The organism is Pseudomonas sp. B22129, assembly GCF_044218875.1.
Taxonomy (GTDB): Bacteria; Pseudomonadota; Gammaproteobacteria; order Pseudomonadales; family Pseudomonadaceae; genus Aquipseudomonas.
In genome coordinates, this window is the sequence record NZ_CP162592.1 from 2,315,112 (window position 1) to 2,372,782 (window position 57,671).

Annotated in this window: 46 protein-coding genes and 1 other RNA gene (2 of these 47 cut by a window edge); 29 read left to right on the plus strand and 18 right to left on the minus strand. The window is 59.5% G+C overall.

Annotation, left to right across the window (positions count from 1 at the left end):
• The 3 genes in view from katB to radA are tightly spaced (at most 56 nt apart) and all read left to right on the plus strand, a layout consistent with a single transcriptional unit that may run on beyond the window.
• Positions 1-748, plus strand: partial view of a catalase KatB gene (gene katB, locus AB4P94_RS10565; protein ID WP_395610475.1) — the final stretch only. The gene continues 794 nt to the left of window position 1, outside the view; the window shows 748 of its 1,542 coding nt (coding positions 795-1,542); its start codon lies off the left edge, out of view; it ends in the stop codon at positions 746-748.
• A 56-nt stretch (positions 749-804) separates the two neighbouring features.
• On the plus strand, positions 805-1,344 hold the full coding sequence (locus AB4P94_RS10570) for an ankyrin repeat domain-containing protein (RefSeq protein WP_395610476.1): 540 nt from the start codon (positions 805-807) through the stop codon (positions 1,342-1,344).
• 35 nt (positions 1,345-1,379) lie between these two features.
• A complete protein-coding gene (gene radA, locus AB4P94_RS10575; protein WP_058427705.1) occupies positions 1,380-2,747 on the plus strand; it encodes a DNA repair protein RadA in 1,368 nt (455 codons plus the stop codon).
• Between the two features lie 46 nt (positions 2,748-2,793).
• Here radA and AB4P94_RS10580 read toward each other — a convergent pair whose 3' ends face one another.
• Positions 2,794-3,162, minus strand: a complete 369-nt coding sequence (locus AB4P94_RS10580; protein ID WP_395610477.1) for a PilZ domain-containing protein — start codon at positions 3,160-3,162, stop codon at positions 2,794-2,796.
• 174 nt (positions 3,163-3,336) lie between these two features.
• On the opposite strand from AB4P94_RS10580, the gene AB4P94_RS10585 reads away from it, so the two are divergent.
• From AB4P94_RS10585 to yjiA, 3 genes are all read left to right on the plus strand, one after another.
• Entirely contained in the window at positions 3,337-5,403 is a 2,067-nt protein-coding gene (locus AB4P94_RS10585) for a carbon starvation CstA family protein (RefSeq protein ID WP_395610478.1), read from the plus strand.
• A gap of 15 nt (positions 5,404-5,418) precedes the next feature.
• Positions 5,419-5,616 (plus strand): YbdD/YjiX family protein, encoded by a 198-nt coding sequence (locus AB4P94_RS10590; protein ID WP_003176208.1) that lies wholly within the window; start codon positions 5,419-5,421, stop codon positions 5,614-5,616.
• A gap of 155 nt (positions 5,617-5,771) precedes the next feature.
• Positions 5,772-6,731, plus strand: coding sequence for a GTPase (yjiA, locus tag AB4P94_RS10595; protein WP_395610479.1), 960 nt, complete (start codon positions 5,772-5,774; stop codon positions 6,729-6,731).
• A 195-nt stretch (positions 6,732-6,926) separates the two neighbouring features.
• On the opposite strand, the gene glyA is transcribed toward yjiA, so the two are convergent.
• Positions 6,927-8,180 carry a serine hydroxymethyltransferase gene (gene glyA / locus AB4P94_RS10600; RefSeq protein ID WP_395610480.1) on the minus strand — a complete coding sequence of 418 codons (1,254 nt, stop codon included), beginning with the start codon at positions 8,178-8,180 and terminating at the stop codon, positions 6,927-6,929.
• A gap of 239 nt (positions 8,181-8,419) precedes the next feature.
• On the minus strand, positions 8,420-12,271 hold the full coding sequence (locus AB4P94_RS10605; RefSeq protein WP_395610481.1) for an EAL domain-containing protein: 3,852 nt from the start codon (positions 12,269-12,271) through the stop codon (positions 8,420-8,422).
• Between the two features lie 285 nt (positions 12,272-12,556).
• On the opposite strand from AB4P94_RS10605, the gene ettA reads away from it, so the two are divergent.
• On the plus strand, positions 12,557-14,221 hold the full coding sequence (ettA, locus tag AB4P94_RS10610) for an energy-dependent translational throttle protein EttA (protein ID WP_395610482.1): 1,665 nt from the start codon (positions 12,557-12,559) through the stop codon (positions 14,219-14,221).
• Positions 14,222-14,569: 348 nt separating this feature from the next.
• Positions 14,570-15,907, plus strand: a complete 1,338-nt coding sequence (gdhA, locus tag AB4P94_RS10615; protein WP_395610483.1) for an NADP-specific glutamate dehydrogenase — start codon at positions 14,570-14,572, stop codon at positions 15,905-15,907.
• Here gdhA and AB4P94_RS10620 read toward each other — a convergent pair.
• The 4 genes from AB4P94_RS10620 to AB4P94_RS10635 form a co-directional block, all read right to left on the minus strand.
• Positions 15,904-16,392, minus strand: a complete 489-nt coding sequence (locus tag AB4P94_RS10620; RefSeq protein ID WP_395610484.1) for a GreA/GreB family elongation factor — start codon at positions 16,390-16,392, stop codon at positions 15,904-15,906. The genes gdhA and AB4P94_RS10620 overlap by 4 nt on opposite strands.
• Before the next feature lie 70 nt (positions 16,393-16,462).
• Positions 16,463-16,819 carry a hypothetical protein gene (locus AB4P94_RS10625; protein ID WP_395610485.1) on the minus strand — a complete coding sequence of 119 codons (357 nt, stop codon included), beginning with the start codon at positions 16,817-16,819 and terminating at the stop codon, positions 16,463-16,465.
• A 249-nt stretch (positions 16,820-17,068) separates the two neighbouring features.
• Positions 17,069-18,922: a DUF4105 domain-containing protein gene (locus AB4P94_RS10630; RefSeq protein WP_395610486.1), complete on the minus strand. Its 1,854-nt coding sequence runs from the start codon at positions 18,920-18,922 to the stop codon at positions 17,069-17,071.
• A 91-nt stretch (positions 18,923-19,013) separates the two neighbouring features.
• Complete coding sequence (locus tag AB4P94_RS10635) at positions 19,014-19,502, minus strand: DUF3015 domain-containing protein (RefSeq protein ID WP_017253712.1); 489 nt, start codon at positions 19,500-19,502, stop codon at positions 19,014-19,016.
• Positions 19,503-19,770: 268 nt separating this feature from the next.
• On the opposite strand from AB4P94_RS10635, the gene AB4P94_RS10640 reads away from it, so the two are divergent.
• Both AB4P94_RS10640 and AB4P94_RS10645 read left to right on the plus strand, forming a co-directional pair.
• On the plus strand, positions 19,771-22,209 hold the full coding sequence (locus AB4P94_RS10640) for a Lon protease family protein (RefSeq protein ID WP_395610487.1): 2,439 nt from the start codon (positions 19,771-19,773) through the stop codon (positions 22,207-22,209).
• Between the two features lie 319 nt (positions 22,210-22,528).
• On the plus strand, positions 22,529-22,858 hold the full coding sequence (locus tag AB4P94_RS10645) for a hypothetical protein (protein WP_395610488.1): 330 nt from the start codon (positions 22,529-22,531) through the stop codon (positions 22,856-22,858).
• A 3-nt stretch (positions 22,859-22,861) separates the two neighbouring features.
• Here AB4P94_RS10645 and AB4P94_RS10650 read toward each other — a convergent pair whose 3' ends face one another.
• The gene (locus AB4P94_RS10650; RefSeq protein ID WP_395610489.1) at positions 22,862-24,685 is read right to left on the minus strand and encodes a hypothetical protein; all 1,824 of its coding nucleotides are present in this window, start codon (positions 24,683-24,685) and stop codon (positions 22,862-22,864) included.
• A 163-nt stretch (positions 24,686-24,848) separates the two neighbouring features.
• On the opposite strand from AB4P94_RS10650, the gene AB4P94_RS10655 reads away from it, so the two are divergent.
• Positions 24,849-25,337, plus strand: coding sequence for a TIGR00645 family protein (locus AB4P94_RS10655; protein ID WP_016976786.1), 489 nt, complete (start codon positions 24,849-24,851; stop codon positions 25,335-25,337).
• 15 nt (positions 25,338-25,352) lie between these two features.
• On the opposite strand, the gene AB4P94_RS10660 is transcribed toward AB4P94_RS10655, so the two are convergent.
• Entirely contained in the window at positions 25,353-26,786 is a 1,434-nt protein-coding gene (locus AB4P94_RS10660; RefSeq protein ID WP_395610490.1) for an ArnT family glycosyltransferase, read from the minus strand.
• Positions 26,787-26,981: 195 nt separating this feature from the next.
• Between AB4P94_RS10660 and AB4P94_RS10665 the strand changes: the two genes are divergently transcribed.
• The 4 genes from AB4P94_RS10665 (at position 26,982) to AB4P94_RS10680 (ending at position 31,956) form a co-directional block, all read left to right on the plus strand.
• Positions 26,982-27,539 carry a TetR/AcrR family transcriptional regulator gene (locus tag AB4P94_RS10665; protein ID WP_395610491.1) on the plus strand — a complete coding sequence of 186 codons (558 nt, stop codon included), beginning with the start codon at positions 26,982-26,984 and terminating at the stop codon, positions 27,537-27,539.
• Positions 27,540-27,973: 434 nt separating this feature from the next.
• Positions 27,974-28,483 carry a sigma-70 family RNA polymerase sigma factor gene (locus AB4P94_RS10670; protein ID WP_395610492.1) on the plus strand — a complete coding sequence of 170 codons (510 nt, stop codon included), beginning with the start codon at positions 27,974-27,976 and terminating at the stop codon, positions 28,481-28,483.
• Positions 28,480-29,427, plus strand: coding sequence for a DUF4880 domain-containing protein (locus AB4P94_RS10675; protein WP_395610493.1), 948 nt, complete (start codon positions 28,480-28,482; stop codon positions 29,425-29,427). The genes AB4P94_RS10670 and AB4P94_RS10675 overlap by 4 nt, the downstream gene beginning before the upstream one ends.
• A 108-nt stretch (positions 29,428-29,535) precedes the next feature.
• The gene (locus tag AB4P94_RS10680) at positions 29,536-31,956 is read left to right on the plus strand and encodes a TonB-dependent siderophore receptor (RefSeq protein ID WP_395610494.1); all 2,421 of its coding nucleotides are present in this window, start codon (positions 29,536-29,538) and stop codon (positions 31,954-31,956) included.
• Positions 31,957-31,999: 43 nt separating this feature from the next.
• Here the strand turns inward: AB4P94_RS10680 and AB4P94_RS10685 are convergent, their stop codons facing one another.
• The 5 genes from AB4P94_RS10685 to AB4P94_RS10705 all read right to left on the minus strand — a co-directional run bounded on the left by AB4P94_RS10685 (position 32,000) and on the right by AB4P94_RS10705 (position 38,814).
• Positions 32,000-33,148 carry a DUF6124 family protein gene (locus tag AB4P94_RS10685; RefSeq protein WP_395610495.1) on the minus strand — a complete coding sequence of 383 codons (1,149 nt, stop codon included), beginning with the start codon at positions 33,146-33,148 and terminating at the stop codon, positions 32,000-32,002.
• A gap of 173 nt (positions 33,149-33,321) precedes the next feature.
• Positions 33,322-33,718, minus strand: a transfer-messenger RNA (tmRNA) gene (gene ssrA / locus AB4P94_RS10690).
• Between the two features lie 104 nt (positions 33,719-33,822).
• Entirely contained in the window at positions 33,823-34,101 is a 279-nt protein-coding gene (locus tag AB4P94_RS10695) for a hypothetical protein (protein WP_395610496.1), read from the minus strand.
• Between the two features lie 136 nt (positions 34,102-34,237).
• A complete protein-coding gene (locus AB4P94_RS10700; RefSeq protein WP_395610497.1) occupies positions 34,238-37,048 on the minus strand; it encodes an FAD-binding and (Fe-S)-binding domain-containing protein in 2,811 nt (936 codons plus the stop codon).
• 71 nt (positions 37,049-37,119) lie between these two features.
• Entirely contained in the window at positions 37,120-38,814 is a 1,695-nt protein-coding gene (locus AB4P94_RS10705) for a lactate permease LctP family transporter (RefSeq protein ID WP_395610498.1), read from the minus strand.
• A 241-nt stretch (positions 38,815-39,055) separates the two neighbouring features.
• Here AB4P94_RS10705 and AB4P94_RS10710 point away from each other — a divergent pair, with 241 nt between their 5' ends.
• Entirely contained in the window at positions 39,056-39,823 is a 768-nt protein-coding gene (locus AB4P94_RS10710; RefSeq protein WP_395610499.1) for a GntR family transcriptional regulator, read from the plus strand.
• Between the two features lie 28 nt (positions 39,824-39,851).
• Here the strand turns inward: AB4P94_RS10710 and smpB are convergent, their stop codons facing one another.
• Entirely contained in the window at positions 39,852-40,334 is a 483-nt protein-coding gene (smpB, locus tag AB4P94_RS10715; protein WP_005791513.1) for an SsrA-binding protein SmpB, read from the minus strand.
• 169 nt (positions 40,335-40,503) lie between these two features.
• Between smpB and AB4P94_RS10720 the strand changes: the two genes are divergently transcribed.
• Positions 40,504-40,938, plus strand: a complete 435-nt coding sequence (locus AB4P94_RS10720; protein WP_395610500.1) for a type II toxin-antitoxin system RatA family toxin — start codon at positions 40,504-40,506, stop codon at positions 40,936-40,938.
• Positions 40,931-41,233, plus strand: a complete 303-nt coding sequence (locus AB4P94_RS10725) for an RnfH family protein (RefSeq protein ID WP_395610501.1) — start codon at positions 40,931-40,933, stop codon at positions 41,231-41,233. Before AB4P94_RS10720 ends, AB4P94_RS10725 begins: the two co-directional genes overlap by 8 nt.
• Before the next feature lie 63 nt (positions 41,234-41,296).
• On the opposite strand, the gene AB4P94_RS10730 is transcribed toward AB4P94_RS10725, so the two are convergent.
• Entirely contained in the window at positions 41,297-41,824 is a 528-nt protein-coding gene (locus tag AB4P94_RS10730) for an outer membrane protein assembly factor BamE (protein ID WP_395610502.1), read from the minus strand.
• A 98-nt stretch (positions 41,825-41,922) separates the two neighbouring features.
• Here AB4P94_RS10730 and fur point away from each other — a divergent pair, with 98 nt between their 5' ends.
• Entirely contained in the window at positions 41,923-42,327 is a 405-nt protein-coding gene (gene fur, locus AB4P94_RS10735) for a ferric iron uptake transcriptional regulator (RefSeq protein WP_017139266.1), read from the plus strand.
• 85 nt (positions 42,328-42,412) lie between these two features.
• Here fur and recN read toward each other — a convergent pair whose 3' ends face one another.
• The gene (gene recN / locus AB4P94_RS10740) at positions 42,413-44,086 is read right to left on the minus strand and encodes a DNA repair protein RecN (protein ID WP_395610503.1); all 1,674 of its coding nucleotides are present in this window, start codon (positions 44,084-44,086) and stop codon (positions 42,413-42,415) included.
• 254 nt (positions 44,087-44,340) lie between these two features.
• Between recN and grpE the strand changes: the two genes are divergently transcribed.
• From grpE to AB4P94_RS10780, 8 genes are all read left to right on the plus strand, one after another.
• Positions 44,341-44,901: a nucleotide exchange factor GrpE gene (grpE, locus tag AB4P94_RS10745; protein ID WP_017139264.1), complete on the plus strand. Its 561-nt coding sequence runs from the start codon at positions 44,341-44,343 to the stop codon at positions 44,899-44,901.
• Positions 44,902-45,003: 102 nt separating this feature from the next.
• The gene (dnaK, locus tag AB4P94_RS10750; RefSeq protein WP_395610504.1) at positions 45,004-46,920 is read left to right on the plus strand and encodes a molecular chaperone DnaK; all 1,917 of its coding nucleotides are present in this window, start codon (positions 45,004-45,006) and stop codon (positions 46,918-46,920) included.
• 318 nt (positions 46,921-47,238) lie between these two features.
• The gene (gene dnaJ, locus AB4P94_RS10755) at positions 47,239-48,363 is read left to right on the plus strand and encodes a molecular chaperone DnaJ (protein WP_395610505.1); all 1,125 of its coding nucleotides are present in this window, start codon (positions 47,239-47,241) and stop codon (positions 48,361-48,363) included.
• A gap of 9 nt (positions 48,364-48,372) precedes the next feature.
• Positions 48,373-49,179 carry a 4-hydroxy-tetrahydrodipicolinate reductase gene (gene dapB / locus AB4P94_RS10760; RefSeq protein ID WP_395610506.1) on the plus strand — a complete coding sequence of 269 codons (807 nt, stop codon included), beginning with the start codon at positions 48,373-48,375 and terminating at the stop codon, positions 49,177-49,179.
• A 258-nt stretch (positions 49,180-49,437) separates the two neighbouring features.
• The gene (gene carA / locus AB4P94_RS10765) at positions 49,438-50,574 is read left to right on the plus strand and encodes a glutamine-hydrolyzing carbamoyl-phosphate synthase small subunit (RefSeq protein WP_395610507.1); all 1,137 of its coding nucleotides are present in this window, start codon (positions 49,438-49,440) and stop codon (positions 50,572-50,574) included.
• A 105-nt stretch (positions 50,575-50,679) separates the two neighbouring features.
• On the plus strand, positions 50,680-53,901 hold the full coding sequence (carB, locus tag AB4P94_RS10770; protein ID WP_395610508.1) for a carbamoyl-phosphate synthase large subunit: 3,222 nt from the start codon (positions 50,680-50,682) through the stop codon (positions 53,899-53,901).
• A complete protein-coding gene (gene greA, locus AB4P94_RS10775; RefSeq protein WP_395610509.1) occupies positions 53,898-54,374 on the plus strand; it encodes a transcription elongation factor GreA in 477 nt (158 codons plus the stop codon). Before carB ends, greA begins: the two co-directional genes overlap by 4 nt.
• A gap of 28 nt (positions 54,375-54,402) precedes the next feature.
• Positions 54,403-54,807: an MFS transporter gene (locus AB4P94_RS10780; RefSeq protein WP_395610510.1), complete on the plus strand. Its 405-nt coding sequence runs from the start codon at positions 54,403-54,405 to the stop codon at positions 54,805-54,807.
• A 23-nt stretch (positions 54,808-54,830) separates the two neighbouring features.
• Here the strand turns inward: AB4P94_RS10780 and AB4P94_RS10785 are convergent, their stop codons facing one another.
• Entirely contained in the window at positions 54,831-55,139 is a 309-nt protein-coding gene (locus AB4P94_RS10785) for a YhbY family RNA-binding protein (protein ID WP_010206607.1), read from the minus strand.
• 106 nt (positions 55,140-55,245) lie between these two features.
• Here AB4P94_RS10785 and rlmE point away from each other — a divergent pair, with 106 nt between their 5' ends.
• Together rlmE and ftsH are read left to right on the plus strand one after the other, a co-directional pair.
• Positions 55,246-55,896 (plus strand): 23S rRNA (uridine(2552)-2'-O)-methyltransferase RlmE, encoded by a 651-nt coding sequence (rlmE, locus tag AB4P94_RS10790; RefSeq protein ID WP_003235041.1) that lies wholly within the window; start codon positions 55,246-55,248, stop codon positions 55,894-55,896.
• A gap of 200 nt (positions 55,897-56,096) precedes the next feature.
• A protein-coding gene (gene ftsH / locus AB4P94_RS10795) for an ATP-dependent zinc metalloprotease FtsH (RefSeq protein ID WP_395610511.1) crosses the window boundary here: on the plus strand, positions 56,097-57,671 show its 5' portion. The gene runs 336 nt beyond the window's last position; the window shows 1,575 of its 1,911 coding nt (coding positions 1-1,575); its start codon is at positions 56,097-56,099; the stop codon falls past the right edge of the window.

The following is a 57,671-nucleotide window of genomic DNA, read 5'->3' on the forward strand; positions in this document are numbered from 1 at the left end:
TATGACCAATGACTTGGTGACCCATATCAACAAGGGCGACTTCCCCAAGTGGGACCTCTATGTACAAGTGCTTAAACCTGAGGACTTGGTCAAGTTTGATTTCGACCCGCTGGATGCCACCAAGATCTGGCCAAATGTGCCGGAGCGCAAAGTCGGGCAGATGGTGTTGAACCGCAACCCGGCCAATGTGTTCCAGGAAACCGAGCAAGTTGCCATGGCCCCGGCCAACCTCGTGCCGGGCATCGAGCCTTCGGAAGACCGTCTGCTGCAAGGCCGGGTGTTTTCCTACGCTGACACGCAAATGTACCGCCTCGGGCCGAACGCCCTGCAACTGCCGATCAACGCCCCTCGGGTGACCGTCAACAACGGTAACCAGGACGGCGCCATGAATTTCGGCAAAACCAGCACCGGCGTGAACTATCAGCCAAGCCGCCTGTTGCCACGGGAAGAGCCGCAAACCGCGCGCTACAGCCAGTCGGCACTGTCGGGGAGCACCCAGCAAGCGAAGATCCAGCGCGAGCAGAACTTCAAGCAGGCCGGTGATCTGTACCGCTCATTCAACAAGAAGGAGCGTCAGGACCTGATCGACAACTTCGGAGGCTCGCTGGCGAGCACTGACGACGAGAGCAAGCACATCATCCTGTCGTTCCTCTACAAGGCAGACCCGGAGTACGGCACCGGCGTGACCAAAGTGGCCAAAGGTGACTTGGCACGGGTCAAGGCGCTGGCAGAAAAACTGACTGATTAACTGTTGGTTACGATCGGTGCCCGAAATAGGGCACCGATCCCGTTCAGGAGAAAACCATGCGAATTTCTATCGGTTTACTGATGGCCATGCTGGCCTTTGTCGCCCATGCCGAGCCACCTGACCCGACCGCCCTCAAGGCACAACTGCAGGATTACTACTTCGATGCTGCCCGCCGTGGCGATATCGACATGCTCAACACTTTCATCGAGTCCGGCTACAGCCTTGATACCCGCGACGACAAGGGTTACACCGCGCTGATCCTCGCTGCCTATCACGGCCAGGGCCCGTTTGTGGAACGCTTGCTCAACGCCGGCGCCGACGCCTGTGTGCAAGACAACCGCGGTAATACGGCGTTGATGGGCGCGATCTTCAAAGGCGAGCTGAAAATCGCCCAGCGTCTGCTCGCAACCCGCTGCAACCCCGACCAGCGCAACGGCGCCGGGCAAACCGCGGCGATGTACGCGGGGCTGTTCAAGCGTGTCGAGCTACTTGATGAACTGAAAGCCAAAGGCGCCGACCTCAACGCCGAAGACCCGAACGGCAACAGCGCTTCACGATTGGCCAACGGTGAAATACGGACCCCAACGCCGCGCTGAGCTATCATCGCGGTTTTTCGGTTGGAGGTTCTCAAATGGCAAAGGCCAAGCGCATGTACGGCTGCACGGAGTGCGGCGCGACCTTTCCCAAGTGGGCCGGCCAGTGCACCGAGTGCGGTGCGTGGAACACTCTGACTGAAACCATGATCGAAAGCGGCGGCGCGGCAGCCCCCACGGGGCGTGCCGGCTGGACGGGGCAACAGGCGCAGATCAAGACGCTGGCCGAGGTCAGCGTCGAAGAAATCCCGCGTTTCTCCACCGCCTCCGGCGAGCTGGACCGGGTACTTGGTGGCGGCCTGGTCGACGGCTCGGTGGTGCTGATCGGCGGCGACCCCGGCATCGGCAAATCCACGATCCTGCTGCAAACCTTGTGCAGCATCGCCAGCCGCATGCCGGCGCTGTATGTCACGGGCGAAGAGTCCCAGCAACAAGTGGCCATGCGCGCGCGTCGCCTGGGCTTGCCCCAGGACCAATTGCGGGTGATGACCGAAACCTGCATCGAAAGCATCATCGCCACGGCGCGCATCGAAAAGCCCAAGGTGATGGTGATCGACTCCATCCAGACGATTTTCACCGAACAACTGCAATCGGCACCGGGTGGCGTGTCCCAGGTGCGCGAAAGTGCGGCATTGCTGGTGCGGTACGCCAAGCAGAGCGGCACGGCGATCTTCCTCGTCGGCCATGTGACCAAAGAAGGCGCGTTGGCGGGGCCGCGCGTGCTTGAGCACATGGTCGACACCGTGCTGTATTTCGAAGGCGAGTCCGATGGGCGTCTGCGCTTGCTGCGGGCGGTGAAGAACCGCTTCGGCGCCGTGAACGAACTGGGTGTGTTTGCCATGACTGACCGGGGTTTGAAAGAAGTCTCCAACCCGTCGGCGATTTTTCTCACGCGCGCCCAGGAAGAAGTCCCGGGCAGCGTGGTGATGGCGACGTGGGAAGGCACCCGGCCGATGCTGGTGGAAGTTCAGGCGTTGGTGGATGACAGCCATTTGGCCAACCCGCGCCGTGTGACCCTTGGCCTGGACCAGAATCGTTTGGCGATGCTGCTGGCGGTGCTGCACCGTCACGGCGGCATTCCCACGCATGACCAGGACGTGTTTCTCAACGTGGTGGGTGGGGTCAAGGTACTGGAAACCGCGTCCGACCTGGCGTTGATGGCAGCGGTGATGTCCAGCCTGCGCAATAAACCGCTGCCCCATGACTTGCTGGTGTTTGGCGAAGTCGGCCTGTCGGGCGAGGTGCGCCCGGTGCCGAGCGGCCAGGAACGCCTGAAAGAAGCCGCCAAGCACGGCTTCAAGCGCGCGATCGTACCCAAGGGCAACGCCCCGAAGGAATCGCCGCCGGGGATAAAAATTATCGGGGTCACGCGCCTGGAGCAGGCGCTGGATGCGTTGTTCGAGTAATCAGCAACACTGCAAGCCCGCTCCCACATTCGGTCTGTATTAACTGCTAGAGCTCCAGCAACGCACCGAGCTCGCGGTGCAGTTCATCTTCGTCACCCAGGTTCAGTTCAATCAGCCGCCGTAAATGGCTGATCGAATCCAGGTCGATGTGGTCGCACACAAACCCCAGTTGCCCATGATCGTCATGGGCCAGCTTCACCTGCATCTTAATATGCGCCTGTGGGTCCAGCCGGATATCCACGGTAAATAGCCGCTTGCCATTACCTCGCCAGTCGTCAGGGCGTTCCACCAGCAGGCCCTTGAGCGATACATCCACCAGTTGCACCGGCCAATTCCAGGTGTCCTGGGCAATGGTCGTCCTGGCATCGAAGGCGATTCGCCGAAAACGGCGGCGATCAGACGGTTGCTCGGTCATGGTGAAACCCTCTGTGAATAGAAGGATTGTAGCCTTGCGCCATTACCCGGCTTTTATTTCTGATTTTTTTACAGTTGCGAGGCTCTAGACCAACGTAGGGGGGTGGCCTTTAAGGCCAACAGCGCTAAACTCGGGCTGGCTGTCCTTTCTGTCCACCCTGGCTGGAATATAAAAATGAAAAATAATAATAGCCTGCTACGCCACCTACCCTGGCTGGTGCTGGCAATCGTAGGAGCGTGCGCCCTTGGCGTAGTGGCCTTGCGCCGCGGCGAGGCGATCAACGCCTTGTGGATTGTGGTCGCTGCTGTGGCCATCTACCTGGTTGCGTACCGTTACTACAGTCTGTTCATCGCTAATCATGTGATGCAGCTCGATCCACGGCGGGCCACCCCCGCAGTGCTCAACAATGACGGTCTGGACTATGTGCCGACCAACAAACACATCCTTTTCGGTCACCACTTTGCGGCGATTGCCGGTGCAGGCCCCCTGGTCGGCCCGGTACTGGCGGCGCAAATGGGTTACCTGCCCGGCACCTTGTGGCTGATTGCCGGGGTGGTGCTGGCCGGTGCGGTGCAGGACTTCATGGTCCTGTTCCTGTCCACCCGTCGCAACGGCCGTTCCCTGGGGGACATGGTTCGCGAAGAGATGGGCCGTATCCCGGGGACCATCGCGCTGTTCGGCTGCTTCCTGATCATGATCATCATCCTCGCGGTGCTGGCGCTGATCGTGGTCAAGGCCCTGGCCGAGAGCCCGTGGGGCATCTTCACGGTAATGGCGACCATCCCGATTGCGATGTTCATGGGCGTGTACATGCGCTACATCCGCCCGGGCCGCATCGGTGAAATCTCGATCATCGGCGTGCTGTTGCTGCTGGGTTCAATCTGGCTGGGCGGGCAGATTGCCGCTGACCCGGTGTGGGCCAAGGCGTTCTCCTTCACCGGCGTCCAGATTACCTGGATGCTGGTGGGCTATGGTTTCGTCGCTGCGGTACTGCCGGTGTGGCTGATCCTGGCACCGCGCGACTACCTCTCTACGTTCCTGAAAATCGGCACCATCATTGCCCTGGCGATCGGCATCCTGGTCACCATGCCAGAGCTGAAAATGCCGGCCCTGACCCAGTTCATCGACGGCACCGGCCCGGTGTGGAAGGGCGGTCTGTTCCCGTTCCTGTTTATCACCATTGCCTGTGGCGCGGTCTCGGGTTTCCACGCGCTGATCTCTTCGGGCACCACGCCCAAGCTGCTGGATAACGAAGTCAACTCGCGCTACATCGGTTACGGCGCGATGCTGATGGAATCCTTCGTGGCGATCATGGCGATGGTTGCCGCTTCGGTGATCGAGCCAGGTGTGTACTTCGCCATGAACAGCCCGGCTGCGGTGGTCGGCGCCGACGTGGTAACGGTTGCGCAAACCGTCAGCAGCTGGGGCTTTGCCATTACCCCGGAAGCGCTGACCGCAGTCGCCCATGACATCGGTGAAACCACCATCCTGGCCCGTGCCGGTGGTGCTCCGACGTTGGCGGTGGGGATCGCGCAGATCCTGCACAGTGTGCTGCCGGGTGAAAACACCATGGCGTTCTGGTACCACTTTGCAATCCTGTTCGAAGCGCTGTTCATCCTGACGGCGGTTGACGCCGGTACCCGTGCCGGTCGCTTCATGCTCCAGGATTTGCTCGGCTCCTTTGTGCCATCGCTCAAGCGTACCGAGTCCTGGACCGCCAACCTGATTGCAACCGCAGGGTGTGTGGCGATGTGGGGTTACTTGCTGTACCAGGGCGTGATCGACCCACTGGGCGGCATCAACACCTTGTGGCCGCTGTTCGGCATCTCCAACCAGATGCTGGCCGGTATCGCGCTGATGCTCGCCACGGTGGTACTGATCAAAATGAAACGCCAGCGCTATATCTGGGTGACCATGCTGCCGGCTGTCTGGCTGCTGATCTGCACCGTGACCGCAGGCTTCATCAAGCTGTTCGACGCCAACCCTGCGATCGGCTTCCTGTCGCTGGCCAAGAAGTACAGCGATGCCCTGGCCAACGGCCAGATTCTCGCGCCGGCCAAGAGTATCGACCAGATGCAACACGTGATCTGGAACGCCTACACCAACGCAACGCTGACCGCGCTGTTCCTGTTCGTGGTGTTCAGCATCCTGTTCTATGCGCTCAAGGTCGGCGTCGCCGCCTGGGGCAACAAAGAGCGTACGGATAAGGAAGCCCCGTTCCAGGCCGTGCCGGACGCGTAATAGAGGGTTGCAACCATGTTCAATGACATCAGTCGCCTCGGTAAATACCTCGGTCAGGCCGCGCGCCTGATGGTCGGCATGCCCGACTACGATACCTACGTCGAGCATATGCAAACCAAACACCCGGACAAGCCGATGATGGACTACAAGGCGTTCTTCCGGGAACGCCAGGAGGCCCGTTACGGCGGCAAGGGTGGGCCTAAATGCTGCTGACCCGGTAGCTCGGGCCAGCGGTGATCCCATGTGGGAGCGGGCTTGCTCGCGAAAGCGGTCTGTCAGTTGATGTATGTGCTGACTGACACACTGCTTTCGCGAGCAAGCCCGCTCCCACATTTGTTTGTGTTCCTTCAGTTATCAGGAGATCAGTTTTGTCCTCTCCCATCCCCGTCACCATCCTCAGCGGCTTCCTCGGCGCCGGCAAAACCACCTTGCTGCGCCACCTGCTCAAAGCCGAGCACGGCCTGAAAATCGCCGTGATCGAAAACGAATTCAGTGACGCCGGTATCGACACCCAGCTGTTGGGCGTCGAGCCGGTGCAGGTCATGACCCTGTCCAACGGCTGCGTGTGCTGCACCATCCACACCGACCTGACCAAAGCCCTGTACCTGCTGCTCGAACGCCTGGACAGCGGCGAGATTGCCTTTGACCGCCTGGTGATCGAGTGCACCGGCCTGGCCGACCCGGCGCCGGTGGCCCAGACTTTTTTCATCGACGAAGAACTGCGCGAGCGCTACCTCCTCGACGGCATCATCACGCTGGTGGACGCCGCCCACGCCGAGCATCATCTGACCCAAACCATCGCCCAGGCCCAGATCGGTTTCGCCGACCGCCTGCTGGTGAGCAAGCGTGACCTGGTGGACCAAGCCACTTTCGACGCCCTCAGCCAACGCCTGACGCGGATCAACCGCCGCGCGCCCATTCGAGTGGTGGACCACGGCAACATCGACCTGGGCGAACTGCTCGACGTGCGCGGTTTCAACCTCAACGCCGGAATGAGCCTGCGCCCGGTGAATGCTGCACCGTCCATTGACCGCATCTCCAGCCTGGTGCTGCGCACTGACCAGCCGCTGGATATTGACCGTCTCAGCGAGTTCATGAACGAGTTGCTGGAAGATCACGGCAAACAACTGCTGCGCTACAAGGGCGTGCTCAACGTTGCCGGTGAAGATCGGCGCATGGTGTTCCAGGGCGTGCTCAAACTCTACGGGTTCGATTGGGACACTGAGTGGGGAGAGGGTGAGGCGCGGGAGAGTGTGATTGTGTTTATTGCCGATGAGCTACCGGAGCAGAAAATTCGCAACGGTTTTGCCAAGGTTTACCAATCCTGAATTGAAATACGGTCCACTGTGGGAGCTGGCTTGCCTGCGATGGCGGTGGATCAGCTAATGATGTGCCAGCTGTCAGATCGCTTTCGCAGGCAAGCCAGCTCCCACATTTGATTGCATTTCAGTTTGAGAAAGCAGTGTTTTCAGGCACAAAAAAGCCCGGCTCTTCAGCCGGGCTTTTTATTCAAGCAACTGCAATCAAGCGCCGTATACCGGCAGCTTTTTGCAGATGGCCTTGACCTTCTCACGGACCGCGTCGATCACGGCTTCGTTGTTCAGGTCGGCCAGGATGTCGCAGATCCAGCCAGCCAGTTCCTTGCACTCTGCTTCTTTGAAGCCGCGAGTGGTCACAGCCGGGGTGCCGAAGCGCAGGCCGGAGGTGACGAACGGGGAGCGTGGGTCGTTCGGCACGGAGTTCTTGTTCACGGTGATGAAGGCTTTGCCCAGGGCAGCGTCAGCATCTTTACCGGAAATGTCCTGCTTGATCAGCGACAGCAGGAACAGGTGGTTTTCAGTACCGCCGGACACCACGTCAAAACCGCGCTCGATGAACACGCTCGCCATGGTCTGGGCGTTTTTTACCACTTGTTGCTGGTAAGCCTTGAACTCAGGCTGCAGCGCTTCCTTGAAGCAGATCGCTTTGGCGGCGATCACGTGCTCCAGCGGGCCGCCCTGGGCGCCCGGGAATACGGCGGAGTTCAGCTTCTTCTCGATATCGGCGTTGGCGCGCGCCAGGATCAGGCCGCCACGTGGACCGCGCAGGGTCTTGTGGGTGGTGGTGGTCACCACGTCAGCGAAAGGCACCGGGTTCGGGTAGACGCCAGCGGCGACCAGACCGGCTACGTGAGCCATGTCGACGAACAGGTAGGCACCGACTTTGTCAGCGATTTCGCGAAAGCGCGGGAAGTCCAGGATCTGCGAGTAGGCAGAGAAACCGGCCACGATCATTTTTGGCTTGTGCTCAACCGCCAGACGCTCGACTTCGTCGTAGTCGATCAGGCCGTTGGCATCGATGCCGTATTGAACGGCGTTGTACAGCTTGCCGGAGGACGAAACGCTGGCGCCGTGGGTCAGGTGACCGCCGTGGGCCAGGCTCATGCCCAGGATGGTGTCGCCGCCTTGCAGCAGGGCCAGGTACACGGCGCTGTTGGCTTGGGAGCCGGCGTGCGGCTGGACGTTGGCGTAATCGGCGCCGAACAGTTCTTTTGCACGGTCGATGGCCAACTGCTCAACCACGTCGACGTACTCGCAACCACCGTAGTAGCGCTTGCCTGGGTAGCCTTCGGCGTACTTGTTGGTCAGAACCGAACCTTGAGCCTCCATGACGGCGGGGCTGGTGTAGTTTTCCGAAGCGATCAGTTCAATGTGCTCTTCCTGGCGCACGGCTTCTTGCTGCATGGCAGCGAAGAGATCGGCGTCGTACTTGGCAATAGTCAAATCACGGCTGAACATGGCGGTCCTCAAGGATCGGGGGCAGAAAAGGAGGGCATTCTAACCCAATGGGTTTTAGATGGCATATGAAAGGACATCATGTCGCGGACAAGCGGGATTCACTTAGGGATGAGCGGTGGCTGTTGTGGCGAGGGAGCTTGCTCCCGCTGGACTGCGCAGCAGTCCCAAAAAAAGCGGGGCCGCTTCGCGCCCCAGCGGGAGCAAGCTCCCTCGCCACAGGGAAGTCAGCCCACAAAACTTCAGTCGAACATGAACAGCGCATCATTGCTGAACTGCGCTTCAAACCGGTTCGCCGGCATTGGCCTGCCGAACAGATAGCCTTGAACCTCATCACAGCCATGCTCCCTGAGGAAATCCAGCTGCTCATGGGTTTCCACACCTTCGGCGATCACCGCCAGGTTCAGGCTGTGGGCCATGGCGATAATCGCGCGGGCGATCTGTGCATCTTGCTCGCCGGACGGCAGGCCGTCGACGAAGGTGCGGTCGATTTTCAGCACGTCGATGGGGAACTGCTTGAGGTAGTTCAGCGACGAATACCCCGTGCCGAAGTCATCCACCGCAATGCTCAGCCCGAGGTTTTTCAGGCTGGCGAGGATCTGCATGGCCTCGTTGACTTCGCGCATCAGGATACTTTCGGTCAGCTCCAACTCCAGGCATGCCGGCGGCAGGCCGGTGTCCTTGAGGATGGTGGCGATGCGCTCGCCCAATTGGCCGTCCGAGAACTGCCGCGCCGAGATGTTCACCGAGACTTTCGGCACGCGCACTTTGTTCTGGTGCCAGGTCTTGAGCTGGCGGCAGGCTTCGGCCAGCACCCAGTCGCCCACGTCCACCACCAGGCCCAGTTCTTCGAGCACTGGAATGAAATCCCCCGGCGGCACCAGCCCACGGCGCGGGTGGCGCCAGCGCAGCAGGGCTTCGGCACCGGTCAGGCGCTTGCCGTCGCCGCTGAACTGCGGCTGGTAATACAACACGAATTCGTTCTGGTCGAGGGCGTGGCGCAGGTCGCTTTCCAGTTCCAGGCGCTCCAGGGCACTGGCGTTCATGTCGGCCTGGTAGAACTGGAAGTTGTTCTTGCCGCGCTCCTTGGCGTGATACATCGCGGTGTCGGCGTTTTTCATCAGCTGGCTCAGCTCATTGCCGTCTTGCGGGCTCAAGGCGATGCCGATACTGGCGGTCACAAAGAACTCGCGGCCTTCCAGCACGAACGGTTTGACCAGGCTGGCCAGAATCTGCTCGGCCACGTGAATTGCGCGGTTCAGCGCCATGTCACGGTTGACCCGCGGTTGCAGCAGCAAGGTGAATTCGTCGCCGCCCATGCGTGCCACGGTGTCGTCTTCGGCCACGCAACCGAGCAGGCGCGTGGCCATTTCCTTGAGCATGCGGTCGCCGGCGGCGTGGCCGAGGGAGTCGTTGATCGGCTTGAAGCGGTCGAGGTCGAGGAACATCAGCACCACCCACGACTTTTGCCGCTCGGCCGACTGCAGCGCGGTGTGCAGGCGGTCCTGGAACAGCGTGCGGTTAGGCAGGTGGGTCAGGGCGTCGTAATAGGCCAGGCGGTGGATGCGCTGCTCGCTGGCCTTGCGCTCGCTGATATCACTGAAGAAACACACGTAGCTGGCCAAGTCGCCTTCATCGTCGAACACGGCGGTAATGCCGACCCAGGCCGGGTAATGCTCGCCATTACGGCGTTTGAGCCACACTTCGCCTTCCCAGGTGCTGTGCTGGTGCAGTTGCTTGAGCACGTAACGCAGGTGGGCTTCCTGTTGCTCGTCCACGGTGAGCATGTTCGGCAACTGGTCGAGCACGTCGCTGACGGCGTAGCCGCTGACCCGGCTGAAGGCCTCGTTGGCCTGCACGATGTAGCCGGCCGGGTCCGTGATCAGGATCGCCGAGGTCGAGTGTTCGAACACCGTGGCCGCCATGCGCAGGTCTTTCTCGGCACGGCGCTGCTGGCTGATATCGCGGCCGACCCCCAGGATGCCTTCGAACGCGCCGTGCTCATCCCACACCAGCACCACACGCAGTTCGATCGGTACTTTGCGGCCATCGGCGCGCAGGCAGTCGAACAGGAACAGTTGGGTCTGCACCTCATCGCGCAGCCGGTTGAGCGCGACGGGGTCACCCAGGGCACGGCTGACGTGTTCCGCGAGGCTGTAGATGCCCGTCAGTTGCTGCGGGTTGGCAATGATCGACTGCCAGCCGTTTTTGAACACCCAGTCCACGTCATAGCCCAGCACGGTATTGACGGAGGGGCTGACGTAGTTGAGCGCCAGTTGGCTGTCGGTCGAGCAGATCACGTCGCTGATGCTTTCGGCCAGCATGCGGTAACGCTGCTCGCTGTCGCGCAGTGATTCGCTGGCTTCGATCTGGTCGGTTACGTCCTTGGCCACGCCGATGATCCGCGTGACCACGGCCGTTTTGTCCCGGGCCAGGGCCTGCTCGCGGATGTCGAAGCGGCGCCACTGGTTATTGCGATGGCGAAAGCGCAGTTGGCATTGCAGCTGGGTCGCATAGCCGGCCTGGCGCTGCTGTTGGCGCAGGTCGTGGTAAAACTCGGCGTCCTCGGGGTGCAGCAGGATCTCCCAGAAGTACTCGCCCATTTGCTGCAGTTCGGCCTTGTTGTAGCCCAGGGTATGGCCCAAATGGTGGTTGCTGAAAATCATGCGCTGGCTGATCACGTCCTGCACATACAGGTGATCGGGCACGGTGCGCACCACGTCCGACCAGAAACTCTCACGCTCCACCAGCGACAATTCGATCAGCTTGCGGCTGGTGATATCGCTGATGCTGAGGATCACCGCCTTGAAGTCGTCCTGCTGCTCCGGCAGGCGCATGACCAGCCACAGGTATTGCTCATTGCCGCTGACATCATTGAGCTGGATCTCCAGCTCCAACTGTTTCTGCTGGGTCAGCACAGCTTCCAGTACTTGATAGCCGATGGCCGTGGCGTTGCTCGGGCTATCATCGATCAGGCGCTCCCAGGCCTCGTCACACGAGCTCACATTCAGCAGGCGCACGGCCACCTGGTTGACCTCGGTGACGCGCAACTCCTTGAGCAATTGTTGGCGTTCTGCGGTGTTGTTGTGCAACCACGCTTGCAGTTGCTCGCGGGTTTGCATCTTGGCTTTGGCGAAGAAGGTCCTCAGCCCCGACAGATCAAGCACGCACAGGGCCACGCCGGTGCCTTCGAAAATATCCTGATAGCGCCGCCGGCCTTCATGCACCTGGCGTTGGCGCCGACGCATGTTCAGCAGCACGATCACCGGGATCAGCGAAAAGGCCAGGCCCAGCAGGCATTTGCCGATAAATGCCGGCAGCAGCTGTTCCAGCACCGCGCTGCGGTCGAACAGGCCGCGCAATTGCCAATCGCTTTTGCTCAGGGGCGTGACCAGCACGCTTTTGTTCAATTCATCGGGGGTCAATGCCGATGCCCATTGCGCCGGCATCCCGTTGTCACGGCTGACCACACGGTGGTTCAGGCGGTTTTCGATGGCCCACATCGGGCGGCTGCCCTGGCCGTCCTGGCGCGTAAGGTTGGCCAGGTAGTTGGGCGCAAGGCGCAACGCCCAGTACATTTTCGAGCCGCCGCTGGATTGTTGCAGCAACAAGTAGATGAGCGTGCCGTCGGGGTTGTTGCTCAGGTAATACGGCTGGGAGCGGCTGCGTTGCACCAGCTCTTCAAGCCAGACGCGGTCCTGGCTGTCTTTGGCGCTGTCACTGATCATCGCGCCGCTGGGGGCGAGCAGGGCGACGCTGCGCAGTTCCGGCAGCGAGCGCTGCAAGGTGCGCATCAGGGCCTGTTGCTGTTCGTCGTCTCGCGGCGGCTCGACCATCGGCAGCAGGTTAAGCGCGATTTTCGCGCTCAGGGCCATGTTCAGGCTGATCTGTTCAGCCAGGTCGGCGCTGTAGTTGATGGTGTATTGCTGTTGGTTCTTCTGGTTTTGCTGCAACTGGTCCAGCAGTTGCCAGAACAACAAGGCGAGCAGCATCAGGACAAGCGTCGCCAATGCGCCTTTGAGGGTGCCGTGCAGGGGCGCTCCCGGCGCAATATGAGCGGCGCGCAGGGGAGTGGGCGGCGTGACTTTGGACAAGCTGTGATCCTGCGGTTTGGCTGGACTGGCGCGCGACGTGCACTATAAGCCGGACGCCCGGAGGGCGGCTAGCATGCCTTGAGTTGTGGCAAAGTGCCAGCCCCGCCTGGCTGGACTGACCAGGCGCATTCAGGTAGCTTTGCCGGTTACGCGAGGGCGTTCCAGCCCCAGACATTCAGGCTTTTTCCGCACGCAGGCATTGATGATAGTCAAAGGCCCGCGCCGCGCATGGCCTGGCACGGGCTTCGCCCGCTTAATTCATCAGTCACTGACGCTAGGTTCACCATGGCTCAATACGTCTTCACCATGCATCGGCTGGGAAAAGTTGTTCCGCCGAAGCGGGAAATCCTGAAAAACATTTCGCTGTCCTTCTTCCCCGGCGCCAAGATCGGCGTGCTCGGCCTCAACGGTTCGGGTAAGTCCACGCTGCTGAAAATCATGGCCGGCGTCGACACCGAATTCGAAGGCGAAGCCCGCCCGATGCCGGAACTGAACATCGGTTACCTGCCCCAAGAGCCGATCCTGGACCCGACCAAGACCGTGCGCGAAGTGGTTGAAGAAGCCGTCGCCGTGATCAAGAACGCCCAGGCCCGCCTGGACGAGGTCTACGCCGCTTACGCTGAAGAAGATGCTGACTTCGACAAACTGGCCGCTGAACAGGCCAAGCTCGAAGCCATCCTGCAAGCGGGCGACGGTCACAACCTGGAGCGCCAGCTGGAAGTCGCCGCCGACGCGCTGCGCCTGCCGGCGTGGGACGCCAAGGTCGAATTCCTGTCTGGTGGTGAAAAACGCCGCGTGGCCCTGTGCCGCCTGCTGCTGTCGGCCCCCGACATGCTGCTGCTCGACGAACCCACCAACCACCTGGACGCCGACTCCGTGGCTTGGCTGGAACACTTCCTTCACGATTTCCCGGGCACCGTGGTAGCGATCACGCACGACCGGTACTTCCTGGACAACGTGGCCGGCTGGATCCTCGAGCTCGACCGTGGCGCCGGTATCCCTTACGAGGGCAACTACTCCGGTTGGCTGGAAGCCAAGTCCGACCGTCTGGCCGCCGAATCCAAGCAGCAATCGGCCCACGAAAAAGCCATGAAGGAAGAACTGGAGTGGGTGCGCAAAGGCGCCAAGGCCCGCCAGTCCAAATCCAAGGCCCGTCTGCAACGTTTTGAAGAAATGCAGTCGCAGGAATTCCAGAAGCGTTCGGAAACCAACGAGATCTACATCCCGGCCGGCCCGCGCCTGGGTGACAAGGTCATCGAATTCAAGAACGTTTCCAAAGGCTACGGCGACCGTGTGTTGATCGACAACCTGTCGTTCTCCATGCCAAAAGGCGCAATCGTCGGCGTTATCGGTGGTAACGGTGCGGGTAAATCCACGCTGTTCCGCATGCTGATGGGCAAGGAAACCCCGGATTCGGGCAGCATTGAAGTCGGTGAAACCGTACAGCTTGCCTGCGTTGACCAGAGCCGTGACGACCTCGACGGCAGCAAGACGGTGTTCCAGCAGATTTCGGATGGCTCCGACCAGATCCGCATCGGCAACTATGAAATCCCGTCGCGCACCTACGTCGGCCGTTTCAACTTCAAGGGTGGCGACCAACAGAAGTTCGTCAAGGACCTGTCCGGTGGTGAGCGCGGTCGCTTGCACCTGGCCCTGACCCTGAAAGAGGGCGGCAACGTATTGCTGCTCGACGAACCGTCCAACGACCTCGACGTTGAAACCCTGCGTTCCCTGGAAGAAGCCCTGCTGGACTTCCCGGGCGCCGCCATTGTGATCTCTCACGACCGGTGGTTCCTTGACCGCGTCGCGACCCACATCCTGGCGTACGAAGATGACTCGCAAGCGGTGTTCTTCGAAGGCAACTACACCGAGTACGAAGCGGACCGTAAAAAGCGTTTGGGCGATGCGGCTGCCCAGCCGCACCGCGTGCGACACAAAAAACTGGCCTGATTCGGGTTGGTGGTTTGAAAAAGCGGAGCCTTCGGGCTCCGTTTTTTTTGCGCGTTTTCAGGAAAACCGAAGCGTCTGCATCGCAGGCAAGCCAGCTCCCACATTCGACCGCATTCCAACATTATAAATCGATCAAATGTGGGAGCTGGCTTGCCTGCGATGGCTGTTTAACTGTTGGTGCATTCTTAAAGTTGAAATCCCGTTTCTGGTGCAAAAAATGGGATTTATTTATATCTATTGCACCATTTAAATTCACAAAGGCGACATTTTGCGCTTTTCAGGTGCGACATGAATTGCTAAGGTCCGGCTCAATCTCCCTTAAAAACAATCAAATTGCCGGGACTTTCCATGATCGAATCTGTCGAATCTTTCCTTTCTCGCCTCAAGAAACGCGACCCCGACCAGCCGGAATTCCATCAGGCCGTAGAAGAAGTCCTGCGCAGCCTGTGGCCCTTTCTTGAAGCCAACCCTCACTACCTGGCATCGGGCATTCTGGAGCGCATCTGCGAACCGGAGCGCGCCATTACCTTCCGGGTGTCGTGGGTGGATGATCACGGCAAGGTGCAGGTCAATCGCGGGTTCCGTATCCAGATGAACAGCGCCATCGGCCCCTACAAGGGCGGCCTGCGCTTCCACCCCTCGGTGAACCTGGGTGTGCTGAAATTCCTCGCCTTCGAGCAGACCTTCAAGAACTCCCTGACCTCGTTGCCCATGGGCGGAGGCAAAGGCGGCTCGGACTTCGACCCCAAGGGCAAGAGCGACGCCGAAGTGATGCGCTTTTGCCAGGCCTTCATGAGTGAGCTATACCGGCATATCGGTGCTGACGTGGACGTGCCGGCAGGCGATATCGGCGTGGGCGCCCGCGAAATCGGCTTTCTGTTTGGCCAGTACAAGCGCCTGAGCAACCAATTCACCTCGGTGCTGACCGGCAAGGGCATGACCTACGGCGGTAGCCTGATCCGCCCTGAGGCTACCGGCTTCGGCTGTGTGTACTTCGCCGAAGAAATGCTCAAGCGCAATGGCCAACGGGTCGAAGGCAAGTGCGTGGCCATTTCCGGTTCCGGCAACGTCGCACAATACGCGGCGCGCAAGGTCATGGATTTGGGTGGCAAGGTGATTTCCCTGTCCGACTCCGAAGGTACCTTGTACGCCGAAAGTGGTTTGACCGAAGAACAATGGTCGGCGCTGCTGGAGCTGAAAAACGTGCAACGCGGGCGTATCAGTGAATTGGCCGAGCGTTTTGGCCTGGAGTTCCGTAAAGGCCAAACCCCTTGGACGTTGGCCTGCGATATCGCGCTGCCCTGCGCCACCCAGAATGAGCTCGATGCCGACTCCGCTCGCACGCTGCTGCGCAACAACTGCATCTGCGTGGCCGAAGGCGCGAACATGCCAACCACCCTTGAGGCGGTGGATATCTTTATCGAGGCCGGCATTCTGTTCGCGCCGGGCAAGGCCTCCAACGCCGGTGGCGTGGCCGTAAGTGGCCTGGAAATGTCGCAGAACGCCATGCGCCTGCTGTGGACCGCTGGCGAAGTCGACAGCAAGCTGCACGCCATCATGCAGTCGATCCACCATGCCTGCGTGCATTACGGTGAAGAAAACGGCCGGGTGAACTACGTGAAAGGCGCGAACATTGCGGGTTTTGTGAAAGTCGCCGATGCGATGCTGGCCCAAGGCATCGTCTAAGCCTCGGGCTCTACGCGCAGCACTTCGATCAACTGATCACCGACGGGGCGTTTCCACAGCACCTCGTCGCCTACCTGGGCCCCGAGCAACGCACGACCCAAGGGCGAGCCCCAATTGATCAGGCCGGCGTTGGCGTCGGCTTGGTCTTCACCGACCAACTGAATGCGCTGCTGCTCATCGTGCTCATTGGCAAAGGTCACCCAACTGCCGATCTGCACCTTGTCGCTCGAGGTGGCCGGGGCCACGACCTGCGCGCTTTGCACGCGCTGGTTGAAATAACGCAAATCCCGCTCAAGGTCCGCTTGGCGTTGTTTATCGTCCTTGGCGGACTCGAGGCTGTATGCCTGCTGCAACTGCGCAACCTTGGCCTGTAATTGCGCCAAGCCTTGCGCAGTTACGCGGTTGGGCTGCTCACTGATCTGACGCTCCACCGGCTGATCGGCCTGGGCGGCGGCGTTGTCCTCATTCACAAAAGCACGGCTCATGACGTTCTCCCTCTATGGAGTTAGGGCCATGTTCGCTGCGCTTTAGTTTCGATGGATGTCTGAAAGCGACCTATTGCGAGCGATACGCCCTGGCCGCGTCACGATCCTTCTCCTGCTGCCAGGCACGTTCGCGGTCATCCCAGTGGTTGTCCTTGTAGTCGCGCAATTCCTCGTTCTCGCGCATGGCCTTGCACTGGCGGAAACCGTCTTCCCAGCCTTCAGCGTATTCGCGGTCTTTCAGATAACGCGGCACATTCTTGCGAAACTCCCCACTGACCACCCCGGCGGCCTGGCGGCCACTGCTGCAACCGTCGTCAAAGCCATCGGCGAAGGCGGGCGGGTAGCCCTTGGCGAGTAAATCCTGATGGGTGGACTGGCAACCTGACAACCACACTACCGCGCACAGCATTACCGCAGACCGCCACATGGCGTACTCCCTTCGCCGTTTTACGGCTGATGGGGGAAAGTCTAGATAGGGATTTGTCGGGGAGGTGTGAAAGGGAGGTGAGAAAGGTGTTGTGCATGCAGGCCGTGCGATGTTTCAGGCTAAACACAAAACCAAATGTGGGAGCGGGCTTGCTCGCGAAAGCGGTGTGTCAGCCAAGTATCCAGTGACTGACACACCGCCTTCGCGAGCAAGCCCGCTCCCACATTTTGATTGCTGATCGGCTTCAGGTCAGTAGTGATACCACTTCACTTCGAGCAGCACTTCATTCACGGGCGTCGACAAATGGCTGTACTCGCGCTGGGCACTCAGGCGCAGGCCCAGGTTACGCGACAGTTCCCACTGCTGGTTCAGGCTGACACTACGCCGCACTTCGCCATTGGTGAAGAAATCACCCTTGGCTTCCAGGCTCAAATTGCCCAGCGGGTTTTTCCACAGTACGCCGGTGTTGAAGCCGGCGGCGGGGGAGATGGCTTCGCTGAAGTCGTTGTTGTGTTCCACGCGTACGGTGCCGAGGGCGAAGCCGAGCATGTCGTCGGTCAGTTGCCAGGTGCCGCCGGCGCCGCCGTTGACGTGGGCGACGAGGGTTTCGTCGTCGTGTTTGCCCGGCACGCGTTCCAGGCCGCCGGTGACTTGCCAGGACCACGGCTGCAACAGCGCGTTACGCGGCGTCAGGGAGCGGATGGTGGCCAGGTCCAGTTGCTGCAGTTGCCAGTGGTTGCCTTCGTACTGGCGCAGTTTCATTTGCAGGATTTCGATCTGCGCGCCCAAGGGGAAGCCTTCGGCGTTGTCGTTGAGGTCGTGGTAGGCCATGCGCAGGCCGTATTCGCCGAAGGTCTTGCTGCCACGGGTGCCGATGCCGGCTTGCCAGGTGCGCGACTCATGGCCGTTTTCCGGCAAGCCGGGGCGTTCGATCTGAAGGTCTGGCGGCGGGTTCTGGTTGATTGCGCGCAGCAGTTCGAAACTGCGTTGGGAGCGTTCGCTGTCTCGCTCCAGGCCGTTGGCGCGGTAGCGGCCCAGGCGGTAGGCGGCGTCGATGATCAGCGCCTGGCGGTCTTTGGCGATAGCCTTGAAGGCTGGCGCTTGTAACTGTTGGGTGTCGTCGCTGACTTTCAGCACCCATTGCTGCTCGTCGCTGTTGAGCGGCTTGGCGCGCTCCAGCAACTCGCGTTCGCGGGACGGGCGGTAATCAATCTTTTCCACCAGGCCTGCGTCTTTTACCGCTTTGACGGTGTCGGTCGGGATGGCGGTCAGCGGGAATTGCTCGGTCAGGCGCAGGCCGGGGCGGGCCACTTGCAGCAACTCGAGCAGGCGGTAGGAGCAGTTTTCATCGAAGAAAAAGTAGTCGAACTGGATCTGCTTGAGTTCCCACACGTGCTCGACCATACGCTTGGTCTCGACCTCGGTGAGGTTCAGGCGGTATTCCCAAAGGTCGCGGTTTTCGAGGCTACGGTACTCGGAGAGTTTTTCCTGGTAGGGCACCAGGGCGAACAAACCGGGGTAGCCGCCCATCAGGCCTTTCCAGGCGTAGAGAATGCTGTTGTCCGAGCCTTCGATGTAGGCGCCGAAGTTGATCGCGTAGCTGAGCAGGGCGGTCTTGTCGCGTTGCACATCGGCCTGGTCGATACGCAGCAGGGTGTGGCCGAACATCGACGACGGGCTGTTGAGGTAGGCCGCCGGGAAGATCATCACCGCGCTGTGGGGCGCGACGTCCTTGAACCATTGGGTGAATTCCTTGCACTCCAGCGCCGGAAGGTCGGTCAGGTGCAGTTGGTCCTTGAGCCAGCGCGTGCGGGCGGGGTAAACGCATTGGACGTGCTTTTCACCCAGGCTTGCCGGAGCATAAAGCGCTTCTACGGTGGCCTTGAGTTCAGCGTCCGGGTGGTGTGCGCCATCGGGCGCGAGAAAGAATTTCTTGTCGCTGACATAGCTGCGCCAGCCACTGATTTTGCCGGCTTCATAATGGCCCAAAGACAGCCAGAACGGGTCGTTGGCCAGTTGCTGCAAACGTTGATCATCAATATGCGGGGCCGCGTACAGCGGGGCGCAGGCGAAGAGTGCCAGCCAGGCAAAGCGTTTGAGCATAAGGGCAACTTAAGTCGGAAAAAGTGAGACCCAAAGGGGAGGCGGGTCCAAAAACAAGGCCCGCGCCTCGAAAGGCGCGGGCGGGTCGAGCTTAAGCCTGGGTGGCGTACTTCGCCAGGCGGGAATCGCTTTTCAGTACAGCCAGGGTGTTGTTGTGCACGTCGTCGGCGGTCACGTCAGCCTTGCTGAAGATCTGCTGGAAGTGCTCGTGGGTCACGGCCGCGAAGTGTTCGCGATCTTCCGGTGCAACGCCCAGTACCACCGCGTAGGTGGTCAGCGCTTCGCCGTTGCCTTTGGCCATGTCTTCAGACAGCTCGTTCATCATGCCATTCATGGCAATCCAGGACTTGCCGCCGTAGGTCAGGGCGCTGTTGGTGCTGCAACCGTTGGTGCCCGAGGTCATGCCGAACGTGGCGTTACCCGAGGTGCCGTTGGTGGTGGAGGCCAGGAAGTGAGCCGGAGTGCCGCGCTGGCCTTCGAACAACATGTTGCCCCAACCGCAGTTCGGGCCACCTGGTGCTTCTGCCATTGCATTGAGGGAGACGACGGTGAAGAGAGTACCAAGAAGGATCCGTTTCATAGCTTTGTTCTCTTTGTGTGCAAACCAATGGACAAGGGTTCAGGCGCGTCGCAGCGCCCTAGGGGCCAGTTATTTAGTCCAACCCGCGCAGTTTGGAGTTTAGGCACGTTCCGGGGGTTCCGTTATTTTTTATAAAACAATCAGACTTATCGCGATTTATTTGTAGGGCGCATCCCGTGTCTATGCTTTCCCACAGGCTCGCCTTGCCAGAGCGCGCAAGCGAGAGCCAGAATGCCGTTATCTGCCCCGCCTGATGTAAGGAAGCCCGATGCCTGATCCTGTTGCTGCCAGCTTGCGTCTAGCGCCTGAAGCGCTGACTCGCCCTTTCTCCGCTGAACAGTTCAGCTTCTCGACCACCAATGATTTGGAGCCCTTTCGCGGTGTGCTTGGCCAGGAACGCGCAGTTGAAGCGTTGCAGTTTGGTGTGGCCATGCCACGCCCCGGTTACAACGTGTTTGTCATGGGCGAGCCCGGTACCGGCCGCTTTTCGTTCGTCAAACGCTACCTGAAAGCCGAAGGCAAACGCCTGCAGACCCCGGCGGACTGGGTCTACGTCAACAATTTTGATGAGCCGCGCGAACCGCGTGCCCTGGAATTGCCGGGCGGCGCTGCGGCGGCGTTTATCGCCGATATCAACGGGCTGGTCGACAACCTGGTCGCCACCTTCCCGGCGGTCTTCGAACACCCGACTTATCAACAGCGCAAAAGCGCCATCGACCGCGCTTTCAACCAGCGTTACGACAAGGCCTTGGACGTGATCGAGCGTCTGGCCCTGGAAAAAGACGTGGCGCTGTACCGCGACAGCTCCAACATCGCCTTCACCCCGATGCTAGACGGCAAGGCGCTGGACGAGGCCGAGTTTTCGCAACTGCCGGAAGCCGACCGTGAGCGTTTCCACACGGACATTTCCGAGCTGGAAGAGCGCCTTAACGAAGAACTGGCGAGCCTGCCGCAGTGGAAGCGTGAATCCAACAACCAACTGCGCCAATTCAACGAAGAAACCATCACCCTGGCCCTGCAGCCGTTGCTCGCGCCGCTGTCGGAAAAGTACGCAGAAAATGCTGCGGTGTGCGGTTACTTGCAAGCCATGCAGGTGTATTTGCTGAAAACCGTGGTCGAGCAATTGGTCGACGACTCCAAGACCGACGCCCAGGCGCGCAAGCTGCTTGAGGAGCAATACTGCCCGAGCCTGGTGGTTGGCCACCCGGTCAACGGCGGCGCGCCGGTGGTGTTTGAACCGCACCCGACCTACGACAACCTGTTCGGCCGTATCGAATACAGCACCGACCAGGGCGCGCTCTACACCACTTACCGCCAACTGCGCCCAGGCGCATTGCACCGTGCCAACGGCGGTTTTCTGATCCTTGAGGCCGAGAAAATGCTCGGCGAACCGTTTGTGTGGGATGCGCTCAAGCGTTCCCTGCAATCGCGCAAGCTGAAGATGGAATCGCCACTGGGGGAATTGGGCCGCCTGGCGACCGTGACCCTGAACCCGCAGATGATTCCGTTGCAGGTCAAAGTCATCATCATCGGCTCGCGCCAGTTGTACTACGCGTTGCAGGACGCCGATCCGGATTTCCAGGAGATGTTCCGCGTTCTGGTGGATTTCGACGAAGACATCCCGATGGTCGACGAGAGCCTGGAGCAGTTCGCCCAGTTGCTCAAAACCCGCACCTCGGAAGAAGGCATGGCGCCGCTGACGTCGGATGCGGTGGCGCGGTTGGCCACGTACAGCGCACGGCTGGCGGAGCATCAGGGCCGTTTGTCGGCGCGTATTGGTGACTTGTTCCAACTGGTCAGCGAGGCGGATTTCATTCGCCACCTGGCCGGCGACGAGATGACCGATGCCGGCCATATCGAACGCGCGCTCAAGGCCAAGGCCACGCGTACCGGGCGGGTGTCGGCGCGGATTCTCGACGACATGCTCGCCGGGGTCATCCTCATCGATACCGCAGGTGCCGCGGTGGGCAAGTGCAACGGGCTGACAGTGCTCGAAGTCGGGGATTCGGCGTTTGGCGTACCGGCGCGGATTTCTGCCACGGTGTACCCGGGCGGCAGCGGCATTGTGGACATCGAGCGCGAGGTTAACCTCGGCCAGCCGATTCACTCCAAGGGCGTGATGATCCTCACTGGTTACCTGGGCAGCCGCTATGCCCAGGAATTCCCGCTGGCGATCTCGGCGAGTATCGCGCTGGAACAGTCCTACGGTTACGTGGACGGCGACAGTGCATCGCTCGGCGAGGCCTGCACCTTGATTTCGGCATTGTCGAAAACGCCGCTCAAGCAGTGTTTCGCCATCACCGGCTCCATCAACCAGTTTGGTGAAGTGCAGGCGGTGGGCGGGGTCAACGAGAAGATCGAAGGCTTCTTCCGCCTCTGCGAAGCGCGCGGGTTGACCGGTGAACAGGGCGCGATCATTCCCCAGGCCAACGTCGCCACGCTGATGCTCGACGAGAAGGTGCTGCAGGCCGTGCGGGCCGGGCAGTTCCATATCTACGCCGTGCGCCAGGCCGACGAGGCGCTGAGCCTGCTGGTGGGCGAGCCGGCCGGTGAGCCGGACGAGGAAGGGCAATTCCCCGAAGGCACGGTCAATGCCCGCGTGGTCGAGCGCTTGCGCGCGATTGCCGAGATGATCAGCGAGGAAGATTTGAAGGAGGCGGAGAAGGAGTTGGCGCAGCAGGCGCTGGCGGAAGCCAAACTCACCTGATTTTTCGTCGGAGTGCAGTCAATGTGGGAGCGGGCTTGCTCGCGAAGGCGGTGTGTCAGTCGACTTATAAGTGGCTGATCTACCGCATTCGCGAGCAAGCCCGCTCCCACATTGGTTCAGTGGTGTGTTTGGGAATGACGTGTAGTTCGCCATATTTTTGACTCGTTCATCAGGGGCCAACGCCCGTTGGTCCCTACAACCTTGGTTTGTACTGGTTTTCTTCTATTCTCAGCTCAAGGGATATCCAAAGGAGTCGCTGGATAGAAACAGCCTCGGCCCTGGGTTGAGGTTGAACACCGATCTACCGAGGGTCGCCGCCATGCCGCGCAACCTTTGCCTTACCCGCCAATGCTTGGGCCTGGTCACCCGTATCGAATGTTCCATTCGCCCTCTTGCCGGGGATAACGGGATGTGGACCTTGTTGTTTGCCGCTGGAATGACGGGCGAACAGCCATCCACCATCAAGTCCCAAGGCCCGTTTCACGGGCCTTTCGTGGCGGAAACCATTCTGGGGTCCATCGTCGACAGCCTGACGCTGCACGGCTACGAGTTGGCGGACGACCCGCAGATCTGGTGCCTGCACCTGCAGGCCCACCTGCGGCAGCTCAATGGAGAGCGAGTACACGCGACCCGTGATACCCACCACTGAGTTTTACTTGGTCTCTGGCTTGTCCAGCTTGACCTCGAAGCCGTATTGCACGGTGTCGAGGTCGGTGCGCTGGTAACTTTCCAGCGAAGTCGGCTGGCCGTAGAAGTAATGCACGTCAAACAGCGCCGTGCCGTACTCCTCGGCGCGGTGGCTGACCCCGAGGATTTCCTTGAGGTAGTTGCCGCTGGCGTCCCTGGCATAGAAGCGCCAGCTGTCGGAGGGGAATTCCTTCTGGTCGACGACCAGTGCGTTGTCCTTGAGCGACAGGCCTTTGGGCAGCTTGGCCACATCAATCGTGGCCTTGTTGATCGTGGCCAGGAACAGCGGCACCGAACCCACCACAAACGCCGGCGTTTCGGGGAACAGGTTTAGATCGTATGTCAGCGTGCCGCTGCCCGCGTTCAGCTCAAAGGCTTCGGAGGGCAGCTCAATGGGCTCGCCGCGCTCGCCCTTGTCGTCTGCCGTGAAGAAGGTGATAGGCGCGTCGCTGTTGTTGCGCTCGGCGCCGACCAGGTCGTCGTTGAAGGTGAAGGGGTGGTCAAACACGACTTTCGCGGCACTGGCGTCTTCGGTCGACTGGCTGATGGTGACGCTTTTTTTCAGCTGGTCCTCGGTCATCGCCGCGTCTTTGAGCCAGCTGGCGACGCCGTCGTCATACACCGTGACCGGCATCGGCAGGGGTTGCACGGTATTTTGCAGGCTGTTCTTGTCGAAGCGTTGCACCGGCAGGTCGAGGTCTTTGCGCGTGAGCGTGGCGGTGGAGAAGTCGAGGACATTGACCTGCAGGCTGTCGATCACGCCGTTGAAGTACACCTTGGCGTAATGGCTGCTTTGCTTGTGCTCGAAGGCTTTTTGCTCGTCAGTGAGTTGTTTTTCGAACGCATCCGACCAGGTTTTTTGCTTCTGCATCTCGGCCAGCTGTTTTTCATAGAACGCCACTTGCGCGGCGTTTTCGTTGATCGAGCCTGAGCGCGTCAGAAATTGCCCGGTGCTGTCCCGGGCCTGCACCAGCAGCGGGTTCGGTGATTCGTCGCCGACTTCCGGCGCCAGTGGCTCGCTGTTGGTCAGCTCGATCTCGGCGTAGTTTTTTTCCAGCAACAGCAGGTTGAGGGTGATGTTGCCCTCGGTGCGTTTGTGGCCGACGTCTTTTTTCGACAAGTCGAAGGTCAGCACCTTGCCCGGCGCAACTACCTCCACCGCGCCTTTAAGGCTCACGGGCTGCGGCTGGCTCTTGTTCTCGGTTTCGATGCCGTCAATAAACGGGTAGGTGATGGTCAGGTCATCGGGGTTGGTCAGGTTGGAGCTGCTGGGGCTGAGCTGGATGCCCGGGTCGGTTTCCGACCATTCCGGCTGGAACGGGATGACCTTGTTGTTGCTCAAGGTCACCGACTGCCATTCCAGGCCGTGAGGAAAGGGGAATTGATCCGGGGTGTTGAAGGTGAACGGGAAGACCGGCTGCAAGTCGGTCAGGTAGTCGGAGTGCGAGGCTTTGCGCAGCACGAACAGGCCGTTGATGTAGGTGTCCACCAAGGCCTGGGGCGTGGGGTAGTGCTTGAGCAGGGCCAGGGTGTCTTCGCCGTATTCGGCTTCGATGGGCTTGTCGGCGAGCTTGACGCGGGCGCGCTCGAGCAACAGCAGGGAGCCGCCGAGGTCGGCGATGGCGTCGCGCAGTTTGGGGTCCTGGATGCTGTCCAGCGACTGCTCGAACTTGGCGGTTTTCTCTTCGAGGGTGGCTTGCTTGGGCTCTTCTTTGGGTGAGCAGCCGCCACTCATCAGCAACATCGCACCCAGGCCGATAGTGGCCAAATGGGATCGCACATCCATCATCTGAGTTTTTCCTGTTCGACGTCATCGAGCCGATTTGATGGGCTCGACACTAGCAGAAAAATCTTCTTACAGATGCCGCTCAGGTCAGTTTTCTCGCGGTGACAGGTGTTTGTGAGCGGCTGGTATACTCGCGGCCATTTTTAGCAGAGCTGTGTGAGATTCAATGGAACGCTTTATCGAAAATGCCATGTATGCCTCGCGTTGGCTGCTGGCGCCGATCTATTTCGGTTTGTCCCTGGGGTTGCTGGCGCTGGCGCTGAAATTCTTCCAGGAAGTGATTCACCTGCTGCCCAGCGTCTTTTCGATGGCCGAGTCGGAGCTGATCCTGGTGCTGCTGTCGTTGATCGACATGGCGCTGGTCGGCGGCCTGCTGGTGATGGTGATGATTTCCGGCTACGAGAATTTCGTCTCGCAGCTGGACATCGATGAGAGCAAGGAAAAGCTCAACTGGCTGGGCACCATGGACTCGTCCTCATTGAAGATGAAGGTGGCGGCCTCCATCGTGGCGATCTCGTCCATCCACCTGCTGCGCATCTTCATGGACGCCAAGAACGTCGATCCGCAGCATTTGATGTGGTACGTGATCATCCACATGACCTTCGTGATCTCGGCGTTCGCCATGGGTTACCTGGACAAAGTCACCAAGCACTGATGCACGGCGCCAGCCTTACTGCTCGACGAAGAAGTAAGGCTGGCGGCCGATTTTCATCTCCTTGATCACGGTGACCTTCTCACTCAGCTGTTCGGTACGGTCCAGCAACGCGATGTTGCCCGGCTTGGCCGTGAGAAAACTGCGCAGCTGCGCTTCGGTTTGCAGGATCGGCAAGTAGGCTTGCAGGTAGAACACGCTGGCGCCGGCAATGCGTTCGTTGGGCTGGAATAACACCACGTCCTTGCCTTCGTTTTGATAGGCCTTGGCCTGGCTGATCACCGGCACGAACGACTCACGTTTATCCGCTTTCGGCGCAAACCAGAACGCGGCCGTCATGTAACTGACAATGGCCAGGGTGAAGGCGCCGACGATCACGCCCCGGTGATAGCGATACAGCCAAGGCTTGCGGGTTTTCGCCCATTCCAGCAACACCCCGGCATATTCTGCGGCGAGTACAGCGGCGGCGGGGGTGAGCGCCATCAGGTAAACCACGCGTTTACTGGAGGCCAAGGTCAGCAGGGTGAACTGCGCCACCAGCCATACGCTGAAGAACAAGTGGTAGCGGTTGCGCACCAGGGTTTTGCGAAAGTGCCACAGGCCCAGGTACACCAGGATATTCCAGGGCAGGAAGGCCTCGGGCAGTTTGGCGATGTAGTAGTAGATGGGCTCGTAATGCCCGGCTTCGACAAAGGAGCCGCTGAAGCGCCCGACGCTGTTGGTCCACAGCACTTCGGCCACGGACTGCATCCCGCCGCGCTGGAACAGGAACCCCAGCCAGATCAGCAGCGGCACCAAGGCCAGCACCGTGAACAGCGCCGGCTTGAGCCAGTCGCCGATGCGCACGCGTTTATCCATCACGCTGGTGCTGAGCAGGTACACAAAGATCACAATGCCCGGCATCGCCAGGCCCAGCACGCCTTTGCTCAGGGTGGCGATGACCATCCCGGCGGTAAACAACGCCCAGGCCCAGGCCGCGGAGCCTTGGCGGTCTGGCCGCACGGCTTGGTAGAACGCCAGCAGCGCGGTGGTCACGCCCAGGCTGAGCAGCGAGTCTTCACCCACGCCGCGCACATTGCCCCAGTAACTGGCCATGGTTGCCAGAATCAGCGCGGCGCAGAACGCCAGGGTTTTCGGCCGCCCGAACTGGCGCAGCATCCCGTAAAACAGCATCACGCTGAACAGGCCGGCAAACGCCGACGCCAGGCGCACGGCCCAGGTGGTGCCGCCAAACAGGCGGATGGCACCGGCATCCAGCCATAGGCTCAGGGGCGGTTTTTCCAGGAAGGGTTCCTGGAACAGGCGCGGGATCACCCAGTCATTGTCCAGGTGCATGGCCATCGCGATCCCGGCGACACGGGCCTCGGTGGAGCCTTGAAGCTCATGACTACCGAGGGCGAAGAAGAACAGGATTCCGGCGAGAAGGAGCAGCAGAGAAGCGGGACGCGTCATGGATCTGGCTACCGAGGCAAGGGACCGCTCGGGGGAACGGCCGTGGCAATCAGCTAGTATCTGTCAGCATTTCTGAATATTTCGTGAATGAATGTCAGTTTTTTGTAAGGCGCCGAAGGCGGAGCCTGCCGGCCGATTCGGCTGGAGATTACCGGCTTAGGCCGCAAGCTATGCTAGGCTGGCGCCATGCCTAGAATGACCAAATCCGAACTGAATGCCGAGATCATCGACCGTGCCGCCGGGCTGTTTGCCAAGCATGGTTTCGCGCATACCTCGCTTCAGCAGATCGCTGATGCCGTGAATTACTCCAAAGCCGGTTTGCTGCACCACTTCCCGAGCAAGCAGGCGTTGTTTGATGCCGCGTTGCGCACGGGCCTGGAGCACATGCAGGTGCTGATCGAGCGCGTGGAGGGCCTTGCGCCTGGCGTTGAGCGTGAGCACGCAGTGATCGAGAACCTGGTGGACTTCACCTTTGCCTGGCCGGGTGTGTCGGCGTTTGCCAACCGGCTGGTGGAGGGTGAGCAAAGTGAGGTGCCTGAGCTGATGCAGATGGCGTTGCTCGTCTACGTCGCGCTGGGCATCGAGCTGGCCAGTGTGTCTCAGGAACGCCTGGTACGTGTCACCAGCGCACTCACCGGGTTGGGCGCCACGGCGTTGGTGGCGGTGCGCTCGGGCTTGCATCGCGAGTGGCGCCCGCTGATTATCCAGGCCGCCATGGATACGCTCGGCCACCATGGCCTCACAACCCCCTGACCATCCCCAAAAGCCTGTGACTCCACACCCCGTGCCGGGCGCCTGGTGAGGTGGCGTCATCCGGTATCAGTGCGGTGACCAGCACCACACCGAGCACAATCATCAGCCACTTGCGCGGCCGGGTCATAGCCGCAATGGCAGGGTGTGGATGATTTCCAGTGCCTCGTTTAGTACCGCAAGAGGCCAGTGCCAGCCTGCTGCGCGTGCGCCGGCCTTGTATTCCTCTCAACGCTGCGAACAAAAGACCCACAGGTGTATTCCTTGTTTGGAGGTAGGCGTGCGCAGGCCGACACGTGTCGGGGGAGGGTTGGGATTATTCTACCGAAATGGTTGGTATGCAACCGAAATGGTTTAATCAGAAACTGCTAACTCGTCTCTAATGAGAAGTATTATCATGTGAGCCATTCTTAAACAGCCCGCGGGATATTGTTCTGATGGCCTCATCCTCTTCGGCCCATTGTGTTGTGGGCGAGCTCTACGCCCAGCATCACAGCTGGGTGGTGCAGTTGCTGCGGCGCAAGCTGGGTGGGCAGGAGCAGGCGATGGACCTGGCGCAAGACACCTTTGTGCGCATTCTGAGCAGCAACACCGTGCCGGTCTTTCGCGAGCCGCGGGCTTATCTCACCACCGTCGCCAGCCGGTTGTGCGGGCAGTATTTTCGCCGCCAGGCACTGGAGCGGGCTTATGAACAGTCGCTGACGATTCTTGAACCGGAACATATGCCGTCGCCGGAAACACGGCTGCTGGTGCTGGAAGCCCTGGATGCCGTCGGGCAGGTGCTGGACGGGTTGGGAAGCAAGGTGCGCGAAGTGTTCCTGTTGTCACAACTCGATGGCCTGACTTATCCACAGATCGCCGAGCGCATGGACCTGACCGTGAACGTGGTGCAAAAAGCCATGCTCAAGGCTTATCGCCATTGCTACCTGGCGGTGTACGGGGCATGAAGGACGCGCTGGAAGAACGCGTGCTGGAGCAGGCGTTGCAATGGATTGTCACCCTGCAATCCGGCACCAGCGGCGCTGCGGATCAATACGCGTGCCAGCAGTGGCGCAATGAACACCCCCAGCATGAATTGGCTTGGCAGCGCCTTGTCGGGCTTACCCGCGAGATGCGCGCCAGCACCCAGGCATTGCCGGCGCCCAGCGCCCGGCAATTATTGCGTGCCCGCAGTACACCTTCACGGCGCACCGTGCTCAAGGGCTTTGCGGGTTTGAGTATCGCCAGTGCCTTGGGGTTGAGCGTACGCGAGCGCGTGCTGTTGCCGGAACTGTTCAGTGACTACCACACCGCCACGGGCGAGCGGCGGCGTGTGCTGTTGGCGAACACCGGCGAGCTGCAACTGGACACCCGCACCGCCATCGATGTGCACGGCACCGACCTGACGCTCAGCCTCGGCAGGCTGTTGCTGGCCACGGGTGCCAACGGCGCGATGGCTATCAGGACAGACAATGGCTGGGTGCGCCCCTGGGCATTGTCACGGTTGATCATCAGCCAGGGCTTGCCTCGCCAGCCCGGCACACAGGTGCAAATCCTGTCGGGCAATGCGTCGGTCGAGCCGCTGCACGGGGTTGGCTTCCACCTGCTTGCCGGCCAGCAAGTGGGCTTCGACAGCCGCCAGAATGGCCAGCCCTCCAGCGTGCCCTCAACCGCCGAAGCCTGGACGCAAGGCCTGCTGATTGCCGAACGCATGCCGCTGGCTGAAGTGCTCGAACAACTTGATCGTTACCGGCGTGGCGTGCTGCGCTGCGATCCCTCGGTGGCCGGGCTGCAGGTTTCCGGCTCATTCTCGCTGGACCATCCCGAAGCCAGCCTCGACCTGCTGACCCAGGTGCTGCCCGTGCGTGTGCAGCGGGTGTTCGGCTACCTGGCCACGGTGGTACCGGCGTAGCTTCAAATTACTTTCCCCGCGTGTGGCAGTTTTTCTTATCTCAAGCATCAAGACAGGCAAGACGCTGAAAAAGCGCGCCCCCAACCCTTTCTCGACAGGACAGTCTTTATGCTCAGCCGCGTTACTCCGCTTGCTTGCGCCTTGCGCAGCATCCTCTTTGGTTTGTCGGTCGCAACCGCCAGCCATGGCGCTTTCGCCGATACATCCACGCCCGCCCGTGAACATTCCCAGCCCCAGACGTACGACATTTCGCCGGGTAGCCTGGACCGTGTGCTGGGCGCTTTCGGGCAGCAAGCGGGCGTGATGATCGGCATCGACTCTGCGCTGGCGGCAGGCATTCAAAGCAAGGGCCTGCAGGGCAGTTTTTCAGTGGATGAAGGCTTGGAGCGCCTGTTGGGCCCGGCGGGATTGCAGGCTGAGCACGCGTCGGGCGGTTATCGCGTGGTGGCCAAGCCAGCCTCGCAAGACGGCAAGGTGGAACTGCAAGCCACGCAAGTCAGCGCCAACCAGCTGGGGACCGTCACCGAAGGCACCGGCTCCTACACGCCGGGCACCATCGCCACCGCCACACGGCTGGTGCTGACGCCGAGGGAAACGCCGCAATCGATCTCGGTGGTCACACGCCAGGTGATGGACGACTTCGGCCTCAATGCCATCGACGACGTGATGCGCCACACACCGGGCATCACCGTGTCGACCTATGACTCCGAGCGCACCAACTACTATTCCCGCGGGTTCTCCATCGAGAACTTCCAGTACGACGGCATTCCCACCCTGCGCGACGCCCAGTACTCGGCCGGCCAGACCCTCACCGACATGGCGATCTACGACCGCGTCGAAGTGCTCAAGGGCGCGACCGGCTTGCTCACCGGCGCAGGCGGCCCGGGCGGCACCATCAACCTGATCCGCAAAAAACCGACCGCCGAGTTCAAAAGCAGCATCGAACTGGGCGCAGGCTCGTGGGACAACTACCGCTCGCAGGTCGACGTGAGCGGCCCGCTGACCGAGACCGGCAATGTGCGCGGTCGCGCGGTGGCGGCCTATCAAGACAAAAAATCCTTCCTCGACCATTATTCGCGCAAGACCAACGTGTTCTACGGCATCCTCGAAGTCGACCTGACCCCGGACACCTTGCTGACGCTGGGCGCCGACTATCAGGACAGCGACCCCAAAGGCTCCAGCTGGACCGGCTCGCGCACAATCTTCGATGCTACCGGCAACAAATTGGACGTGCCGCGCTCGTTCAACAATGGCCCCAAATGGGGCTCGTGGGCGCAGTACAGCAACACCGTATTCGCTACCCTCGAGCACGCTTTCAGCAATGGCTGGGTCGCCAAAGGCCAATACAACCATCAGGTCAACGGCTATGACGCGCCCCTGGGCTACATCTCCCAGGACTCGGCCACGGCCAGTTCGATTTATGCGGCCAAATATACGGGCGACACCACCAGTGACAGCCTCGATGTGTACGCGTCAGGGCCTTTCGAGTTGTTCGGGCGCGAGCATGAATTGGTCATTGGCCAGTCCGTGGCCACCTCCCACTGGAAAGCCAAGGACTACCGCAACCCGGTGTACGTCGACAATTCGTATGACTTCTACAACTGGCATGGCGAAGCCATCGAGCCCAACTGGGGCAGCCCGTCCAAGATCAACGACCAGACCACGCGCCAGACCGGCACCTACATCACCGGCCGCTTCAGCCTGACCGACGAGCTGCACCTGCTGCTCGGCACCCGGGTTGCCAACTATCAAGTCACCGGCACCAGCGACACCAAAGAAAGCGGCAAGGTCGTGCCCTATGCGGGACTGACCTATGACCTCAATGAAAACTTCACGGCCTACGCCAGCTACACCGAAATCTTCAAGCCGCAAACGCAGTACCGCGACCGAACCAACACCATGTTGCAGCCCGACGAAGGCAAGAACTATGAAATGGGCCTCAAGGGGGAATTTTTCGACGGTCGCCTGAACGCCAGCCTCGCCTACTTCGAAGTTCACGAAACCAACCGCCCTGTCGCCGACACCGCCTGGAACTCCCAGCCAGGCGTCGATTACTCCTACGTCGGCACCAAAAGCAAAACCAAAGGCTACGAAGCCGAAATCTCCGGCGAACTCGCCCCCGGCTGGCAGTTGCAGGCGGGCTACACCCACAAAATCGCCCGCGACGACGACAGCAACAAAATCTCGACCTGGGAGCCGCAAGACCAAGTCAGCCTCTACACCAGCTACAAATTCCAGGGCAGTCTCGACAAACTCACCCTCGGCGGCGGCACCCGCTGGCAAAGCGCCGGCTGGCAAACCGTACGCAACTGGGGCTACCCGGGCGGCGGGCGCTCCGAAAAATTCACCCAGGATCCCTACTGGCTGGTGGACGTGATGGCCCGCTACCAGCTCACCAAAAACCTGTCGGCCACGCTTAACGTCAACAACCTGTTCGACAAGAAATACTTCACCAACATCGGGTTCTATGACTCGGCGTATTACGGCGACCCGCGCAACGTGATGGTCACCACGCGCTGGGATTTCTGAGGGGGGGCCGGGTTGCTGCAAGGCGACTCGGCCTTTCTGGTTTTTATTGCGGGGATGGTTGGGGCGCTGCCAGCGTGGTGAGCACGCGCTCGACCAGCAGTTCGCCCAAGGCGATCAATTGTTGGCTGGCCAGTAGTTTTTGACGGTGGGAACCTTCGAGTTCGAAAGCTAGGTCTGTGGTCAAGGCATTCAGCGAGGCGAGGGTTTCGCTGGCTTGGACCAGGAGGGTTTCGGGGTCGATGTTTTCGGCGACGGTGAAGAGGCTGGTTGGGGGATTGGGGGTGATTTTTTTCATGGCTGAAACTCCTTGATTGATGGAGTCGCCAGACATCGCTGCTAGGGGAACCAAATGATCCGGGCGATCCTGCTTGGCGACAGTGAGCCCTTTCATCTTGTGGCCGGGAATCAGCCATTCGCCAGCATCCAGATTAACCTCCGACCACTCCATGTGTCGAAGGTCTCCGGGTCGGCAGAACAGCAACGGAGCCAGTTTTAACGCACAACAAACAGGCATCGTTCCGCTGTAGCTATCCAGTGCTTTAAGCAGAGCGCCGAGTTTTTCCGGGTTGGTCACGGCAGCAAAGTGTTTCACCCGCTTGGCTGGGAGCGTACGTGAGAGATTCCCGATCTGGTTGGGTGGGGTGATGCCGGCAGCTTCGGCGAACTCGAAAATCTGTTTGTAGATCTGGGCAACACGACGCGCCGTCTCGCGAGCGCCGCGCTTGATGATGCGCTGCAGGTTTTCGACCAGCATGGGCGTGCTGATGCTGCTGATCGGGAGTTTTCCCAGCCAGGGGTAGGCATTGAGTTCAAGGCGCTGCCGCACCGTGCGGGTGTATTCCGGATCCCAGGATGACTCGCGAACACTGAGCCACTGCGTGGCAACCGACTCAAAGGTGTGCTGGTGATCAAGCTGGCTGACCACCTTGGCCATACGCCGTTGCAGCGAAGGGTCTTGGCCGCCAGCAAGCTGAACACGAGCGTCATCACGTTTGCGCCGGGCCTCCTGCAGGCCGACCTCAGGATAAACACCAAGCGCCAGGCGCTTTTCCTTTCCCAGAAAGCGGTACTTCAAGCGCCAGTAACGGCCCCCGTTGGGCTGCACTTCCAGGTACAGACCTTGTTCGTCGTACAGGCGGTATGGCTTTTCCTGGGGCTTGGCGTTGCGGCAGTTGGTGTCTTTCAGTGGCATTGGGGGCACATCCTCTCCGAGCGAGCTGATGAGCGTTTTATGCCCCCATATATGCCCCCGTCAACCGTGGGATGCCCTGGGATTAGGTGGGAAAACGCGGGCAAGAAAAAAGCCGTAAAGCTTTGATTTCTCTAGGCTTTACGGCTTTTCTGGGTCTTCCTGGGAAGACTAAATGGTGGAGCCGGGGGGATTTGAACCCCCGTCCGCCAGTACTCCGCTGTCGGTACTACATGCGTAGCCGTTTCTATTAAGTTAACCCTCAGCGACCCGAAGGGCAGGGTGCTTTGGGCGAGTTGTGTAAGTTTTAGCCGCTTCGTCCACAACGTACTGCACGGCGATTCTGTTCTATATGACAATCACTTTGGGTTTACAGACATCCCCTGGTGATTGCTGGACCCGAAGGTACCAGAAGCTCAGGGCTAAGGCTGCTTACGCAGCGAGAGCGAATTCCTGGCCGTAGTTTTCGTCATTGGCAACTATAAGAAGTTGCAACAGTGGATTTACGAGTTCTGTTACCAACTCGGCATGCACCTAAAGTTTCGCGACCGGCGTCGAATCCTAAACGGCCCCGTGCTTGTAACTCATTGTTTCTTAGTGAGTGACAAGCCTGTGCAGTGTACGCCAAACGGTCAGAGAAGGCCAACCCGAAGGTTGGCCGTGAGACGGCGCCGGGTTTACTGGCCGCCTTTCTCGCTGTTCTGCAAGTCTTGAATGGCTTTGGAGGTGATCTCGATGCACTTCTTGTCATCGCCGGCGGCATGAGCGGCCTTGGCTTGGGACACGGCGGTGTCGATTTCGCCCTTTTTGCCACTGGTGTCAGTCGCGAGCAGGGCTTGGCCGTTGTTGATTTTGTCGAGGTTGATCTTGCACAGGTCGGGCTCGCCGGCCGCGAAAACAGGGGAGGCCAGCATCGCAGCGGTAATGAACAAGCCAGCAAGAGCGGAACGCTTCATAGGGTATCTCCTTGCGAAAAAGGGCTCGACGCTGCTGGCGTTCAAGGCCTGCCAGCGACATCACTGTTGAGCCTCGTTCGCCGAGGCCTATGCAGATGACTGCGCCGGCGCGCAGGGGTTCTGTTTTTTTGCAGGTTTAATGCACGCGGGCCTGGGTGACGCGATCCACGAGGTACACCAGCCCGTGATAGTCGATGCCGCCATGCTGGCTCAGGCCGATCTCGCAGGTGCGGCTGGTGGAGATGCCTTCGCTGCAATATTGCACGGCGTTTTTGAGGCTGCGCAGTGAGTGGGCGTTGAGTTCCGGTGTGGTGAAACCTTTGTCACCGGCAAAGCCGCAGCAGTGGATGCCTTCGGGGATGACCACTGTTTTGGCGCAACGCCGGGCGAGGTCAATCAGTGCCTGGCTTTCACCCAAATGCTGGGTGCTGCAGGTGACATGTACCGCGATGGGCGCTTCCTGCGGGGTGAAGTCGAGGCGGTCCATCAAATGCGTGCGGATGAAACGTACCGGGTCGTAAAGGTCCAGGCGTGTTTCGCCGAGGTCCTGCACCAGCCGCAGGGTGCACGGGCTGGTGTCGCAGTAGATGGGGTCGAGCCCGCCACGGCTGGCGTGAAGCAGGGCGCCGATCAGTTCCTGGCGCTTGTGTTCGGCTTGTTCGGCGTAGCCTTTGGAGGCGAAGGGTTGGCCGCAGCAGAGGCTGTCCTGATTGTCGGGGAAGACTACTTGATAACCGGCTTTTTCCAGCAGGCCGCGGGTTTTGTCGTACAGCGACATCTGCTCTTTATCGCCCGCTGCCGGGCCCATCGCGCGTGAGACGCAGGCGGCCAGGTAGACCACGCGCGGGCTCTCATCATTGACCGTGGGGCTGAAACGGATGGCTTTTTCCGGCTGCGGCATGGCGTTTGTCCACTGCGGGATTTGGCCGTTGGACAGCTGCGTGATTTTTGCCGACAGCTTGGTCAATCGCGGTGCGCCAAGCAGCCTCCGCGCGCCATTGGCGACGTGGAGGGTAAAGCGCGCACCTTGCAGTGCCGTGGCGAAATGGCTGGCGAGCCAGTCGGCGGTTTTCGTACGGTCGGCGTCACGGCTGCGCAGCTTTTTCACCAAGTCACCGGTATTGATGCCTACAGGACAGCGTTGAGCGCACAACCCTGTGGCAGCGCAGGTGTCGATGCCTTGGTAGTGGTAAGCCGCTTCCAGTTCGATGGTGTCGAGGCCCGCGCGTTTCTTCGCCTGGATATCGCGCCAGATCACGATGCGCTGGCGCGGGCTCAGGGTCAGGCCTTTCGACGGGCACACCGGCTCGCAGAAGCCGCACTCGATGCATTTATCCACAAGCTCGTCGGCCGCCGGCAGTGGCTTGAGGTGTTTGAGGTGGATTTGCGGGTCTTCGCTGAGCACCACGTCGGGGTTAAGAATGCCGTTCGGATCGAGCAGGCGCTTGAGCTGCCACATCAGTTGATAGGCATCGCTGCCCCATTCCAACTCGACAAACGGCGCCATATTGCGGCCGGTGCCGTGTTCGGCCTTCAGCGAGCCGCCGAATTCCACCGCCACCAGCTGCGCCACGTCGTCCATGAACGCCTGGTAGCGTGCGACTTCTTCGCTGCTGTTGAAGCCTTGGGTGAAGACGAAGTGCAGATTGCCTTCCAGGGCGTGTCCGAAAAGGATCGCTTCGTCGTAGTGATGTTTGTCGAACAGCTCGATTAATCGGTTCACGCCGATGGCCAGTTGTTCGACCGGGAAGGTGACGTCTTCAATGATCACCGTGGTGCCGGTTTTACGCACCGCGCCGACGGCGGGGAAGGTGTCCTTGCGGATGGCCCACAAGCGGGCGTTCTCCAGTGGGTCTTCGGTGAAGTCGACCTGTTTTTCCACAGGGAAGGGCGCCAGGGACGCCATGATCAGCGCCAGTTGCTCATGCAGTAATGACGTCGATGCGGCGCGGGATTCGATCAGCAGTGCGCAGGCATTTTCCGATAGCTGTTGTACGAAAGCCGGCATGCCGGGTTTGCTTTGCACGGAACGCAGGCTGCGTCGGTCCAGCAGCTCAACGGCTGAAACCGGCTGGGTTTTCAGCACGGTGACTGCGTTACAGCAGGTTTCGACATCCGGGAATACGATCAGCGCCGAGGCTTTGTTCGGATGGTCGATCACCGTGTCGTAAGTCACCGCGCTGATAAAACCCAGCGTGCCTTCGGAACCCACCAGCAAGTGGCTGAGAATATCCAGCGGCTCGTCGAAATCCACTAAGGCATTGAGTGACAGGCCGGTGGTATTTTTCAGACGGTATTTGTGGCGAATTTTTGCGGCTAATTCAGTATTGGCCCGCGTCTCGCGGCCGAGTGTTGCCAGGCGTTCCAGCAGTGCGCCGTGCGTTTCACGAAAAGCTATGACGCTGGCGGCGTCCTCGGTGTCCAGGCGGCTGCCGTCCGCCAGCACGAGGCGAATGCCCGCGAGTGTGTGATAGGTGTTTTGCGCGGTACCGCAACACATACCGCTGGCGTTATTGGCGACGATGCCGCCGATTTTGCAGGCATTGATCGATGCCGGGTCTGGCCCGATCTTGCGGCCGAACGGTGCCAGCCATGCATTGGCCTGAGCGCCGATCACGCCGGGTTGCAGACGGATTTGTGTGCCTTGCCCGCGAATCTCGCGGCCGTTCCAGTTGTCGCCCAGCACGATCAGCACCGAATCGCTGATGGCTTGCCCGGACAAGCTGGTGCCGGCTGCGCGGAAGGTCACCGGCACCCGGTCGCGTTGGGCCAGTTGCAGCAGCGCCACGACTTCGTCTTCCGACTCCACGCGAATCACCAGCTGTGGGATGAGTCGGTAAAAGCTGGCGTCAGTGCCGAAGGCGAGGGTGGAAAGTGGGTCGTCGAAACGGCGATCGTTCGGGATCAGCTGTGCGACGTCGTGCAGAAAGGCAGCAGGCAGGCTCATCGGTCCTCCAGAAATAGCAGACGCCGGAACCGTGGTCCGGCGTCGATTCTTACCCTGTGACGTGCAGCTCTTTAGTGCACCAGCATACCGGTGAACCAGTAGGCCTGCGCCAGCGTGATCAACCCGACGATAGTGGCAAAAAACAGGCTGTGCTTGAGGGTAAAGCGAAACAGATCGGATTCTTTGCCCACCAGGCCGGTGGCGGCGCAGGCCACGGCGATCGATTGCGGCGAAATCATTTTGCCGGTCACGCCGCCGCTGGTGTTGGCGGCTACCAACAGGGTGTCGTTGACGCCAATCTGGTGGGCGGTGGTGGCCTGCAACGAGCTGAACAGTGCGTTGGATGAGGTATCGGAGCCTGTCAGAAAAACTCCCAGCCAGCCGAGGAAAGGTGAGAAGAACGGGAAGGCTGCGCCTGTGGCAGCCAATACCAGGGCCATGGTCGAGGACATGCCGGAGTAGTTGGTGACGAAGGCGAAGGCCAGCACCATGCCAATCGACAGGATCGGCCAGCGCAGCTCGTAGAAGGTCTCTTTTAAAGTGGTCAGACCAGTTTTGATGCCTATCTTCAGCACCAGCATCGAGACCAACGCAGAGAAGAAAATTGCGGTGCCCGTGGCTGAAATGGGGTCCAGCTTGAACACTGCCGGGATGGCTGTCGGGTTGGTGACGATCGGGGCAACCTTGATCACCATCTGGTCCAGGTGCGGGATTGCGAAGTTGAACACCCAGCTGTACATCGACCCGCCGGCGGCGAACATCGCCTTGAAGGGTTTGAGGGTCCAGAGGGTCACCAGCACGGTGAGGATAAGGAACGGCGACCAGGCTTTGAAAATCTGGCCCAGGCTGTAGGGTGAAGCGACTGTCTGCCGAGGTTGGCCGAAACCGCCCACGCTAGCGGTGATGGCTGCGCTGGAAGTGGCGCCGGCAATCTGTGCGCCTGCCGTGCGCTTGGGTTGCCAGACCTTCAGGAATAAGGTCAGGGCGATAAGGCTAGCCAGGGCTGAAGTGATATCGGGCAGCTCCGGGCCGATGAAGTTGGAGGTGAAATATTGGGTGACGGCGAAGCTCAAACCTGCGACCAAGGCGGCCGGCCAGGTTTCGCGAACGCCGCGCAGGCCGTCCATCATGAACACCAGCCAGAAGGGCACGAACAACGACAGTAGCGGCAGTTGCCGGCCGGTCATGGCGCCGATCTTGAATGCATCAATGCCGGTCACTTGGCCCGCCACGATAATCGGAATGCCCAGCGCGCCAAAGGCGACCGGAGCGGTGTTGGCAATCAGGCACAGGCCGGCGGCATACAGCGGGTTGAAGCCCAGGCCCACCAGCAACGCGGCGGTAATCGCCACGGGTGCGCCGAAACCGGCGGCACCTTCGAGGAAGGCGCCGAAGCAGAAACCAATCAACAGCACTTGCAGGCGCTGGTCGTCGGTGATCGACAGCACGGAGCTGCGGATGATTTCGAACTGGCCGCTTTTGACGGTGAGTTTGTACAGGAATACGGCGGCGACGATGATCCATGCAATCGGCCATATGCCGTAGGCAAAACCATAACCGGCGGCGGCGAGCGCCATGTCCACCGGCATCTGGAAAGCAAAGATTGCCACCAGAATCGACAGCGCCAGGGTAATGCTGCCAGCCACATGGCCTTTAAGGCGGAACACGGCCAAGGCGAGGAAGAAGAACACGATCGGAATAACGGCGGCCAGTGCGGACAGGCCGAGGCTGCCGAGAGGGCTGTAAAGCTGTTGCCAGGTTTGCATAGTGGGGTGGCCCCTGATTGTTGTTGTTTGGTCAGCTTGGATAATTGGTAATACCAATTTACAGTCGCTGTCGGCTAGAGTAAAAGCCTTGGCAGGGGTGTGTCAATTTGCCGCCTGCGAAACTTTGGTCGAAGGCGTGTACTGATCGGTTGAATCGAAGGCGTTCTGATAGGTGCCGCAGGCGCAGCGATAGGCGAGAATAGAGGGCCCGGCGAGTGGTCGGGATTGTGGAGAGTGAGTTATGGGGTTTGATCAGGTGCGTCAGCGCCGTTTGTCTGACGATATTGTCGAGCAGCTTGAGGGCATGATCCTTGAGGGCACGCTGAAGTCGGGCGAGCGCTTGCCGGCTGAGCGCGCCCTGGCTGAGCAGTTTGGTGTGTCGCGCCCGTCGTTGCGTGAGGCAATCCAGAAGCTGGCGGCCAAGGGGTTGTTGGTCAGCCGCCAGGGCGGCGGCAACTATGTGGCCGATTCACTGGGATCAACCTTCAGCGACCCGTTGCTGCACCTGCTGGAAAACAATCCCGAGGCCCAGCGTGATCTGCTGGAGTTTCGTCAGACCCTGGAAGCGTCATGTGCCTATTACGCCGCCTTGCGTGCGACCGAAGTTGATCGCGAGCGGCTGACGGCAGCGTTTGAGGCACTTCAGGATTGCTATGCGCGCGCTGATGAAGTGTGCCGGATGGAAGAGGGGGCGGCGGATGCGAGGTTTCACTTGGCCATCGCCGAGGCCAGCCATAATGCGGTGTTGCTGCACACCATTCGCGGGTTGTTCGATTTGCTCAAGCGCAACGTGGTGACCAATATCGGCGGGATGTATCAACAGCGTACGGAAACCCGTGACATGCTGATCAGCCAGCATCGGGATTTGTACCTGGCGATTATCGAGGGGCGGGCTGAGCAGGCGCGGGAGGTCTCAACACGTCACCTGCAGTATGTGCAGGAAGTGCTGGAAGAGGTGCGTCAGGAGGTTCAGCGCGTGGCGCGGGCGGAGCGGCGTAAAGGCATGTAGCCCGCGTGGGGCTACATGGTCACAAGGATTAGTCTTCCTTGCCTTTGTTGCGCACGGCGCGGTGCAGCTCGCGGTTGGAGTCGCGCTCGCGCTCGGTGTCGCGCTTGTCGTACTCCTTCTTGCCCTTGCCCAGCGCAATTTCGCACTTGACCAGATGCTTGCTCCAGTACCAGGACAGGCAGACGCAGGCGTAGCCTTTCTGCTGTACGGCAGCGGCGAGCTTTTCCAGTTCGCGGGCGTTGAGCAACAGCTTGCGCGTGCGCACCGGATCGGCAATCACGTGGGTGCTCGCGGTGGTCAGCGGGGTGATATGACTGCCCAGCAGCCATGCCTCGCCATCCTTGAGCAGGACGTAGCTGTCGACCAGTTGCAGCTTGCTGGCACGCAGACTTTTTACTTCCCAGCCGGCCAGGACCAGACCAGCCTCGAACCGATGTTCGATGAAGTAATCGTGTCGCGCCTTTTTGTTTTGCGCGATGGTCCCTGTGGGGTGTTTCTTTTGTTTAGCCATAGGGGCGCCATTATAGGGAGTTGCGAGCGTGTCGGCTACGGTCAACCTGCGTGCTTGAGCGTGTTGGACGAATCCCGGACAATACAGGCAGTTCTTTGGTTTTTTTCTCTCTCGCGGATCGGGCTGTTCTTTCGCGATGTTTGCCTCAAGCAGTGGAAGTAACGCTCACATGACGACGCATATTCAACGTTCGGCCTTACTGCCTTACCCGGCGCAGGCGCTCTATGACCTGGTCAACGACGTGGCGCGTTACCCGGAATTCCTGCCGTGGTGTTCTGCGGCCGAGGTGCTGGAGAGCAGCGATGAGCACATGGTTGCCCGTGTCGGAGTGGCCAAGGGCGGATTGAGCCAGCACTTTGTTACGCGAAATGTGCTGGTGCCGGGGGCGTCCATTGAAATGAATCTGCAGGAAGGGCCATTTACGCAGTTGCATGGCGTTTGGGTGTTCAAGGCGCTGACAGATAAGGCCTGCAAAATCAGCCTGGACCTTTCTTTTGATTACGCGGGGCCGATCGTGCGAGCGACACTGGGGCCTTTGTTCAATCAGGCGGCCAATACCCTGGTTGATGCGTTTTGCCAGCGAGCGAAGCAACTGCATGGTTGAGATTGAAGTGGTGTTTGCCGCTGAGGATCGCCAAGTGTTGCTGGCGTTGGCGGTTCCGCCTGGCACGAGCCTGAGGGCGGCAGTTCAAGCATCTGGAATAGCTGCGCAATTTCCACTGTTGGCGCTCGCCGAGTGCCCGTTGGGGATTTTTGGCAAGGTCATCGCGGACCCTGAAGTGCGCGCGGTACAGGCGGGTGATCGTATTGAGGTTTACCGGCCTTTGCTGGCTGACCCCAAAGAAGTGCGCAGGCTGCGCGCGGCCAAGGCGGCAATGAGCAGAAAGCAGGATTCATAGGTCTGCTGATCGGCAGGCAACAAAAAGCCCGGCATGCCGGGCTTTTTGCTGAGCACCGCAAAATTACTGCGGGCTGGTGTCCAGAGGCTGTGGCGACGGGACGGGAACAGTTTGCACGCCGTCGACGTCTTTCTGGATCTTGTCCAGCAAGGAGCCTGGCTTGGCCGGTACCTCGGATTTCGGCTTCTCGGCTTCCTGCGCAGGCGCGGTCACGTTGGTGCCGTTGTCCTTGCCGAGCAGTGCTTCATCACGGCTTACGCCGGGCATGAAGTCACCAGACAGGCTGACAAGCTGGTCATTGCCATTAAAAATGACGCTGACGCGCTCCTGTTGGCGTTCACCGCCACCCGGCTGGATGCTGTAGAGATAATCCCAGCGATCGGCATGGAAAGTGTCGGTCAGCAGAGGGTTACCCATTATAAACCGTACTTGCCGTCGGGTCATTCCCGGGCGTAACTGGTCTATCATGTCCTGCGTGACGACATTGCCCTGCTGGATGTCGATTTTGTAAACCCCGGGGAATGAACAACCGGCGAGTGCGAGCAGTCCCACAAAGGTGAAACTGGTTAGCAAGAGCTTGGTGTTTTGCATCGGTGGGCGACTTCCACTATCTTGGCTGGGACAACGTAAACGCCGATCATACCCGTATTAAGAGAAGCTGCGAAGCAGCATCCGCGAGAAAGCTAACCATGGTTGAAAATAGCGAACTACGCAAAGCCGGTCTTAAAGTGACTCTGCCACGAGTCAAGATTCTACAGATGCTCGATTCTGCTGAGCAGCGCCACATGAGTGCCGAGGACGTTTACAAGGCGCTGATGGAGTCTAACGAGGACGTTGGCCTGGCCACGGTTTACCGTGTGCTGACCCAGTTTGAAGCCGCAGGGCTGGTGGTTCGTCATAATTTCGACGGCGGTCATGCAGTGTTCGAATTGGCTGACGGTGGTCATCACGACCACATGGTTGATCTGGATACCAATGAGGTTATCGAGTTCACCAGTCCGGAAATCGAGAAGCTCCAGCACCAAATTGCTGAGCAGCATGGATTCGATTTGGTGGATCACAACCTGGTGCTGTACATCCGTAAGAAAAAGTAAAAATCGCCGCAGATGCGCTCTGCGAAACGATGGAAGGCGACCCTTGGGTCGCCTTCGTGCTTTCTATAGAGAGGAAAATGCCCGCTTAAGCCTTGGCAGCCACGACCATTTTCTTCGCGTGGGCCAGGGACTCTTTGGTCAGGTCGATACCCCCAAGCATTCGTGCCACTTCTTCCACGCGTTCCGACTTGTTCAGTTTCGACACGGCGGTGTGCGTTGCATCGCTCCCGCGTACCTTGTGCACAAACAAGTGCTGATGCCCTTGGGCGGCCACTTGCGGCAAGTGAGTCACCGTCAGTACCTGGCCTCTATCCCCAAGGCGGCGCAACAACTGCCCAACGATTTCGGCGGTCGGTCCGCCAATCCCCACGTCCACTTCGTCAAATACCAGTGTCGGCACCCGCGAGGTCTGCGCGGTAATGACCTGGATTGCCAGGCTGATCCGCGACAGCTCGCCGCCGGAAGCCACTTTGGCCAAGGCCTTGAGTGGTTGGCCGGGGTTGGCGCTGACCAGCAGCTCCACCTGCTCAAGCCCGTGGGGTTGTAGCTCATTGCTGGCGTTGGTGCGCAACTCGATGGTAAAGCGCCCACCTGGCATGCCCAACCGCTGAATCTCCTGCTCCACGGCACCGGCCAGGCCCGTGGCGGCCTGATGGCGCAGATCACTCAACTCGCGAGCCTTCTCTTGATAGTGACGAGCAAAAGAAGCGAGTTCTTCGCCGAGCCGCTCAATGGATTCGTCATTGGCATTCAGGGTTTCGATTTCATCCAGCAACTTCTGCTGCATCGTCGCCACTTCGGTGGGCTGGATTCTGTGTTTGCGCGCCAGTGTATAAATAGTATCCAGGCGCTCTTCAATTTCCTGCAGGCGCGCCGGGTCGGCATCGAAGTGATCCAGGAAGCGGTTCAACTCGCCAACGGCTTCTTCTACCTGGATTTGCGCACTGGTCAGCAGGGTTGTCGCTTCGCTCAGCGAGCCGGAACCGCTGTTCACGCTGGACAGTCGGTTAAGGCTGGCCGTCAGGGCATTAAGGACATTGCCTGAATCACTCTCGCTGCATTGCTCCACCACCTGGCGGCAAATGCCCAGCAGCGTTTCGGCGTTGGTGAGGTTTTTGTGTTCCTGCTCCAACTGTTCCAGTTCGGTTTCACCCAGGCCAAGGCTTTCAAGCTCTTCAAGCTGGTAGCTGAGCAATTGATGGCGTGCGCGTTGCTCATCGCCGGAGTTGGAAAGGCGCTCCAGTTCCTGGCGCGTCTGCCGCCAGCGTTGGGCGGCCAGTTGGACCTGGCGGGCAAGGTCGGTGGCGCCAGCGTATTCGTCGAGCAAGCGGCGGTGAGTGTCGGTTTTGAGCAGGGATTGGTGCTCATGCTGGCTGTGAATATCGATCAGCAATTCGCCGAGCGCTTTCAGGTCACCGAGGGGGCAGGGCGTGCCGTTGATATAGCCGCGCGAACGCCCTTCCGCCGTAATGACCCGGCGCAGGATGCACGGGCCTTCATTATTAAGGTCGCGTTCGGCCAGCCAGGTTTCGGCTTCGGGGATGTCTGCCAGGTCGAAGGTGGCGAGGATGTCGGCCTTGTCTGCACCGGGGCGCACGACGCCGCTGTCGGCGCGGTCGCCGAGGGTCAAGCCCAGGGCGTCGAGCATGATCGACTTGCCGGCGCCGGTTTCGCCTGTGATTACGCTCATTCCGCGATCCAGTTCGAGATCCAGGTGTTCAACAATGGCGTAGTTATGTACGGACAGGTGCACGAGCATGATGGCCGCTCCCAGGCTTTAGGTCTGGTTATTTATACAGTGTTTTGTTTGGGCCTGACAATCCTGGCGCTTAGCTCGATTTGCTTGAACTGCGGTTTTATTTAGCGCAAAGGGGAATGAGCAATGAGGAATTGATCCACGTCACCGGAAAGACTTTTGGTAACGCCTGCGCCCTTGAACCTGGAAATTGTGGCCCCATATACCGGAACAGAAGCGCGAGTTGAGTTCGCGCATGATTTTGAAAGGAGAAATCTATGGCTGACGAACAGACGCAGGATACGCAAACTCCAGACGCCAATTCGGCTGCCGGTGATGAACTGGCGACTCGTGTGCAAGTGCTCGAAGAGCAGTTGGCTGCTGCGCAGGATCAGTCTTTGCGTGTTGCCGCCGATCTGCAGAACGTCCGCCGCCGTGCAGAGCAGGATGTAGAAAAGGCTCATAAATTCGCGTTGGAAAAATTCGCCAACGACCTGCTGCCGATCATCGACAGCCTGGAGCGTGGCCTTGAGTTGTCCAACCCGGATGACGAAAACATCCGCCCGATGCGCGAAGGGATCGAACTGACCCTGAAAATGTTCCAGGACACCCTGAAGCGTTATCAGTTGGAAGCGATCGATCCACAAGGCGGCGAGCCGTTCAACGCTGAGCACCATCAAGCCATGGCCATGCAGGAAAGCCATGACCTGGAGCCGAACAGCGTGTTGAAAGTGTTCCAGAAGGGTTACCAGCTCAACGGTCGCTTGTTGCGCCCGGCAATGGTTGTTGTGAGCAAGGCTCCTGCACCTGTTGCACCTTCTATTGATGAGCAGGCTTGAAATCAGCCGTAACGGCCCCATCTATAAGTCAAGCGTTTAAGTGCTACCGCAGTTAGCCACCACTGCTGCGGCAACCAAATTAAAGTTTCGGGAGAGTTAATCATGGGCAAAATTATCGGTATCGACCTGGGGACCACCAACTCCTGCGTCTCCGTGCTGGAAAACGGCGTTGCTAAAGTTATCGAAAACGCCGAAGGCGCGCGTACCACGCCGTCGATCATTGCTTACGCCAACGACGGTGAAATCCTCGTCGGTCAGTCGGCCAAGCGTCAGGCGGTCACCAACCCGCACAACACGCTGTACGCGGTAAAGCGTTTGATCGGCCGTAAGTTCGACGAAGAAGTCGTACAGAAAGACATCAAAATGGTCCCTTACAAAATCGCCAAGGCCGACAACGGTGACGCCTGGGTTGAAGTAAACGGCCAGAAAATGTCGCCGCCGCAAATCTCGGCTGAAATCTTGAAAAAGATGAAGAAGACTGCCGAAGACTACCTCGGTGAAACCGTCACTGAAGCGGTCATCACCGTTCCGGCCTACTTCAACGACAGCCAGCGCCAGGCGACCAAAGACGCCGGCCGCATCGCGGGTCTGGACGTAAAACGCATCATCAACGAACCTACCGCAGCCGCTCTGGCTTACGGCATGGACAAGGCCAAGGGCGACCACACCGTGATCGTTTATGACCTGGGTGGCGGTACTTTCGACGTTTCCGTGATCGAGATCGCTGAAGTTGACGGTGAGCACCAGTTCGAAGTGTTGGCCACCAACGGTGACACCTTCCTCGGCGGTGAAGACTTTGACATTCGTCTGATCGACTACCTCGTGGACGAATTCAAGAAAGAAAGCGGCATGAACCTCAAAGGTGATCCGCTGGCCATGCAACGCCTGAAAGAAGCCGCTGAGAAAGCCAAGATCGAGCTGTCTTCCGCTCAGTCGACCGACGTGAACCTGCCGTACATCACTGCAGATGCCACCGGTCCTAAGCACTTGAACGTGAAAATCTCGCGTTCCAAGCTGGAAGCGCTGGTTGAAGACCTGGTTCAGCGCACCATCGAACCTTGCCGCATCGCGCTGAAAGACTCCGGTATCGACGTTGGCTCGATCAACGACGTGATCCTGGTGGGCGGTCAGACCCGTATGCCACTGGTTCAGAAGCTGGTCACCGAGTTCTTCGGCAAAGAAGCACGTAAAGACGTGAACCCGGACGAAGCGGTTGCCATGGGTGCTGCCATCCAGGGCGCGGTTTTGGCCGGCGACGTGAAAGACGTGCTGCTGCTGGACGTCAGCCCGCTGACCCTGGGTATCGAAACCATGGGTGGCGTGATGACTGCGCTGATCGAGAAAAACACCACGATTCCTACCAAGAAATCGCAAGTGTTCTCGACTGCCGACGACAACCAGGGCGCTGTGACCATTCACGTGCTGCAAGGTGAGCGTAAGCAAGCGGCCCAGAACAAGTCTTTGGGCAAGTTCGACCTGGCCGAGATTCCACCAGCACCACGTGGCGTGCCACAAATCGAAGTGACCTTCGACATCGACGCCAACGGTATTCTGCACGTCGGCGCGAAAGACAAGGCGACCGGCAAAGAGCAGAAGATCACCATCAAGGCCAACTCCGGTCTGTCTGATGAAGAAATTCAACAGATGATTCGTGATGCTGAAGCCAACGCTGATGCGGATGCCAAGTTCACTGAGCTGGCCGGCGCCCGTAACCAGGGTGATGCTCTGGTTCACTCGACGCGCAAAATGATTTCCGAAGCGGGCGATAAAGTGACCGCTGAAGAGAAAACCGCGATCGAAGCGGCTGTAGTTGCCCTGGAAGCCGCTATCAAAGGCGACGACAAGGCTGCTATCGACGCCAAGGTTGAGGAGCTGTCGAAAGTCTCCGCGCCGGTTGCTCAGAAAATGTACGCCGAACAAGGTCAGCCTGCTGACGGCGCTGCACAACACGCAGAGCCTGAAGCCAAGCACGACGACGTTGTCGATGCCGAGTTCGAAGAAGTCAAAGACCAGAAGTAAGTTGGTCGCCCGGTTGACCGCTATCCAGCGGTGACTGGTAGGATGTCGCCGCGCGGGAGCTTGCTCCCGCGTTGGCGTGTCTGGGGTATGCGAATTTTTACAACATGCGACAGCGTTCGGGTGTTGGCGGTGTGATCGGGAATGCTCCTGCTTTCCGAGCAGTAAATACCGCATTTTTGGCCGGGTCCCTGGCTAAAAAGTAGTAATGACCAGGATCGTTGAATTGACGTGAGTTGGGTCCGGGCCTGTATTGGGGCTCAACGAGTTTGGCAAGGCTCAGGAGGGTCTGGCTGAACGTCCTTAAGAGTGCAAAGACTTATGGCAAAGCGTGACTATTACGAAGTATTGGGTGTGGAGCGCGGCTCCAGCGAGGCGGACCTGAAGAAGGCCTACCGTCGCCTGGCGATGAAGCACCACCCGGACCGTAATCCGGATAGCAAAGAATCCGAAGATCTGTTCAAAGAGGCCAACGAGGCCTACGAGTGCCTGAGTGATCCCAACAAGCGTGCGGCCTACGACCAGTATGGTCATGCTGGCGTTGACCCGAGCATGGGGGGCGGCGGTGCCGGTTTTGGTGGTCAAAACTTCTCCGACATTTTCGGCGACGTATTCAGCGACTTCTTTGGCGGTGGCCGTGGCGGCCAGCGTGGCGGTGCCCAGCGTGGCAGCGACTTGCGCTACACCCTGGAGCTGAACCTGGAAGAAGCCGTGCGCGGCACCAGTGTCAATATCCGCGTGCCGACGCTGGTCAACTGCAAGCCGTGCGACGGCTCGGGTGCCAAGAAGGGCTCCTCGCCCATTACGTGCCCGACCTGTGGTGGTATCGGTCAGGTCCGCATGCAGCAGGGCTTTTTCTCGGTGCAACAGACCTGCCCGCGTTGCCATGGCCAGGGCAAGATCATTTCCGATCCGTGCGACTCCTGCCACGGCGAAGGTCGCGTCGAAGAGTACAAGACCCTTTCGGTGAAAGTGCCGGCAGGCGTCGATACCGGTGATCGCATTCGCCTGTCGGGCGAAGGCGAGGCGGGCACGCAGGGCGGCCCAACGGGTGACCTGTATGTGGTGATCAATGTGCGCGAGCACTCGATCTTCCAGCGCGACGGCAAACACCTGTTCTGTGAAGTGCCGATCAGCTTTGTGGATGCGGCCCTGGGCGGCGAGCTGGAAATTCCGACGCTGGATGGTCGGGTCAAGCTCAAGATTCCGGAAGGTACGCAGACCGGCAAGCAATTCCGCATTCGTGGCAAAGGCGTTGCGCCGGTGCGCGGTGGCGGTGCTGGCGACCTGATGTGTCGCGTGGCGGTGGAAACACCTGTCAACCTGAACCGCCGTCAGCGTGAATTGCTCGAAGAATTCCGCAGTTCGATGGAAGGTGATGACTCCCACTCGCCGAAAACCGCGGGTTTCTTCGACGGTGTTAAGCGCTTCTTCGGCGATCTGTAAGGAATAAGTATGCGACGTATAGCCGTGATGGGCGCTGCAGGGCGCATGGGCAAAACCTTGGTCGAGGCCGTGCAGCAGCGCTCCCCGGCTTCCGGGCTGACGGCGGCAATTGTTCGTCCTGGCAGCACGCTGATTGGTGCGGATGCTGGTGAGTTGGCTTCGCTGGGGCGTATCGGCGTTTCGTTGTCGGGCAACCTGGAGCAGGTGGCTGATGAGTTTGACGTGCTGATCGATTTCACCCTGCCGGAGGTGATGCTGAAAAACCTGGCGTTCTGCCGCAAGGCAGGCAAGGCCATGGTGATCGGTACCACGGGCTTGAGTGCAGAGCAGAAGCAGTTGCTGGTGGAGGCGGGCAAGGATATTCCGGTTGTCTTCGCTGCCAACTTCAGTGTGGGTGTGAACCTGTCGCTGAAGTTGCTGGATCTGGCAGCGCGGGTGCTGGGCGATGAGGCGGATATCGAAATCATCGAGACCCACCATCGCCATAAAATTGATGCTCCGTCGGGCACTGCGCTGCGCATGGGCGAGGCGATTGCCGATGCGCTGGGGCGTGACCTGTCGAAAGTGGCCGTTTACGGGCGTGAAGGTCATACCGGTGCGCGTGCGCGTGACACTATCGGTTTTGCGACCGTTCGCGGTGGTGATGTGGTGGGTGATCACACCGTGCTGTTCGCGACCGAAGGCGAGCGCCTGGAGATCACTCACAAGGCCTCCAGTCGCATGACCTTCGCCAAGGGTGCGGTGCGCGCTGCGCTCTGGCTGGAAGGTCGCGAGCCTGGCCTGTATGACATGCGCGACGTGCTGGATCTGCACTGATCAGTCGCTAAAACGGGGGCTCAAGCTTATGCTTTGGCCCCTTTTTTAACCGCTAGGCGACGTCCTGTCGCATTCCCCTGCCTTTAAGGCTCATTAGCGGTGGACCCAAAAAGCCTTTTTCTGTAAGCTACAGCTTTAGTGTGTTCACTAAAAGCGCGCAGAATAATTCAGTGAATAAGCGGAGTGACGTGTCCATACGTCACTCCGCTTTTTTACACCTGCGATCGCCCTTTCAGGCTTTATTTACGGGAGGTCTTCTTGACTAAGCCAGCCATACTCGCCCTTGCTGATGGCAGCATTTTTCGCGGCGAAGCCATTGGAGCCGACGGTCAAACCGTTGGTGAGGTAGTGTTTAACACTGCCATGACCGGCTATCAGGAAATCCTTACCGATCCTTCCTACGCCCAACAGATCGTTACCCTGACCTATCCGCACATCGGCAATACCGGTACTACTCCGGAAGACGTCGAGTCTGATCGTGTCTGGTCGGCGGGTCTGGTGATTCGTGACCTGCCACTGGTTGCGAGCAACTGGCGTAACACGATGTCGCTGTCCGATTACCTGAAAGCCAACAACGTTGTAGCGATTGCGGGTATCGATACGCGCCGCCTGACACGCATCCTGCGTGAAAAAGGCTCGCAGAACGGCTGCATCATGGTCGGTGACACTATTTCCGAAGCGGCGGCGATTGCCGCAGCACAGGGCTTCCCTGGCCTGAAAGGCATGGACCTGGCGAAAGTTGTCAGCGTCAAAGAGAAGTACGAGTGGCGCTCCACCGTCTGGGACTTGAAGACCGACAGCCACGCGACAATCGAAGCCTCCGAGCTGCCATACCACGTGGTGGCCTACGACTACGGCGTCAAATACAACATTCTGCGCATGCTGGTCGAGCGCGGTTGCCGCGTGACCGTGGTGCCGGCGCAGACGCCTGCCAGCGACGTGCTCGCCCTGCAGCCGGACGGTGTGTTCCTGTCCAACGGCCCGGGTGACCCTGAGCCATGCGATTACGCCATCCAGGCGATCAAGGAAGTACTGGAGACCGAGATTCCGGTATTCGGTATCTGCCTGGGTCACCAACTGCTGGCCCTGGCCTCCGGCGCCAAGACCCTGAAAATGGGTCACGGCCACCACGGTGCCAACCACCCGGTACAGGACCTGGACACGGGTGTGGTGATGATCACCAGCCAGAACCACGGTTTCGCGGTGGATGAAGCGACCTTGCCGGCTAACGTCCGCGCAATCCACAAGTCGTTGTTCGACGGTTCCCTGCAGGGCATCGAGCGCACCGACAAGAGCGCGTTCAGCTTCCAGGGCCACCCTGAAGCCAGCCCGGGCCCGAACGACGTAGCGCCGCTGTTCGACCGTTTCATCAATGAGATGGCCAAGCGACGCTGACTGAGCAGCTTGCGGGCGGCCCCGGACCCCGGTGGCCCCCGCAGGCTCATCAAAGATTGTTCAAGACGGCTTGCCGACTGACCTGCGGATTTGAGTGACAAACCCATGCCAAAACGTACAGACATAAAAAGCATCCTGATTCTCGGCGCTGGCCCGATCGTGATCGGCCAGGCCTGCGAATTCGACTACTCCGGCGCCCAGGCCTGTAAAGCCCTGCGTGAGGAGGGCTACCGCGTCATCCTGGTGAACTCCAACCCGGCAACCATCATGACCGACCCGGACATGGCCGACGCCACCTACATCGAGCCGATCAAGTGGCAGACCGTTGCCAAGATCATCGAGAAAGAGCGCCCGGACGCACTGTTGCCAACCATGGGCGGCCAGACTGCACTGAACTGCGCCTTGGACCTGGAGCGCGAAGGTGTCCTGGAAAAGTTCGGCGTAGAGATGATCGGCGCCAACGCCGATACCATCGACAAGGCTGAAGACCGTTCGCGTTTCGACAAGGCCATGAAATCCATCGGCCTTGACTGCCCGCGCTCGGGCATCGCCCACACCATGGAAGAAGCCAATACTGTGCTCGAGAAGCTGGGCTTCCCGTGCATCATCCGTCCGTCCTTCACCATGGGCGGTACTGGTGGCGGTATTGCTTACAACCGTGAAGAGTTCGAAGAAATCTGCGCCCGTGGCCTGGACTTGTCTCCGACCAAAGAGCTGCTGATCGACGAATCCCTGATCGGCTGGAAAGAGTATGAAATGGAGGTTGTCCGCGATAAGAAGGACAACTGCATCATCGTTTGCTCGATCGAAAACTTTGACCCGATGGGCGTGCACACCGGTGACTCGATCACCGTTGCTCCGGCACAGACCCTGACGGACAAGGAATACCAGATCATGCGTAACGCCTCGCTGGCGGTACTGCGTGAGATCGGCGTTGAAACCGGCGGTTCCAACGTTCAGTTCGGCATCTGCCCGGACACAGGCCGTATGGTCGTGATCGAAATGAACCCGCGTGTATCGCGCTCCTCGGCGCTGGCCTCGAAAGCTACCGGCTTCCCGATTGCGCGTATCGCAGCCAAGCTGGCGATCGGTTACACCCTGGACGAGTTGCAGAACGAAATCACTGGCGGCGCTACGCCAGCGTCCTTCGAGCCGTCTATCGACTACGTCGTGACCAAGCTGCCACGGTTTGCCTTCGAGAAATTCGCCAAGGCTGACGCGCGTCTGACCACCCAGATGAAATCTGTGGGTGAAGTCATGGCCATCGGCCGTACCTTCCAGGAATCCCTGCAGAAAGCCCTTCGCGGTCTGGAAGTGGGTGTGTGCGGCCTGGACGAGAAGCTCGACCTGAGCAACCCGGAAAGCATGAGCGTGCTCAAGCGCGAACTGACCGTGCCGGGCGCCGAGCGCATCTGGTATGTGGCCGATGCTTTCCGCGCCGGTATGACCGTCGAACAAATCTTCGGCATGAACATGATCGACCCGTGGTTCCTGGTACAGATCGAAGATCTGATCAAGGAAGAAGAGAAGGTCAAGACCCTCGGTCTGTCTTCTATCGACCGCGACCTGATGTTCCGCCTCAAGCGCAAAGGGTTCTCCGACCAGCGTCTGGCCAAGCTGCTGGGTGTGACCGAGAAGAACCTGCGGACCCATCGCCACAAGCTGGAGATCTTCCCGGTCTACAAGCGCGTTGACACCTGCGCCGCTGAGTTCGCCACCGACACCGCATACCTGTACTCCACTTACGAGGAAGAGTGCGAAGCCGCGCCGTCGGGCCGTGACAAGATCATTATCCTGGGTGGCGGTCCAAACCGTATCGGCCAGGGCATCGAGTTCGACTACTGCTGCGTACATGCCGCCCTCGCCCTGCGCGAAGACGGGTACGAGACCATCATGGTCAACTGCAACCCGGAAACCGTTTCTACCGATTACGACACTTCCGACCGTCTGTACTTCGAGCCGGTGACACTGGAAGACGTGCTCGAGATCTGCCGCGTCGAGAAGCCAAAAGGCGTGATCGTGCAGTACGGCGGCCAAACCCCGCTGAAACTCGCTCGCGCACTGGAAGCGGCCGGCGTGCCAATCATCGGCACCAGCCCCGATGCCATCGACCGTGCCGAAGACCGTGAGCGCTTCCAGCAAATGGTTGAGCGCCTGAACCTGCGTCAGCCGCCAAACGCCACTGTGCGCAGCGAAGACGAAGCCATCCGTGCAGCCAGCAAGATTGGTTATCCGTTGGTGGTGCGTCCGTCCTACGTATTGGGTGGTCGTGCGATGGAAATCGTCTACGAAGAAGAAGAGCTCAAGCGCTACCTGCGTGATGCGGTGAAAGTGTCCAACGACAGCCCTGTGCTGCTCGATCACTTCCTCAACTGCGCCATCGAGATGGACGTGGATGCAGTCTGTGACGGTACTGATGTGGTGATCGGCGCGATCATGCAGCACATCGAACAAGCGGGCGTTCACTCTGGTGACTCCGCATGCTCGCTGCCGCCGTACTCGCTGCCGGCGCACATCCAGGACGAGATGCGCGAACAGGTCAAGAAAATGGCCCTGGAACTGGGTGTGGTCGGCCTGATGAACGTTCAGTTGGCGCTGCAAGGCGAAGACATCTACGTCATCGAAGTCAACCCGCGTGCTTCGCGTACCGTGCCATTTGTTTCCAAGTGCATCGGTGTGTCCCTGGCCATGATCGCTGCGCGCGTGATGGCCGGTAAGACCTTGAAGGAAATCGGCTTCACCAAGGAAATCATTCCGAACTTCTACAGCGTGAAAGAGGCGGTGTTCCCATTCGCCAAATTCCCTGGCGTGGACCCGATCCTGGGCCCAGAGATGAAGTCCACCGGTGAAGTGATGGGCGTGGGTGATACCTTCGGTGAAGCCTTCGCCAAGGCCCAAATGGGCGCCAGCGAAGTGTTGCCGACCGGCGGTACTGCGTTCATCAGCGTGCGCGACGATGACAAGCCGCTGGTTGCAGGTGTGGCCCGTGATCTGATCAACTTGGGCTTCGAAGTCGTGGCCACTGCCGGGACCGCCAAGCTGATCGAAGCTGCCGGCCTGAAAGTGCGTCGCGTGAACAAGGTGACGGAAGGCCGTCCGCATGTGGTCGACATGATCAAGAATGACGAAGTCACGCTGATCATCAACACCACCGAAGGTCGCCAGTCGATCGCGGATTCTTACTCCATTCGTCGTAACGCCTTGCAGCACAAGATTTACTGCACCACGACCATTGCTGCTGGCGAAGCCATCTGCGAAGCGCTCAAGTTCGGTCCGGAAAAGACCGTGCGTCGCTTGCAGGATCTACACGCAGGATTGAAGGCATGACCAAATACCCAATGACCGTCCAGGGCTTCAAGGCCCTGGAAGAGGAGCACGCCCACCTGACCAAGGTCGTCCGCCCAAAGCTGAGCCAGGACATCGGCACGGCCCGCGAACTGGGTGACCTGAAGGAAAACGCTGAGTACCATGCTGCCCGCGAGCAGCAGGGTATGGTCGAGGCGCGTATCCGTGATATCGAAGGTCGCCTGCAGAATTCGGTGGTTATCGACGTGACGACCATTCCGAAGACCGGCAAGGTGATTTTCGGCACCACCGTGGAAATCGCCAACGTTGAAACCGACGAAAGCGTGGTCTACCACATTGTGGGTGAAGATGAAGCTGACTTTAAACTCGGCAAAATCTCCGTCGGTTCGCCACTTGCCCGCGCCTTGATTGCCAAGGAAGAGGGTGATGTGGTGGTTGTTAAAACGCCTGGTGGCGTGACCGAGTACGAGATTGTTGAAGTTCGTCACATCTGAAAGGCGGCGCCCGCTTCGTGCGGGCGCCATGCTTTGGCAGCTCTCCCAGATGCTTTGGGTCGGCGGCCTGTGGCTGTTGCACATTGGTGTGTTGCCGGCGTTGGGCCTGATTGGCTTGGCGCCGCTGCTGATCGATGAGATCGACGGATTACTCAGTGCGTTGCTGGTGGGTTTTGCGGCGGCGTGCGTGACGCTCCAGGTGCTGGTGCTGATCAAGGCTGAAGGCTTGGGGAGTTTGTGGCGGGATATTCGCGGCCAACTGCTGTTGATGGCGCTGTATGCGTGCGCAATGTTTTGCGTCGTGCATGTCTGGCTGCCGGAAGCGTTGCGCTGGCAGCTATTCAGCTATCTTGTGCTAGGGTTCTCCGGCCTGGTGCTGGTGATACAGCCGGCGCCGGGATGGAGTGGCAGGGCGCGCGAAGCACGCCCGTGACCCTTGTTGTCATTTGAAAGCTGTTATTTGAAGCGGTGTACGTTCGACAGCTGCTTGTTGACGCTGAAGTTCTTGCGATACAGCAGCGCCATCTTGCCGATGACCTGAACCAGGTCCGCTTTGCCAACCTTGCACAATTCTGCAATGGCAGCCAGGCGCGCTTCGCGGTCGAGGATGTTGACCTTGATCTTGATCAGTTCATGATCGTTCAGTGCGCGTTCGAATTCGGCTAACACACCTTCAGTCAAACCGTTGTCTGCCACAATCAGAACTGGTTTCAGATGGTGGCCAATGGATTTGTACTGTTTCTTCTGCTCTTGAGTGAGCGGCATAATCTGACCCCTGCGTCTGATCTTGTAAAAAGCGGCGGCCAGTTTACCCGAGCGAGTCCGGGACCGCCCAGTTAATCACGACCCGTTTTATTTTTCGAGGTGGCCCGTGGCCCGTTCCAAAACCAGCCTTAAGTGGCTACAAGAACATTTCAACGACCCTTACGTCAAAAAGGCGCAAAAGGACGGCTACCGTTCCCGGGCCAGTTACAAGTTGCTGGAGATCCAGGACAAGGACAAATTGATCCGCCCCGGCATGAGCGTTATCGATCTGGGCGCCGCCCCGGGTGGTTGGTCTCAGGTGACCAGTCGTCTGATTGGTGGGCAGGGTCGTTTGATTGCTTCTGACATTCTGGAAATGGACAGCATTCCGGATGTGACCTTTGTTCACGGCGACTTCACTCAGGACAGCGTACTCGCAGAGATCCTTGAGGCCGTGGGAAATTCGCAGGTAGACCTTGTGATTTCCGACATGGCCCCCAATATGAGTGGATTACCGGCCGTTGATATGCCGCGAGCCATGTTCCTGTGTGAGCTGGCACTGGATTTGGCGGGTCGGGTTTTGCGTCCTGGTGGTGATTTCCTGGTGAAAGTCTTCCAGGGCGAGGGTTTCGACGAGTACCACAAGAACATTCGCAAGTTGTTCGACAAGGTACAGACGCGCAAACCTGACTCTTCGCGAGACAGGTCTCGCGAGCAATATCTGCTGTGCCGCGGCTTTCGCGGTGTTGAAGGCGCTGCGAGCGAAGAGCGTTTTTAAGGAATTGGAGGAGGGCGATAGGTTTTTTTATATCGCTTTCGTCACGAAGCTTTACGAATATTGTGTAGTCAAAGTTTCACAAAGGGTTACAGACGGCGCCTGCCAGAGTTGTAGGTAATGTAGTAAGTTAGGCCGGTGAATATCATGCGAAGCGCGCGCCAGTAGCGGAGCTTGCTTCAGAGGGTAGTTAATTGAACGATATGGCAAAGAATCTGATCCTGTGGTTGATCATCGCGGCTGTCCTGGTGACGGTGATGAACAACTTCTCCAGCCCTAACGAGCCGCAGACCCTCAACTATTCCGACTTCATCCAGCAAGTTAAGGATGGCAAGGTCGAGCGCGTAGCGGTTGATGGCTACGTGATCACCGGCAAACGCAACGATGGCGATAGCTTCAAGACCATTCGTCCGGCGATCCAGGACAACGGCCTGATCGGCGACCTGGTGGATAACCATGTAGTCGTTGAAGGCAAGCAGCCTGAGCAGCAGAGCATCTGGACTCAGCTTTTGGTGGCGAGCTTCCCGATTCTGGTGATCATCGCTGTGTTCATGTTCTTCATGCGCCAGATGCAAGGCGGCGCGGGAGGTAAGGGTGGGCCGATGAGCTTCGGCAAGAGCAAGGCACGCCTGCTCTCCGAAGATCAGGTCAAAACCACGTTGGCTGACGTTGCCGGTTGTGACGAAGCCAAAGAAGAAGTCGGCGAGCTGGTTGAATTCCTGCGTGACCCGGGCAAGTTCCAGCGTCTGGGCGGTCGCATTCCTCGCGGCGTGCTGATGGTCGGTCCTCCGGGTACCGGTAAAACCTTGCTCGCCAAGGCGATTGCCGGCGAAGCCAAGGTGCCTTTCTTCACCATTTCAGGTTCTGACTTCGTCGAAATGTTCGTCGGCGTCGGTGCCAGCCGTGTTCGCGACATGTTTGAGCAGGCCAAGAAGCATGCGCCATGCATCATCTTCATCGACGAAATCGACGCCGTTGGTCGCCATCGTGGTGCCGGGATGGGCGGCGGTCATGACGAGCGTGAGCAGACTCTTAACCAGCTGTTGGTTGAGATGGACGGCTTCGAAATGAATGACGGCATCATCGTCATTGCCGCAACCAACCGCCCGGATGTGCTCGACCCAGCATTGCTGCGTCCAGGCCGTTTCGACCGTCAGGTGGTGGTGGGCTTGCCGGACATTCGTGGTCGCGAACAGATTCTGAAAGTGCACATGCGCAAAGTGCCAATGGGTGATGACGTGGCTCCGGCCGTGATTGCCCGTGGTACTCCAGGCTTCTCTGGTGCTGACCTGGCCAACCTGGTGAACGAGGCTTCGTTGTTCGCTGCCCGTACCGGCAAGCGCATTGTTGAGATGAAAGAGTTCGAGTTGGCGAAAGATAAGATCATGATGGGCGCCGAGCGCAAATCCATGGTCATGTCCGAGAAAGAGAAGCAGAACACCGCTTATCACGAAGCCGGCCACGCCATTGTGGGTCGCGTTGTGCCTGAGCATGACCCGGTCTACAAAGTATCGATCATTCCTCGTGGTCGTGCTTTGGGTGTCACCATGTTCCTGCCTGAGGAGGATCGTTACAGCCTCTCCAAGCGTGCGTTGATCAGCCAGATCTGTTCGCTGTACGGCGGCCGGATCGCGGAAGAAATGACGCTTGGCTTTGACGGTGTCACCACGGGCGCTTCCAACGACATTATGCGTGCCAGTCAAATTGCACGGAACATGGTGACCAAGTGGGGCTTGTCTGAAAAGCTCGGTCCTTTGATGTATGCCGAGGAAGAAGGT

Bases quoted from the DNA above. Each gene is read 5' to 3' on its own strand.
- AB4P94_RS10570 (WP_395610476.1), top strand. From the start codon at position 805: ATGCGAATTTCTATCGGTTTACTGATGGCCATGCTGGCCTTTGTCGCC.
- radA (WP_058427705.1), top strand. From the start codon at position 1,380: ATGGCAAAGGCCAAGCGCATGTACGGCTGCACGGAGTGCGGCGCGACC.
- AB4P94_RS10580 (WP_395610477.1), bottom strand. From the start codon at position 3,162: ATGACCGAGCAACCGTCTGATCGCCGCCGTTTTCGGCGAATCGCCTTC.
- AB4P94_RS10585 (WP_395610478.1), top strand. From the start codon at position 3,337: ATGAAAAATAATAATAGCCTGCTACGCCACCTACCCTGGCTGGTGCTG.
- AB4P94_RS10590 (WP_003176208.1), top strand. From the start codon at position 5,419: ATGTTCAATGACATCAGTCGCCTCGGTAAATACCTCGGTCAGGCCGCG.
- glyA (WP_395610480.1), bottom strand. From the start codon at position 8,180: ATGTTCAGCCGTGATTTGACTATTGCCAAGTACGACGCCGATCTCTTC.
- ettA (WP_395610482.1), top strand. From the start codon at position 12,557: ATGGCTCAATACGTCTTCACCATGCATCGGCTGGGAAAAGTTGTTCCG.
- gdhA (WP_395610483.1), top strand. From the start codon at position 14,570: ATGATCGAATCTGTCGAATCTTTCCTTTCTCGCCTCAAGAAACGCGAC.
- AB4P94_RS10620 (WP_395610484.1), bottom strand. From the start codon at position 16,392: ATGAGCCGTGCTTTTGTGAATGAGGACAACGCCGCCGCCCAGGCCGAT.
- AB4P94_RS10625 (WP_395610485.1), bottom strand. From the start codon at position 16,819: ATGTGGCGGTCTGCGGTAATGCTGTGCGCGGTAGTGTGGTTGTCAGGT.
- AB4P94_RS10630 (WP_395610486.1), bottom strand. From the start codon at position 18,922: ATGCTCAAACGCTTTGCCTGGCTGGCACTCTTCGCCTGCGCCCCGCTG.
- AB4P94_RS10635 (WP_017253712.1), bottom strand. From the start codon at position 19,502: ATGAAACGGATCCTTCTTGGTACTCTCTTCACCGTCGTCTCCCTCAAT.
- AB4P94_RS10640 (WP_395610487.1), top strand. From the start codon at position 19,771: ATGCCTGATCCTGTTGCTGCCAGCTTGCGTCTAGCGCCTGAAGCGCTG.
- AB4P94_RS10645 (WP_395610488.1), top strand. From the start codon at position 22,529: ATGCCGCGCAACCTTTGCCTTACCCGCCAATGCTTGGGCCTGGTCACC.
- AB4P94_RS10650 (WP_395610489.1), bottom strand. From the start codon at position 24,685: ATGATGGATGTGCGATCCCATTTGGCCACTATCGGCCTGGGTGCGATG.
- AB4P94_RS10655 (WP_016976786.1), top strand. From the start codon at position 24,849: ATGGAACGCTTTATCGAAAATGCCATGTATGCCTCGCGTTGGCTGCTG.
- AB4P94_RS10660 (WP_395610490.1), bottom strand. From the start codon at position 26,786: ATGACGCGTCCCGCTTCTCTGCTGCTCCTTCTCGCCGGAATCCTGTTC.
- AB4P94_RS10665 (WP_395610491.1), top strand. From the start codon at position 26,982: ATGACCAAATCCGAACTGAATGCCGAGATCATCGACCGTGCCGCCGGG.
- AB4P94_RS10670 (WP_395610492.1), top strand. From the start codon at position 27,974: ATGGCCTCATCCTCTTCGGCCCATTGTGTTGTGGGCGAGCTCTACGCC.
- AB4P94_RS10675 (WP_395610493.1), top strand. From the start codon at position 28,480: ATGAAGGACGCGCTGGAAGAACGCGTGCTGGAGCAGGCGTTGCAATGG.
- AB4P94_RS10680 (WP_395610494.1), top strand. From the start codon at position 29,536: ATGCTCAGCCGCGTTACTCCGCTTGCTTGCGCCTTGCGCAGCATCCTC.
- AB4P94_RS10685 (WP_395610495.1), bottom strand. From the start codon at position 33,148: ATGCCACTGAAAGACACCAACTGCCGCAACGCCAAGCCCCAGGAAAAG.
- AB4P94_RS10695 (WP_395610496.1), bottom strand. From the start codon at position 34,101: ATGAAGCGTTCCGCTCTTGCTGGCTTGTTCATTACCGCTGCGATGCTG.
- AB4P94_RS10700 (WP_395610497.1), bottom strand. From the start codon at position 37,048: ATGAGCCTGCCTGCTGCCTTTCTGCACGACGTCGCACAGCTGATCCCG.
- AB4P94_RS10705 (WP_395610498.1), bottom strand. From the start codon at position 38,814: ATGCAAACCTGGCAACAGCTTTACAGCCCTCTCGGCAGCCTCGGCCTG.
- AB4P94_RS10710 (WP_395610499.1), top strand. From the start codon at position 39,056: ATGGGGTTTGATCAGGTGCGTCAGCGCCGTTTGTCTGACGATATTGTC.
- smpB (WP_005791513.1), bottom strand. From the start codon at position 40,334: ATGGCTAAACAAAAGAAACACCCCACAGGGACCATCGCGCAAAACAAA.
- AB4P94_RS10720 (WP_395610500.1), top strand. From the start codon at position 40,504: ATGACGACGCATATTCAACGTTCGGCCTTACTGCCTTACCCGGCGCAG.
- AB4P94_RS10725 (WP_395610501.1), top strand. From the start codon at position 40,931: ATGGTTGAGATTGAAGTGGTGTTTGCCGCTGAGGATCGCCAAGTGTTG.
- AB4P94_RS10730 (WP_395610502.1), bottom strand. From the start codon at position 41,824: ATGCAAAACACCAAGCTCTTGCTAACCAGTTTCACCTTTGTGGGACTG.
- fur (WP_017139266.1), top strand. From the start codon at position 41,923: ATGGTTGAAAATAGCGAACTACGCAAAGCCGGTCTTAAAGTGACTCTG.
- recN (WP_395610503.1), bottom strand. From the start codon at position 44,086: ATGCTCGTGCACCTGTCCGTACATAACTACGCCATTGTTGAACACCTG.
- grpE (WP_017139264.1), top strand. From the start codon at position 44,341: ATGGCTGACGAACAGACGCAGGATACGCAAACTCCAGACGCCAATTCG.
- dnaK (WP_395610504.1), top strand. From the start codon at position 45,004: ATGGGCAAAATTATCGGTATCGACCTGGGGACCACCAACTCCTGCGTC.
- dnaJ (WP_395610505.1), top strand. From the start codon at position 47,239: ATGGCAAAGCGTGACTATTACGAAGTATTGGGTGTGGAGCGCGGCTCC.
- dapB (WP_395610506.1), top strand. From the start codon at position 48,373: ATGCGACGTATAGCCGTGATGGGCGCTGCAGGGCGCATGGGCAAAACC.
- carB (WP_395610508.1), top strand. From the start codon at position 50,680: ATGCCAAAACGTACAGACATAAAAAGCATCCTGATTCTCGGCGCTGGC.
- greA (WP_395610509.1), top strand. From the start codon at position 53,898: ATGACCAAATACCCAATGACCGTCCAGGGCTTCAAGGCCCTGGAAGAG.
- AB4P94_RS10780 (WP_395610510.1), top strand. From the start codon at position 54,403: ATGCTTTGGCAGCTCTCCCAGATGCTTTGGGTCGGCGGCCTGTGGCTG.
- AB4P94_RS10785 (WP_010206607.1), bottom strand. From the start codon at position 55,139: ATGCCGCTCACTCAAGAGCAGAAGAAACAGTACAAATCCATTGGCCAC.